Annotated in this window: 50 protein-coding genes, 1 tRNA gene and 2 pseudogenes (1 of these 53 running past the window's edge); 30 read left to right on the top strand and 23 right to left on the bottom strand. The window is 71.5% G+C overall.

Annotation, left to right across the window (positions count from 1 at the left end; translation table 11 throughout):
* From V6V47_RS25985 to V6V47_RS25950, 8 genes are all read right to left on the bottom strand, one after another.
* Positions 1-688, bottom strand: the 5' portion of a protein-coding gene (locus V6V47_RS25985; RefSeq protein ID WP_334630988.1) for a pyridoxal-dependent decarboxylase. It extends 749 nt beyond the left edge of the window; only the first 688 of its 1437 coding nucleotides appear in the window; its start codon is at positions 686-688; the stop codon falls past the left edge of the window.
* 271 nt (positions 689-959) lie between these two features.
* Positions 960-1976 (bottom strand): LLM class flavin-dependent oxidoreductase, encoded by a 1017-nt coding sequence (locus V6V47_RS25980; protein ID WP_334630987.1) that lies wholly within the window; start codon positions 1974-1976, stop codon positions 960-962.
* 36 nt (positions 1977-2012) lie between these two features.
* A complete protein-coding gene (locus tag V6V47_RS25975) occupies positions 2013-2492 on the bottom strand; it encodes an Lrp/AsnC family transcriptional regulator (RefSeq protein ID WP_334630986.1) in 480 nt (159 codons plus the stop codon).
* A 121-nt stretch (positions 2493-2613) separates the two neighbouring features.
* Complete coding sequence (locus tag V6V47_RS25970; protein WP_334630985.1) at positions 2614-3264, bottom strand: NAD-dependent epimerase/dehydratase family protein; 651 nt, start codon at positions 3262-3264, stop codon at positions 2614-2616.
* Positions 3264-3560, bottom strand: a complete 297-nt coding sequence (locus V6V47_RS25965) for a hypothetical protein (RefSeq protein ID WP_334631000.1) — start codon at positions 3558-3560, stop codon at positions 3264-3266. Before V6V47_RS25965 ends, V6V47_RS25970 begins: the two co-directional genes overlap by 1 nt.
* 6 nt (positions 3561-3566) lie before the next feature.
* On the bottom strand, positions 3567-3866 hold the full coding sequence (locus tag V6V47_RS25960) for a TetR family transcriptional regulator (RefSeq protein WP_334630984.1): 300 nt from the start codon (positions 3864-3866) through the stop codon (positions 3567-3569).
* Between the two features lie 74 nt (positions 3867-3940).
* The gene (locus tag V6V47_RS25955; protein WP_334630983.1) at positions 3941-4477 is read right to left on the bottom strand and encodes a hypothetical protein; all 537 of its coding nucleotides are present in this window, start codon (positions 4475-4477) and stop codon (positions 3941-3943) included.
* 245 nt (positions 4478-4722) lie between these two features.
* A tRNA-Leu gene (locus V6V47_RS25950) sits at positions 4723-4805 on the bottom strand.
* An 82-nt stretch (positions 4806-4887) separates the two neighbouring features.
* On the opposite strand from V6V47_RS25950, the gene V6V47_RS25945 reads away from it, so the two are divergent.
* The 8 genes from V6V47_RS25945 to polA all read left to right on the top strand — a co-directional run bounded on the left by V6V47_RS25945 (position 4888) and on the right by polA (position 14798).
* Positions 4888-5508: an ANTAR domain-containing response regulator gene (locus V6V47_RS25945; RefSeq protein ID WP_334630999.1), complete on the top strand. Its 621-nt coding sequence runs from the start codon at positions 4888-4890 to the stop codon at positions 5506-5508.
* 48 nt (positions 5509-5556) lie between these two features.
* The gene (locus V6V47_RS25940) at positions 5557-6741 is read left to right on the top strand and encodes a hypothetical protein (RefSeq protein WP_334630982.1); all 1185 of its coding nucleotides are present in this window, start codon (positions 5557-5559) and stop codon (positions 6739-6741) included.
* Between the two features lie 209 nt (positions 6742-6950).
* Positions 6951-8117: a branched-chain amino acid ABC transporter substrate-binding protein gene (locus V6V47_RS25935; RefSeq protein WP_334630981.1), complete on the top strand. Its 1167-nt coding sequence runs from the start codon at positions 6951-6953 to the stop codon at positions 8115-8117.
* 108 nt (positions 8118-8225) lie between these two features.
* A complete protein-coding gene (locus tag V6V47_RS25930; protein ID WP_334630980.1) occupies positions 8226-9176 on the top strand; it encodes a branched-chain amino acid ABC transporter permease in 951 nt (316 codons plus the stop codon).
* Positions 9173-10363 (top strand): branched-chain amino acid ABC transporter permease, encoded by a 1191-nt coding sequence (locus V6V47_RS25925; RefSeq protein WP_334630979.1) that lies wholly within the window; start codon positions 9173-9175, stop codon positions 10361-10363. The genes V6V47_RS25930 and V6V47_RS25925 overlap by 4 nt, the downstream gene beginning before the upstream one ends.
* A gap of 109 nt (positions 10364-10472) precedes the next feature.
* A complete protein-coding gene (locus V6V47_RS25920) occupies positions 10473-11273 on the top strand; it encodes an ABC transporter ATP-binding protein (RefSeq protein ID WP_442934308.1) in 801 nt (266 codons plus the stop codon).
* Positions 11263-11973: an ABC transporter ATP-binding protein gene (locus V6V47_RS25915; RefSeq protein WP_334630977.1), complete on the top strand. Its 711-nt coding sequence runs from the start codon at positions 11263-11265 to the stop codon at positions 11971-11973. The genes V6V47_RS25920 and V6V47_RS25915 overlap by 11 nt, the downstream gene beginning before the upstream one ends.
* Before the next feature lie 125 nt (positions 11974-12098).
* Positions 12099-14798: a DNA polymerase I gene (gene polA / locus V6V47_RS25910; protein ID WP_334630976.1), complete on the top strand. Its 2700-nt coding sequence runs from the start codon at positions 12099-12101 to the stop codon at positions 14796-14798.
* Positions 14799-14979: 181 nt separating this feature from the next.
* Here the strand turns inward: polA and V6V47_RS25905 are convergent.
* The 4 genes and pseudogenes from V6V47_RS25905 to V6V47_RS25890 form a co-directional block, all read right to left on the bottom strand.
* Positions 14980-15324, bottom strand: a pseudogene (locus tag V6V47_RS25905) (DUF3140 domain-containing protein); the annotation flags it as partial.
* Entirely contained in the window at positions 15311-15529 is a 219-nt protein-coding gene (locus V6V47_RS25900) for a DUF2945 domain-containing protein (RefSeq protein ID WP_334630974.1), read from the bottom strand. The pseudogene V6V47_RS25905 and the gene V6V47_RS25900, both read right to left, overlap by 14 nt.
* Before the next feature lie 53 nt (positions 15530-15582).
* Entirely contained in the window at positions 15583-16185 is a 603-nt protein-coding gene (locus V6V47_RS25895) for a Uma2 family endonuclease (RefSeq protein WP_334630973.1), read from the bottom strand.
* Between the two features lie 56 nt (positions 16186-16241).
* The gene (locus V6V47_RS25890) at positions 16242-17048 is read right to left on the bottom strand and encodes a class I SAM-dependent methyltransferase (protein ID WP_334630972.1); all 807 of its coding nucleotides are present in this window, start codon (positions 17046-17048) and stop codon (positions 16242-16244) included.
* A gap of 390 nt (positions 17049-17438) precedes the next feature.
* Between V6V47_RS25890 and rpsA the strand changes: the two genes are divergently transcribed.
* Together rpsA and coaE are read left to right on the top strand one after the other, a co-directional pair.
* The gene (rpsA, locus tag V6V47_RS25885; protein WP_334630971.1) at positions 17439-18941 is read left to right on the top strand and encodes a 30S ribosomal protein S1; all 1503 of its coding nucleotides are present in this window, start codon (positions 17439-17441) and stop codon (positions 18939-18941) included.
* Between the two features lie 262 nt (positions 18942-19203).
* Positions 19204-20385: a dephospho-CoA kinase gene (coaE, locus tag V6V47_RS25880; RefSeq protein ID WP_334630970.1), complete on the top strand. Its 1182-nt coding sequence runs from the start codon at positions 19204-19206 to the stop codon at positions 20383-20385.
* A gap of 24 nt (positions 20386-20409) precedes the next feature.
* Here coaE and V6V47_RS25875 read toward each other — a convergent pair whose 3' ends face one another.
* Positions 20410-21957: a hypothetical protein gene (locus V6V47_RS25875; RefSeq protein WP_334630969.1), complete on the bottom strand. Its 1548-nt coding sequence runs from the start codon at positions 21955-21957 to the stop codon at positions 20410-20412.
* Between the two features lie 300 nt (positions 21958-22257).
* Here V6V47_RS25875 and uvrB point away from each other — a divergent pair, with 300 nt between their 5' ends.
* From uvrB to V6V47_RS25855, 4 genes are all read left to right on the top strand, one after another.
* The gene (gene uvrB / locus V6V47_RS25870) at positions 22258-24366 is read left to right on the top strand and encodes an excinuclease ABC subunit UvrB (protein ID WP_334630968.1); all 2109 of its coding nucleotides are present in this window, start codon (positions 22258-22260) and stop codon (positions 24364-24366) included.
* 71 nt (positions 24367-24437) lie between these two features.
* Positions 24438-25301, top strand: a complete 864-nt coding sequence (locus V6V47_RS25865) for a helix-turn-helix transcriptional regulator (RefSeq protein ID WP_334630967.1) — start codon at positions 24438-24440, stop codon at positions 25299-25301.
* Positions 25302-25377: 76 nt separating this feature from the next.
* Entirely contained in the window at positions 25378-25746 is a 369-nt protein-coding gene (locus V6V47_RS25860; protein ID WP_334630966.1) for a VOC family protein, read from the top strand.
* A 256-nt stretch (positions 25747-26002) separates the two neighbouring features.
* Positions 26003-26863 (top strand): helix-turn-helix domain-containing protein, encoded by an 861-nt coding sequence (locus V6V47_RS25855; RefSeq protein ID WP_334630965.1) that lies wholly within the window; start codon positions 26003-26005, stop codon positions 26861-26863.
* 111 nt (positions 26864-26974) lie between these two features.
* On the opposite strand, the gene V6V47_RS25850 is transcribed toward V6V47_RS25855, so the two are convergent.
* Positions 26975-27268 carry an antibiotic biosynthesis monooxygenase family protein gene (locus V6V47_RS25850; protein ID WP_334630964.1) on the bottom strand — a complete coding sequence of 98 codons (294 nt, stop codon included), beginning with the start codon at positions 27266-27268 and terminating at the stop codon, positions 26975-26977.
* 94 nt (positions 27269-27362) lie between these two features.
* On the opposite strand from V6V47_RS25850, the gene pnuC reads away from it, so the two are divergent.
* From pnuC to V6V47_RS25835, 3 genes are all read left to right on the top strand, one after another.
* A complete protein-coding gene (pnuC, locus tag V6V47_RS25845) occupies positions 27363-28019 on the top strand; it encodes a nicotinamide riboside transporter PnuC (RefSeq protein ID WP_334630963.1) in 657 nt (218 codons plus the stop codon).
* Positions 28016-29122, top strand: a complete 1107-nt coding sequence (locus V6V47_RS25840) for an AAA family ATPase (RefSeq protein WP_334630962.1) — start codon at positions 28016-28018, stop codon at positions 29120-29122. Before pnuC ends, V6V47_RS25840 begins: the two co-directional genes overlap by 4 nt.
* Before the next feature lie 333 nt (positions 29123-29455).
* Positions 29456-30454: a TerC family protein gene (locus V6V47_RS25835; RefSeq protein WP_334630961.1), complete on the top strand. Its 999-nt coding sequence runs from the start codon at positions 29456-29458 to the stop codon at positions 30452-30454.
* 39 nt (positions 30455-30493) lie between these two features.
* Here the strand turns inward: V6V47_RS25835 and V6V47_RS25830 are convergent, their stop codons facing one another.
* Complete coding sequence (locus V6V47_RS25830; RefSeq protein WP_334630960.1) at positions 30494-31411, bottom strand: C40 family peptidase; 918 nt, start codon at positions 31409-31411, stop codon at positions 30494-30496.
* Positions 31412-31470: 59 nt separating this feature from the next.
* Entirely contained in the window at positions 31471-32568 is a 1098-nt protein-coding gene (locus tag V6V47_RS25825; RefSeq protein WP_334630959.1) for a mandelate racemase/muconate lactonizing enzyme family protein, read from the bottom strand.
* 44 nt (positions 32569-32612) lie between these two features.
* Here V6V47_RS25825 and V6V47_RS25820 point away from each other — a divergent pair, with 44 nt between their 5' ends.
* A complete protein-coding gene (locus V6V47_RS25820) occupies positions 32613-33410 on the top strand; it encodes a tyrosine-protein phosphatase (RefSeq protein WP_334630958.1) in 798 nt (265 codons plus the stop codon).
* Here the strand turns inward: V6V47_RS25820 and V6V47_RS25815 are convergent.
* The 3 genes from V6V47_RS25815 to typA all read right to left on the bottom strand — a co-directional run bounded on the left by V6V47_RS25815 (position 33379) and on the right by typA (position 36985).
* A complete protein-coding gene (locus tag V6V47_RS25815; RefSeq protein ID WP_334630957.1) occupies positions 33379-34080 on the bottom strand; it encodes a lysoplasmalogenase in 702 nt (233 codons plus the stop codon). The genes V6V47_RS25820 and V6V47_RS25815 overlap by 32 nt on opposite strands.
* 54 nt (positions 34081-34134) lie before the next feature.
* The gene (locus V6V47_RS25810) at positions 34135-34995 is read right to left on the bottom strand and encodes a serine hydrolase (protein ID WP_334630956.1); all 861 of its coding nucleotides are present in this window, start codon (positions 34993-34995) and stop codon (positions 34135-34137) included.
* Positions 34996-35119: 124 nt separating this feature from the next.
* Positions 35120-36985, bottom strand: a complete 1866-nt coding sequence (gene typA / locus V6V47_RS25805; RefSeq protein ID WP_334630955.1) for a translational GTPase TypA — start codon at positions 36983-36985, stop codon at positions 35120-35122.
* 133 nt (positions 36986-37118) lie between these two features.
* Between typA and V6V47_RS25800 the strand changes: the two genes are divergently transcribed.
* On the top strand, positions 37119-38537 hold the full coding sequence (locus V6V47_RS25800; RefSeq protein WP_334630954.1) for a DedA family protein: 1419 nt from the start codon (positions 37119-37121) through the stop codon (positions 38535-38537).
* 33 nt (positions 38538-38570) lie between these two features.
* Here V6V47_RS25800 and V6V47_RS25795 read toward each other — a convergent pair whose 3' ends face one another.
* On the bottom strand, positions 38571-40697 hold the full coding sequence (locus V6V47_RS25795; RefSeq protein WP_334630953.1) for an MMPL family transporter: 2127 nt from the start codon (positions 40695-40697) through the stop codon (positions 38571-38573).
* Positions 40698-40812: 115 nt separating this feature from the next.
* On the opposite strand from V6V47_RS25795, the gene V6V47_RS25790 reads away from it, so the two are divergent.
* From V6V47_RS25790 to V6V47_RS25770, 5 genes are all read left to right on the top strand, one after another.
* On the top strand, positions 40813-41328 hold the full coding sequence (locus V6V47_RS25790) for a MarR family winged helix-turn-helix transcriptional regulator (protein WP_334630998.1): 516 nt from the start codon (positions 40813-40815) through the stop codon (positions 41326-41328).
* A 3-nt stretch (positions 41329-41331) separates the two neighbouring features.
* Positions 41332-42990, top strand: a complete 1659-nt coding sequence (locus V6V47_RS25785) for a CocE/NonD family hydrolase (RefSeq protein WP_334630952.1) — start codon at positions 41332-41334, stop codon at positions 42988-42990.
* A gap of 165 nt (positions 42991-43155) precedes the next feature.
* On the top strand, positions 43156-44040 hold the full coding sequence (locus tag V6V47_RS25780) for a hypothetical protein (protein ID WP_334630951.1): 885 nt from the start codon (positions 43156-43158) through the stop codon (positions 44038-44040).
* Between the two features lie 77 nt (positions 44041-44117).
* The gene (locus V6V47_RS25775) at positions 44118-44693 is read left to right on the top strand and encodes an ArsR/SmtB family transcription factor (RefSeq protein ID WP_334630950.1); all 576 of its coding nucleotides are present in this window, start codon (positions 44118-44120) and stop codon (positions 44691-44693) included.
* Positions 44690-45970, top strand: coding sequence for an MFS transporter (locus V6V47_RS25770; protein ID WP_334630949.1), 1281 nt, complete (start codon positions 44690-44692; stop codon positions 45968-45970). The genes V6V47_RS25775 and V6V47_RS25770 overlap by 4 nt, the downstream gene beginning before the upstream one ends.
* A 49-nt stretch (positions 45971-46019) precedes the next feature.
* Here the strand turns inward: V6V47_RS25770 and V6V47_RS25765 are convergent, their stop codons facing one another.
* The gene (locus V6V47_RS25765; protein ID WP_088961229.1) at positions 46020-46223 is read right to left on the bottom strand and encodes a cold-shock protein; all 204 of its coding nucleotides are present in this window, start codon (positions 46221-46223) and stop codon (positions 46020-46022) included.
* 183 nt (positions 46224-46406) lie between these two features.
* Between V6V47_RS25765 and V6V47_RS25760 the strand changes: the two genes are divergently transcribed.
* Positions 46407-47090, top strand: a complete 684-nt coding sequence (locus V6V47_RS25760) for a class I SAM-dependent methyltransferase (RefSeq protein ID WP_442934307.1) — start codon at positions 46407-46409, stop codon at positions 47088-47090.
* Positions 47091-47190: 100 nt separating this feature from the next.
* Complete coding sequence (locus V6V47_RS25755; RefSeq protein ID WP_334630947.1) at positions 47191-47841, top strand: DedA family protein; 651 nt, start codon at positions 47191-47193, stop codon at positions 47839-47841.
* 56 nt (positions 47842-47897) lie between these two features.
* Here V6V47_RS25755 and V6V47_RS25750 read toward each other — a convergent pair whose 3' ends face one another.
* Positions 47898-48551 carry an MBL fold metallo-hydrolase gene (locus V6V47_RS25750; protein WP_334630946.1) on the bottom strand — a complete coding sequence of 218 codons (654 nt, stop codon included), beginning with the start codon at positions 48549-48551 and terminating at the stop codon, positions 47898-47900.
* 7 nt (positions 48552-48558) lie between these two features.
* Positions 48559-49275, bottom strand: a complete 717-nt coding sequence (locus V6V47_RS25745) for a maleylpyruvate isomerase family mycothiol-dependent enzyme (RefSeq protein ID WP_334630945.1) — start codon at positions 49273-49275, stop codon at positions 48559-48561.
* A 178-nt stretch (positions 49276-49453) separates the two neighbouring features.
* On the opposite strand from V6V47_RS25745, the gene rsgA reads away from it, so the two are divergent.
* The 4 genes and pseudogenes from rsgA to uvrC all read left to right on the top strand — a co-directional run.
* The gene (gene rsgA, locus V6V47_RS25740) at positions 49454-50524 is read left to right on the top strand and encodes a ribosome small subunit-dependent GTPase A (RefSeq protein ID WP_334630944.1); all 1071 of its coding nucleotides are present in this window, start codon (positions 49454-49456) and stop codon (positions 50522-50524) included.
* Between the two features lie 167 nt (positions 50525-50691).
* Positions 50692-53637, top strand: coding sequence for an excinuclease ABC subunit UvrA (gene uvrA, locus V6V47_RS25735; RefSeq protein ID WP_334630943.1), 2946 nt, complete (start codon positions 50692-50694; stop codon positions 53635-53637).
* A gap of 154 nt (positions 53638-53791) precedes the next feature.
* The gene (locus V6V47_RS25730) at positions 53792-54274 is read left to right on the top strand and encodes a Rieske (2Fe-2S) protein (protein WP_334630942.1); all 483 of its coding nucleotides are present in this window, start codon (positions 53792-53794) and stop codon (positions 54272-54274) included.
* A gap of 148 nt (positions 54275-54422) precedes the next feature.
* Positions 54423-56402, top strand: a pseudogene (gene uvrC / locus V6V47_RS25725) (excinuclease ABC subunit UvrC); the annotation flags it as partial.
* Positions 56403-57671 lie beyond the last annotated feature (1269 nt).

Below are 57671 nucleotides of genomic sequence, written 5' to 3'. Positions count from 1 at the left end.
CGGCCTCGATCGCCGCGCGCAGCGCGGCCGGCCGCAGCGCCTGCGTGTCCGGGTCCACCTCGATCGGACGCACCCCGTCGGCGCCCAACCCGGCGATCCGAACGGCCTTCTCGATCGAGGAGTGCCCGTGGACGGAGGCGTACGCGCGGTAGCGCCGGTCGACGCCGACGTCCCGCCAGCGGCCCCCGCTGGCACGGTGCAGCGCGGCCAGGGTGGCCACCAGGGTCGCTGAGGAGGCCGAATCCTGGATCACGCCACCACCGCTGCCGGACGAACGGAATCGCTGCGGCAGATCCATCAGCTGGGCGAGCCAGTCCAGCATCACCGTTTCCAGCTCCGTGCAGGCCGGGCTGGTGGCCCAGAGCATGCCCTGCACGCCGAGGCCCGAGCTGACCAGGTCGCCGAGCACGCTCGGGCCGGAGGTGTTGGCCGGGAAATAGCCGTAGAAGCCCGGGTGCTGCCAGTGGGTGAGCCCGGGTACGACGATCGCGTCCAGGTCGGCGAGGACCGCGTCGAACGGCTCACCGGTGACGGGCGGCGCGACCGGCAGGGCGGCGGCCACCGTACCCGGCGGATCGGTCGGGGCGACCGGTCGCTGTTCCAGAGTGGTCCAGTAGTCGGCGATCCAGTCGACCACCGCGTGGCCGGCGCGGCGAAACTCGTCGGGGTCCATGTGTGGGGCATTCACCCGAACGAGTTGATCAGGCATCGATCCTCGTGGCAAGCCTTGGGCGTCGGCACCCTGTGATCGGCGCGCTGATCCGACCCTGGCGGTCCCGAGCGGGGTCGCTTAGGGTGGCAGGCACCGGGCCGCAGCCGCGGAATCCGCACAGCTCCGGCCCGGTGCGCCACACCGCGGCATCCTCGACCCGTCCCGACCGAGAATGCCGTACCACCACCGGCACCTACGTTAGGCACCGTCCGGGTCGCGGGGGTGACGCTGACGTGAAGATCGTGTTTCAGGCCGCCGTGCGGAGACCGCCCGCCACCTGCTCGGCGATCAACTCGTACGAGCGCACCCGGTCCTTCACGTCGTAGACCAGCGTGGTCAGCATCAGCTCGTCCGCGCCGGTGCGCTCCAACAGCTCGGTCAACTGCCGGCGGACCGTCTCCGGCGAGCCCATCGCCTGACCGTCGCGCCGCTGCTGCACGAACTCCCGCTCGATCTCGGTGTACGGGTACGCAGCCGCCTCGTCGGGCGTGGCGAGCGGCTCCGGCCGCCCGGAGCGCAGCCGCAGGAACGACAGGGCGCTCGGCCCGGCCAGCCACTCCGCCCGCTCGTCGGTGTCCGCGCAGACCGCGTTGACCGCCACCATCGCGTACGGCTTGTCCAGCCACTGCGACGGCCGGAAATTCTGCCGGTAGAGCGCCAGCGCCGGCAGCGTGTTCGCCGAGCTGAAGTGGTGCGCGAAGGAGAACGGCAGGCCGAGCAGACCGGCCAGCTGGGCGCTGAAACCGCTGGAGCCCAACAGCCACACGGCCGGTTGCTCACCGCGGCCCGGCGTGGCGATGATCTGCCCCGGCTTCTCCCCGCTGAAGTAGTTCATCAGGTCCGCCAGCTCACGCGGGAAACCCTCGGCCGACAGCCCCTCCATGGTGCGGCGCAACGCCAGCGCGGTCACCTGGTCGGTGCCCGGCGCCCGCCCGATGCCCAGGTCGATCCGACCCGGGTGCAACGCCTCCAGGGTGCCGAACTGCTCGGCCACCACCAGCGGCGCGTGGTTGGGCAGCATCACCCCGCCCGATCCCAGCCGGATCGTCGAGGTGTTCGCCGCCAGGTGCGCCAGCAGCACCGCGGGGGCGGAGCTGGCGATCGCGGGCATGTTGTGGTGCTCGGCCACCCAGAACCGGTGGTAGCCCAACTCCTCGGTGCGCCGGGCCAACTCGGTGGTGGCCTGCAGCGCCGCGCCGACGGTGGTGCCCGCAGCGACCGGGGCAAGATCGAGAACAGACAACGGTACGGTGATCACACGCATTGGCAACTCCCCGGCCTGCGCATTCATTCCACCTGCTCAACCCATCCCGCGCGCCTGCTCGAAGATCAGGCTGGTCTGGGTGTGCTGGACCACCGGATCAACGGCGAGGTGATCCAGCACGAAGTCCCGCAGCGCGTCCCCGGACGCGGCCCGCACGTGCAGCACGTAGTCCTCCGCACCCGCGACGTGGAACACCGACACCACCCCGGGCAGCCGCACCGACCGGGCCCGGAACGCGTCCACGGTCGCGCGCTCGTGCGCTGTCAGCCGCACCGACACCAGCGCCTGCAATGGCAGGCCGAGCGCACCCGGATCCACCTCGGCGTGGAACCCGCGGATCGCCCCACGCTCGCGCAGCGCCCGCGTACGGGTCAGGCAGGTCGACGGCGCCACTCCGACCCGTTCGGCGAGGGCGTTGTTCGGCAGGCGGCCGTCCGCGGCCAGCTCGGTCAGGATGGCGCGGTCCACCTCGTCCAAGGCCGGGTACGGCCGCACGTCATTCGGTGCAGTGAGCATCCCGCCATTCTTTCCGGAACCTGCTGCCGGGGCCAGCGCCGTGCACGGAACTATCTGCTGACCAACCCCCGGTCCGACGTCGAATATTCGATGCCGGACCGGTGTGGCGGTGGCCGCGGGGTCAGGCCAGGTCGGGGCCGGCCAGCACCCGTCGTGGCGAGCCCTCCCGGGCCACCCGCAGCATGGCCTGGCCGAGCCGGTCGGTGCTGGTCACCTGGTTCGGAAAGAGTCGACTCAGCACCGGGAACAGCGGGCTGGCCACCACGTAGAGCGCTCGGTACAAGCGGGTCCGCGACGTCACGCCGTGCGTCGGCTGGATGTAGCCCGGCCGAGCCGCGTAGCCGTTGGGCAGCAGGTCGAGCACCTCGTTCTCGGTGCGCCCCTTGACCCGCGCCCACATCACCCGGCCCTGCCCCGAGGAGTCGGTGCCCACACCGGAGACGTAGACGAACGTGACCTGCGGGCTCACCTCGGCGAACAACCGTGCCGCGGCGAGCGGATAGTCGTAACTGATCCGGGTGTACGCGGCCTCGCTCATACCCACCGACGAGACACCCAGGCAGTAGAAGCACGCGTCGACGTCGACCAGGTCGTCACGTGCCGTGGCCAACTCACCGACGTCGGCGACGGTCAGCTCCCGCAGCTTCGGATGCCGCTGCCCGGTCGGGCTCCGACCGATCGTCAGCACCTCCCGCACGTCCTCGGCGAGCAGGCACTCGCGCAGCACGCCCTGGCCGACCATCCCGGTCGCACCGAAGATGACCACCCGCATCAGTTCCCGCCTTCGTCGTCGATCGTGTTGGCCGGCCGGGCCGTTCCGGGCCGGGTCATCCGGGTCACCGCGTCGGTCACCATCCGGCGGCGGTCGGCCAGGGCGTCCGCGTCCGGCGCCGGTGCCAGCTCCGCCGAACCGAGCATCGACAGGCCGATCACCAGCAACAACAGATCCCCGGCCGGGTGCCGGTCGCTGACTCGACCGGCGCGCTGGGCGGCGGCGACGGTGCCCGCCTTGTCCGCGTTCGCGGCGACCACCGCCGGCGGGAGCGCCGCCATCCCGCCACGCTCCAGCGAATGTCAGAGCAGCAACCGCAGCGCCTGCGGCCGAGCGTGGTTCAGGTCGAACAAGCGGCCCGCGTACCCGGGAAGGTCGTCGCCGTCGATCGGCACGTCCGCCGCCGTGCGGACCACCAGCGCGTCGAAGACCGCGTCGAAGAGCTGATATTTGTTGCCGAAGTAGCTGTAGATCAACGCCTTGTTCGCCCCGGCCGCCGTGGCGATTCGATCCACTCGCGCACCGGCGATGCCGCGCGCCGCGAACTCGTCCGTGGCGGCGGCCAGCAGCCGGCGCCGGGTGTCCGCCGCATCCCGTGCCATGCCGGTCAGACTAGCCGACTAACTGGTTAGTTGCTTCGTCGGTGCGCCGGCGACGGCCCGCGCGTAGCGCGCAGTCAGAACTTTGGACCGACGTGGCGGTCCAACGCGACGACCGCCTCCCGCCGCGCCACCGACAGCGACCACGGCAGGTTCATCCGCCAAGGGATCTCCAGCAGGTCGAGCGCCCACTGGCACAGCCCCATGACGTCGGCGGACCTGTTCGAGAACAGGTAGCGGGGATAGACGTACTCCTTGCCGCGCACCTGCACGCGGTTGGCGGACCGACAGCCGTCCGAGTGGAACAGGCCGCGCAGGAAGCGGCCGGGATGCGCCGCCAGGATCGCCCGCTGCCAGTCGGTCAGGACGATTGGACGGTCGTGCTTCTTGCCGCGACCGTGTCGGGGCAGTAGGCACGGCCAGTGCACACCGCTGCTCTCGACTGAGAGGCAGCCGGCCTTGGGAATGCGTTGTACCTTCGCCGCCAGAACCGTTCGCATGGCGGTGTCGCACTCGTTGATCAGCCCGGGCCAGGCGTTGCTGCAGGAGATGCGGAGAATTGGCACCCGCGTCGAAGTGACCAGGTGTCCGTCGCCCAGGTAGAGGCCGAACAAGTAGGCGTAGGCGGCGGGATCAGTCGGCTGGTCGACACGTGGCGCGCACCGGAAGCACCGGAGAGCGGTGCCAACTACGGCTCGCTCGGGCCGGTCGACGCACCAGTGCCAGACGGTGCTGTACGGAAGGGAGAGGGTGCGAGCGACCGAATGAATGGTGTGGCCATGAGCGCGGAGGGCGCGAGCTCGTGCCCGCATCTGAGGAGGGTGCACTCGCCCATCATCGAACGTGCGTACGACTAAAGTGCCGGGAGCGGGATTCGAACCCGCAAGCCCTTGCGGGCAGAAGTGTTTGAGACTTCCGTGTATGCCATTCCACCATCCCGGCGAGTGCGGCCTACTGTACCCGACTACGCTCTTGCGGGAGCATGGGCGGTAGCCGTGCAGGAACGATGGTGGGGGTAGTGCTGGTGGCCGAGACGCAGACGGATGCCGAGCGCAGGCGAGTGCTGATCGCCGAGGACGAGGCCCTCATCCGGCTGGACCTCGCTGAGATGCTGGTCGAAGAGGGCTACGAGGTGGTGGGGGAGGCCGGCGACGGCGAAACCGCCGTCCGCCTCGCCGAGGAGTTGAAGCCCGACCTCGTCATCCTCGACATCAAGATGCCGATCATGGATGGGCTGGCCGCCGCCGAGCGGATCGCCGGCGCCCGGATCGCTCCGGTGATCATCCTGACGGCGTTCAGCCAGCGTGACCTGGTCGAGCGGGCCCGGGCGGCCGGCGCGATGGCGTACCTGGTGAAGCCCTTCCAGAAGAGCGACCTGGTCCCGGCGGTGGAGATCGCGCTGTCGCGCTACTCCGAGGTCGCGGCGCTCGAGGCCGAGGTCGCTGGCCTGACCGACCGCCTGGAGATCCGCAAGACGGTGGAGCGCGCCAAGGGCGCGCTGATGACCACCTACGGAATGACCGAGCCGCAGGCGTTCAAGTGGATCCAGCGCACGGCGATGGACCACCGGATGACCATGAAGGAGGTCGCCGAGCGGATCCTCGCCGAGACCGCCGGCGGCGAGGTGGCGCAGCCGATCGTCTGAGCGTCCGGCGGGCTCCGCGTCCACCGGCGGATCGATAGCATCGTATGGGTGACCGGTCGACGTGGGATCGCGGTGCTCGGGGCCGTCGTCGTGCTGCTCGGCGGCTGCCGGTCCACCCGGGACGAGAGCCCGCCCGAGCCCGTCCGGCCGATGTGGCAGGCCGCGACGCTGCCGGTGCCGCCGGGCGCTCCGGGTCGGCTCATGCTGCGCGACGCGGCCGCCTGCGCGGGCCGGTGGTACGTGGTCGGTGCCATCGGTGGACCCGATGGGGCGACCCGACCGGCCGCCTGGCGGAGCACCGACGGTCACACCTGGTCTTCGCTGCCGTTGCATCCGATCAGTTACTACGGTGAGCGGGCGATCCTCTATGCCGTCGGCTGTCACCAGGGGCGGATCTCGGTCATCGGAGCCAGGGCGGGGGGTGCCCACGGCAATCCCCGCGTACGGACGTGGCGGCAGGACGCCGAGGGCGGCCTGGTCGAGGTGTCGGCGGAGTTCGAGGTCTACGGCGGGCCGGAGGCGGTCAGTGCGAGCCGCATCGCCGGGGGCGCCGGAGGCTGGTTGATCGCCGGTGCCCGGTCCGGCGGTGCGGCGGTGTGGCTCTCGGCGGATGCCACCGATTTTCGGCTGGTCGACCGGGCTCCGGCGCTCGCCAGCGAGCCGGCCCTGTCGACGCTCGCCACCGACGCGCTGGCGGTGTCGGGCGGCTGGTTGGTGAGTGGTGCGGGGCGGCCGACTGAGCGAGCCGACCGTGATCCGTTTGTCTGGTTCTCCGCTGATGGCCGAGGGTGGGCGCGGGTGGCGCTCCCATCGACGGTCGACGACGAGATCGTTCAGCGTCTCGTGCAGGTCGGCCCGACCGTGTACGCCGTCGGGGTGCGGGGGAGTGCGTTTCAGGCGTGGGTGCTCGATGCCGGAGCCGCTCCGTCGGATGGTGCGCGCTGGCGGGTGGCCGGGCGGTTCGGTGCCACGGGGGTGGGTGCGGTGGCCGGGGTAGAGGCGGCAGCCGGCGCCGGTGCTGTCCTGCTAGCGATGACGCTGGGCGCTGCTGATCATCGCCTGTGGCGCTCCGACGCTGGCGGCACGTCCTGGGTGTCGGTGGTACTACCGATCCAGGCTCCCGCCGGTGGGGACACGTCGGCGACGGTCGCGGTGCTCGACGGACGGGTGGTGATCGCCATCGACGGCGGTACGGCGGCGACGCTCTGGTCCGCACCCCTGGAGCCCACCTGATGAGACGTCGGCCCCGGTTCGATGTGACGTTGAAACGCGAGTTGCGCCGCTCTGGGTAACGGTTGAGTCAATGCCGCCTACGACACCTTACGGTGAGTAGTGCTTGTGGGATAACGTCCCCGCCCAGACCGGGTCAACGGTCCGGTCCGTTGCCGCCTCGGCTTTCGCCAGGCGGCACCGGACTTCTGGACGGAGGAGGGTTTCCAGCCTTGAGGCAAAACTTCGTGCGCGTCCTCGGCAGCGTCGCCATCGCGACGCTCATCGCCGGCGGCGCCAGCGCATGCAAGCAGGACGAGGGCACGTCGGGTGGTTCCGCCAACAAGGCGTGCGACCTCAAGATCGGCTTCTTCGGGGCGCTGTCCGGCGCCGACGCTGGCCTGGTGACCCCGATGAAGCAGGGCGCCGACCTCGCAGTGGAGAAGTACAACGCGGAGAACGCGGACTGCAAGGTGACCGTCGCGCCGTTCGACTCGCAGGGTAAGGCGGACCTCGCGGGTGGTCTGGCGACCAGCGCGGTGGCCGACACGAAGATCGTCGGCATGATCGGCCCGGCCTTCTCCGGTGAGAGCGAGGTCGGCAACCCGATCTTCGACACCGCGGGCCTGGCCACCATCACCCCCTCGGCCACTCGGCCGAGCCTTTCGAGCAAGAACTGGAAGGTCTTCCACCGCGGCGTGGGTAACGACTTCTCCCAGGGTCCGGCGATCGCCAGCTACATCAAGAACGTGCTGAAGGCCGAGAAGGCGTTCGTCATCGACGACCAGTCGGCGTACGGCGCGGGCCTGGCCGACGAGGCCAAGAAGGGCCTCGGCTCGGTGGTCATCGGCACCGACAAGGTGGTCGACAACGCGCAGGAGTTCGGCGCGCAGATCTCGCGGGTCAAGACCAGCGGCGCGACCGTCCTGTTCTACGCCGGCTACACCGAGGAGGCTGCGCCGTTCCTCAAGCAGCTGCGGGCTGGCGGCTGGAAGGGCACCTTCATCGGCGGCGACGGCATCAACGACGCCAACATGCTGTCGGTGGCCGGTCAGAAGGACGTCGAGGGCACCATCGCGACCTGCCCGTGTGGCCCGGCCACCGCGGCCAAGGGCACCTTCGTGACCGACTTCAAGGCCAAGTACAGCGTCGACCCGGGCGTGTACGCGGACGTGTCGTTCGACCTGGCGAACATCTACCTTGAGGCGATCAAGGCCGGCAAGACCAGCCGGGCCGACATCCAGGCCTTCCTCTCCACCTACAACAAGGCCGGTTCCGCCTCGGGCGTGACCTACAAGTGGGAGCCCAACGGCGAGCTCGACCCGGCGCAGGTCAAGGTGTGGGCCTTCAAGGCCGTCAACGGTGCCTGGGCTCCGGATGTGGAGATCCCGAAGGCCTGATCCCGTTCGGGGTTTCCAGGTTTGAGGGCGTGACGAAAAGAGTTGTCCGGTGCGGTCGGGGTGCAACCCCGGCCGCACCGCCTCAACGCAACACCCTTCGGAGCATCGGTGGACTTTGCAGAACTCGTCCGGGGCTTCCCGGAACTGACCACAACCGGGTTGGTGCAGGGTGCGATCTACGCGCTCATCGCCCTCGGCTACACCCTCGTTTACGGCGTACTCCGCCTGATCAATTTTGCGCACTCCGAGGTCTTCATGATTGGCACGTTCGCTGCCATCTGGACCTGGGCCGCGTTCGGTCTTGACAGCAACAGCGGCGCCCCCTCGGTGTCCCGTGCCCTGCTTCTGATCGTTCTCGCGATCCTCGCTGCCGCGCTGCTGTCCGGCAGCGTCGCACTGCTGATCGAGGTCACCGCGTACCGGCCGCTGCGCCGGCGAAACGCACCACCGCTGGCCTTCCTGATCACCGCCATCGGTGCCTCGTACGCGCTGACCGAGCTGCTGGGGACGCTGACCCAGCGCCGCCAGGTCGGCTCGCCGGCCCTGCTGCCCACCGAGACGCTGATCGACATCGGTGGCTGGCACGTCACGCCGGTGCAGGTGCTGACGTTGGTCGTGGCCGTGCTGATGATGATCGGCCTGGACTGGTTCGTGAACCGCACCCGCTTCGGTAAGGGCATCCGCGCGGTCGCGCAGGACGCGAACACCGCCGCGCTGATGGGTGTCAACAAGAGCCGCGTGATCGCGCTGGTCTTCGTGCTGGGCGGCCTGATGGCCGGTGTCGCCGCGGTGTTCAGCGACATGAAGAGCGGCAACACCCGCTACAACATCGGCTTCCTGCTCGGCATCAAGGCGTTCTCGGCCGCGGTGCTCGGAGGCATCGGTAACCTGCGCGGCGCGGCGATCGGTGGTCTGCTGCTCGGCCTGGTCGAGAACTACGGCTCGGCGCTGTTCGGCTCGCAGTGGCGGGATCTCATCGCCTTCCTGGTGCTGATCGCGCTGTTGATGTTCCGGCCGACCGGCCTGCTGGGCGAGTCGTTGGGGAGGGCGCGAGCATGACCGCTCTGCGAGAGCGCTGGCATTCCGCGTCGGGTGCTGTCGGTCGGCGCGTGGACGCGCTGCCGAAGTCCGCCCGGATCACCGGACTGCTGGCCTTCATTGCCTTCCTCTACGTCCTGCCGAACAAGTGGTTCTACGAGTACCTGAACATCCCGGGTATCTGGATCCCGCTCTACACCACCCGTAACGACATGGCCGCGGTGCTGTTCTACTGCGCCTGGATCGTGCTGCTCTCCCTCGGCCTCAACGTGGTCGTCGGCTACGCGGGTCTGTTGGACCTCGGGTTCTTCGGCTTCTTCGCCGTCGGCGCGTACACCGTGGCGTTGCTGACGTCGCCGGAGAGCAAGCTCATCACCGAGTACAACTGGTTCGAGAGCCCCTGGCCCTGGCTGGTCACGGTGCCGATCGCCATCGCTCTGGCGCTGCTGTCCGGTGTGCTCCTGGGCGCCCCGACGCTGCGGCTGCGCGGCGACTACCTGGCGATCGTGACGCTCGGCTTCGCCGAGATGATCCGGATCATCGCGAAGAACCAGGACTGGGTCCTCAACGGCGACCGCGGTATCCCGCAGGTGGGGCACCCGCCGGGCAACTACCCGGACGGGAAGGCCATCTTCCAGTTCGAGTTCAAGCCGTACTACTGGCTGCTGCTCTCCGTGATCATCATCGCCGTCCTCCTGATCCGGAACCTGGCCAACAGCCGGGTCGGCCGGGCCTGGGTGGCGATTCGTGAGGACGAGGACGCGGCGGAGCTGATGGGCGTACCGACGTTCCGCTTCAAGCTGTGGGCGTTCGCCATCGGCGCGGCGGTCGGCGGTCTGTCCGGCTCGTTGTGGGCCGGCCAGGCCAACTTCGTCAACTCCTCGACGTTCTCGTTGGAGAATTCGATCCTGGTGCTGGCGGCGGTCCTGCTCGGCGGTGCGGGCAGCATCGGCGGGGCGATCCTCGGTGGCTTCCTGGTCATCTACATCCCGGAGTGGCTGCGGTCGGTGGGTGACGTCTTCGGTCTGCCGGAGGTGGCCACCATCTTCGGCAGGGACTTCGACGTCAGCCCGACGTCGCTGCGTTACTTCATCTTCGGGGTACTGCTGATCATCGTGATGATCTTCCGGCCGCAGGGTCTGTGGCCGAACCGGCGGCGGGCCGCCGAGCTCAAGGATCGGCAGAAGGAGGTGGCTGTCGTTGAGTGAGCCACAGATGGGTAGCGCGCGCGACGTCACCAGCGAGCGCGACATGGCGCTCGACGCACGGACGACGGTGGGTAGCCCCCCGGAGACCTCGTCGACGCCGGACGACAGGGTGGGCGAGCCGGCCCCGACCGACGGCCGCAAGCCGCTGCTCGAGGTCGATCACGTCACGCTGCGCTTCGGCGGCGTGGTGGCCCTCAACGACGTCAACTTCACCCTCTACGAGGGTGAGATCCTCGGCCTGATCGGGCCGAACGGCGCGGGCAAGACCACCTGCTTCAACGCGATGACGGGCGTCTACGCCCCGACCACCGGGCAGATCCGGTTCCGGGGCGAGAAGGTCAGCGGCCGCAAGCGGTTCCAGATCACTCAGCTGGGTATCGCGCGTACCTTCCAGAACATCCGGCTGTTCCCGGAGATGACGGCTCTGGAGAACGTGCAGGTCGGCGCGGACGCGAACCACAAGACCAGCGTCCCGAGCGCGCTGCTCCGGCTGCCGCGGCACTGGCGGGAGGAGCGGCAGGGCCGGGAGAAGGCGCGCGCACTACTGGACTTCGTGGGCATCCAGGGTCGGTCCGGGGATCTGGCCCGGAACCTGTCCTACGGTGACCAGCGTCGTCTGGAGATCGCCCGGGCCCTGGCCACCGACCCCGCGCTGCTCTGCCTCGACGAGCCGGCCGCCGGCTTCAACCCGGCCGAGAAGGTGGCCCTGCTGGAGCTGATCCGCAAGATCCGCGACACGGGGACCACCGTCCTGCTGATCGAGCACGACATGCGACTCGTCATGGGCGTGGTGGACCGGCTGGTCGTGCTGGAGTTCGGGCAGAAGATCGCTGAGGGGTCGCCGGCCGAGGTGCGCGACAACCCCAAGGTGATCGCCGCCTACCTGGGAGGTGCCGAGGATGCTGCTTGAGATCGAGAACCTGAAGCTGCTCTACGGCCGCATCGAGGCGTTGCACGGCATCAGCCTGCATGTCGACCAGGGCGAGATCGTGGCACTGATCGGTGCGAACGGTGCGGGCAAGACCACCACCATGAAGGCGATCTCCGGGCTGCACGCCATCTCCGGCGGCAGCATCAAGTTCGATGGCACCGATGTCAGTCGGCTCCGCGCCGACCTGCGGGTGATCCGGGGGATCGGGCAGTCGCCCGAGGGGCGTGGTGTCTTCCCGGGCATGACGGTGCTGGAAAACCTGGAGATGGGCGCGTACACCCGCAAGGACAAGGCCGGCATCACCTCGGATCTCGCGATGGTGTTCGACCTGTTCCCGCGGCTGCACGAGCGTCGCAAGCAGGCCGGTGGCACGCTCTCCGGCGGTGAGCAGCAGATGCTCGCGGTCGGCCGGGCGCTGATGACCCGACCGAAGCTGCTGCTGCTGGACGAGCCGTCCATGGGGCTCGCGCCCAAGCTGATCCAGCAGATCTTCGAGATCATCACCCGGATCAACGAGCAGGGCACCACGATCCTGCTGGTTGAGCAGAACGCCCAGCAGGCGCTCTCCCGGGCGCACCGCGGGTACGTGTTGGAGACCGGCCGGATCGTCAAGGAGGGCACCGGCCAGGAACTCCTGCACGACCCGGCGGTCAAGGAGGCGTACCTCGGCGTGGCCTGACGGCACCGCTGGCGCGGGGGTGGGCAGCGACGCTGCCCGCCCCCGCGTCCGTATCACCCGCGTTCGTGTCGGTCACCGGCTGCGCGTTCGCGGCGATGTCGGTGCGACGGACTAGAGTCGCTGCCGTGACAGCTACGACACCGCGCCTGCTTCTCGTCGACGGACACTCCCTGGCATACCGGGCTTTCTTCGCCCTGCCGGTGGAAAACTTCTCCACCACGACGGGGCAGCCGACCAACGCGGTGTACGGCTTCACCTCGATGTTGATCAACGTGCTGCGTGACGAGCAGCCCACGCACATCGTGGTCGCCTTCGACGTCTCCCGCCGTTCCTTCCGCACGGACAAGTACGCGGAGTACAAGGCCGGCCGTAGCGAGACGCCGACCGACTTCAAGGGCCAGGTCAGCCTGGTCAAGGAGGTCCTGGCGGCGTTGCAGATCCCCGTGGTCGAGAAGGAGGGTTACGAGGCCGACGACGTCATCGCCACGTTGGCCTGCCAGGCCCGCGACGAGGGCATGACGGTGCTCATCAGCAGCGGCGACCGGGACGCGTTCCAGTTGGTCGGCGACCAGGTCACCGTCCTCTACCCGCGTAAGGGCGTCTCCGACCTCGCGCGGATGGACCCGGCGGCGATCGAGGCGAAGTACGGCGTCGGGCCGGAGCGCTACCGCGACCTGGCCGCCCTGGTCGGCGAGACCAGCGACAACCTGCCCGGCATCCCCGGCGTCGGCCCGAAGACCGCGGCCAAGTGGATCACCACGTACGGCGGGGTCGAGGGCGTGATCGCCCGCGCCGACGAGATCAAGGGCAAGGCCGGCGACAGCCTGCGCGAGCGGCTCGCCGACGTGATCCGCAACTACGAGCTCAACCGCCTGGTCTCCGACCTGGAGCTGCCCCTGCGCCCGGAGGACACCCGGTGGACCGGCTGGGACCGGGAGGCCGTGCACCAGGTCTTCGACACCCTGGAATTCCGGATCCTGCGTGACCGGCTCTACCAGTATCTGGAAGCGGTGGAGCCGGAGGCCGAGTCCGGCTTCGACCTCACCGGTGAGCTGCTCACCGAGCCGGGCGCGCTGACCGGTTGGTTGGCCGCGCACGCCCCGTCCGGCACCCCGGTCGGGTTGGCGGTCAAGCTCGACACCGGCCCCAACCGCCGGCACACCGCCTCGGTCACCGGTCTGGCGCTGGCCACCGCCGGCGGCGCGGCGGCCTGGGTCGACCCGACCGGGCTCGAGCCGGCCGACGAGGGCGCGCTGGCCGGTTGGCTGGCCGACCCGCAGCGGCCCAAGGTGCTGCACGACAGCAAGCCGGCCGTGCTGGGCTGCGCCGCGCACGGCTGGGATCTGGTCGGCATCGTCCGCGACACCCAGATCGCCGCCTACCTGGCCCGTCCCGACCAGCGGTCGTACGACCTGACCGACCTGGCGCTGCGCTACCTGCACCGCGAGTTGCGCGTGGACGTGCCGGAGACCGGCCAGCTCACCCTCGACGGGCTGGGCGACGAGGGCGTGGCCGAGCAGAACCTGATGCTCCAGGCCCGGGCCACCCTCGACCTGGCCGACGCGATCGACGCCGAGTTGTCCCGCGACGGTGAGCAGTCCGCCCGGCTGATGGCCGGTGTGGAGCTGCCGCTGATGCGGGTGCTGGCCAGCATGGAGAGCACCGGCATCGCCGCCGACACCCACTACCTCTCCGAGCTGGAGGCGCACTTCGCCGCCGAGGTGAAGGCCGCGGCTCAGGGCGCGTACGAGGCGGTGGGCCGGGAGTTCAACCTCGGCTCGCCCAAGCAGTTGCAGGAGATCCTCTTCACCGAGCTGGGCCTGCCCAAGACCAAGAAGATCAAGACCGGGTACACCACCGACGCGGACGCCCTGCAGTGGCTGTACGCGCAGAATCCGCACCCGGTGCTCGCTCACCTGCTGCGCCACCGGGACGTGGCGAAGCTCAAGTCGACCGTCGACGGGCTGCTCAAGTCGGTCTCCGACGACGGCCGGATCCACACCACCTTCAACCAGACGGTGGCGGCGACCGGGCGGCTCTCGTCCACCGAGCCCAACCTGCAGAACATCCCGATCCGCACCGAGGAGGGCCGGCGGATCCGCCGGGCCTTCGTGGTGGGGGAGGGCTACGAGTGCCTGCTCACCGCCGACTACAGCCAGATCGAGATGCGCATCATGGCGCACCTGTCCTCGGACGACGCGCTGATCGAGGCCTTCAACTCCGGCGCCGACTTCCACGCCGCCACCGCCTCGTCGGTCTTCGGGGTGCCGGTCGACCAGGTCACTCCGGACCAGCGGCGCAAGATCAAAGCGATGAACTACGGCCTGGCGTACGGGCTGAGCGCGTTCGGGTTGTCCCAGCAGCTCAGCATCAACACCGAAGAAGCGCGCGGGCTGATGGAGAACTACTTCGCCGGCTTCGGCGGGGTGCGCGACTACCTGCACCAGGTCGTCGCCCGGGCCCGCCAGGACGGCTACACCTCGACCATCCTGGGCCGCCGCCGCTACCTCCCCGACCTGGTCAGCGACAACCGGCAGCGCCGCGACATCGCCGAGCGGATGGCGCTCAACGCCCCGATCCAGGGCTCGGCGGCCGACATCATCAAGGTGGCGATGCTGCACGTCGACACCGCGCTGGGCGAGGCCGGGCTGCGCTCCCGGATGCTGTTGCAGGTGCACGACGAGTTGGTCTTCGAGGTCGCTCCGGGTGAGCGGGAGGCATTGCAGGCGTTGGTCCGGCGGGAGATGGGTGCGGCGTACCCGCTGTCGGTGCCGCTGGAGGTGTCGGTCGGTGAAGGTCGGGACTGGAACAGCGCGGATCACTGAGTCCTTGGTGGTTGCGGTGTGGGGGTTCCGGGGCAGCCCGACCCACTCCGGGCGGTCAGGCTTGATCCCTGCGCGGGTCAGGCTGCCCCGGAACCCCTGACCCGGTCGCCCTGGTCGCGGCCCCCGTGGCGTGGTGAATCAAAGTGGTGGGGCTGGCCCTGCTGGGCCAGCCCGTCAGTCATTTCAGGGGGTCGTGGCCCCAGTTCATGAGTGACCAGCGCCATTTGGTGTCGCGGACGTCGCCGGAGGGGCGCTGGGCCATGTGTCGGTGGACGTAACCGACCACCTTGCGCATGTGCTTGTAGTCGCCCTCGGACAGGTCGGCGCGCTTGCGGCGCAACAGGTTGATGATCTTTCGGCCGGATTCGTGCCCGACCGACTCGCCGCCGCCCGAGCGACCGCCCTTGTGCCAGCCAACCTGCTTCGACTCGTCGCTCTCCAGCCACGTGGACAACTCGCGGGGCTTCATGTTCACCGCCTCGGTGAACTCCCGGTAGGTGTCGCGGCCATCGTCACTTTTGCTCATGACGCAGCGCCTCCGGTCGATGGGCCACCTCGCGGTCCGTTTCGTCGCTGCGGACCCGGTACTGCGGGTCGTCGGCGGACGCGTTCACCGCCCGCCCGCGGATCCGCGTCCGCTCGGTGATCTCCTCCTGCACCACGCCGTACGCCCGGCTGCCGTGGCTCGACCAGGAGACATGGTCGCCCTTGTGGAACCTCTGCTCGGCCATGCGCCTCGGCTACCCGCCACCAACGTGGCGAAACAGCAGGTCGGGTGACGTGGCTAGGGGGTTATCTCGGCGATCGGCAGTTTGATGTCGAACGGTTCGCCCAGCTCGATCACGTCGGCGCCGTCGGTGATCAGCTCGTACTGCCGCTCACCGCCGGGACCCACCCGGTCGCCGATCCGGTACGCGTAGACGTGCACCGGGTCCTGCTCGATGCGCCAGTAGTAGGGGATGCCGGCGGCGGCGTACTCGCCGGGCTTCGCGAACCGGTCGATTCGTCGCGTGCCGGGCGAGACGATCTCCACGGCGAGGACGACGTCCTCCGCCCGCAGCTTGGATCGGGTGGAAGCAACACTCGCTCGCCGCAGCAGGACGTCTGGCTGTCGGCTGGTGTTGGAGCTCAGTCCGACCCCGATGGCTTGGACGACCCGAAGGTCAGCCGGCACATGCTGCAGCAGCCAGTGTGCGAGTAGTAGTGAGATGTCTTGATGGCCCAGGGTGGGGGAGGGTGTCACCTGGATGACGCCATCGACGAGTTCGACGCGGGGGGCGTCGTCCGGCAGGTCGAGCAGGTCCGCGACCGTGTAGTCGGCCTGCTGCTGCCGCATCAGGTCGGGCTGCCAGAGGCCCGGTGGCGCCGAGGCCGGCCCTGCGTTCATCTGGACAACGTAACGCCGGTCAGTCCGGTGCCCATCGGACCGCGGGTCCGACGCGCTCAGTCGTTGGGCTTTTCGGTGACGAAGATGGCGGTGCCGGGGAAGAGCCGTCCGCGCAGCGGGCTCCACTGCCCCCAGATCCCCTCGTGGTCGTCCGGCCACTCCGGCTCGACGAGGTCCAGCAGTCGGAACCCGGCTCCGACCAGTTCGCGGATCCGGTCGCCGAGGGTGCGGTGCTGCTCGACGTACGTGGCCGCGCCGGCCTCGTCCTGCTCCACATAGGGGGAGCGGTCGAAGTACGAGTGCACCGCGGTCAGCCCGCCCTCGCCTGGATCGTCGAGGAAGATCCAGCGCATCGGGTGGGTCACCGAGAACACCCAGCGGCCGCCGGGGCGCAGCACCCGGTGCACCTCGGCGAGCAGGGCCGCCGAGTCGTCCACGAACGGGATCGCGCCGAACGCGGTGCAGGCGAGGTCGAACGACCGGTCGGCGAACGGCAGGGCGAGCGCGTCGGCCTGCACCAGCGGCACGCGTACCCCCGTGCGGTCTGCGGCCTCGGCGGCGTGCCGCAACATGCCGGCGGACAGGTCGAAGGCGACCGGCCGGGCACCCTGGGTGGCCAGCCAGCGAGCGGCGGCCGCCGCGCCGCAACCCACCTCCAGCACCTGCCGGCCCGGCAGGTCGCCGAGCAGCCGGGCGTCGGCCTCGCGCAGCCCCTCCGGGCACCAGACAAAGTCCACGTCGCCGAGGAACGCGCCGTGCTCGGCCTGGTAGTCGTCGGCGTCGGTGTCCCACCAGCCGCGGTTGGCGCGGCGGGCCTCGGCGTCACCCACCCGGCGCCGGGTCACCCGGCTGTCGTCATCCACGCGCTCACGCTAGGCCCCGGCGTCACCTCCGTGCGCCCTGGGCCGGGCCGACCCGCCGGAGTCTTGCCGTCACTCCTGCGGTGGTGCTGGCGGGACGGCTGTGACGCACGAGACAGGAGGGGTCGTTTCCGGGTGATTGTTCGCCTTTCGCAGGTCACCGCACGTCGAGGAGACGGGAGGGCTTGCACGCTGTGGTAATGCGCACGGTAGGCTAGACGATGCGCTCGCGGATCGTGTGTCTCGGCAGGGAGCAGGTGCGCGGTCGACGGAGCACATCATGATCCCACTAGGTGATCTCTCGGTGTGCCCGGCGACGGATCCGCTGGCGCGAACAGGTCACTGCGACACCAGCCTGCTGTGACAACCCATCCGACCGGAGCAACCGCCCACATGACGAGCAGCATCGAGGCCCCCTCGAGCGCCACCCGGGTCACCCACGACGATCTCGGTTCCGAGGAGGCTTTCCTCGCCGCGATCGACGAGACCATCAAGTACTTCAACGACGGCGATATTGTCGAAGGCACCGTCGTCAAGGTCGATCGGGACGAGGTCCTGCTCGACATCGGCTACAAGACCGAGGGTGTCATCCCCTCTCGTGAGTTGTCGATCAAGCACGACGTGGACCCCGCCGAGGTTGTGACGGTTGGTGACCACATCGAGGCCCTGGTCCTTCAGAAGGAGGACAAGGAGGGTCGTCTGATCCTCTCCAAGAAGCGGGCGCAGTACGAGCGGGCCTGGGGCACGATCGAGAAGATCAAGGACGAGGACGGCGTCGTCCGCGGTTCGGTCATCGAGGTGGTCAAGGGCGGCCTCATCCTCGACATCGGGCTGCGCGGCTTCCTGCCCGCCTCCCTGGTCGAGATGCGGCGCGTGCGCGACCTGCAGCCGTACGTCGGGCGGGAGCTCGAGGCCAAGATCATCGAGCTGGACAAGAACCGCAACAACGTGGTTCTGTCCCGCCGTGCCTGGCTCGAGCAGACGCAGTCCGAGGTGCGCACCGAGTTCCTCAACAAGCTGCAGAAGGGCCAGGTCCGCAAGGGCGTCGTGTCCTCGATCGTCAACTTCGGCGCCTTCGTGGACCTCGGCGGCGTTGACGGTCTGGTGCACGTCTCCGAGCTGTCCTGGAAGCACATCGACCACCCGTCCGAGGTTGTCGAGGTGGGCCAGGAGGTCGAGGTCGAGGTCCTGGACGTCGACCTGGACCGCGAGCGGGTCTCGCTGTCGCTGAAGGCGACCCAGGAGGACCCGTGGCGTCAGTTCGCCCGCACCCACGCGATCCAGCAGATCGTGCCGGGTAAGGTCACCAAGCTGGTCCCGTTCGGTGCGTTCGTCCGGGTGGACGACGGCATCGAGGGCCTGGTCCACATCTCCGAGCTGGCCGAGCGCCACGTGGAGATCCCGGAGCAGGTCGTCCAGGTCGGCTCCGAGGTCATGGTCAAGGTCATCGACATCGACCTGGAGCGTCGTCGGATCTCGCTGTCGCTCAAGCAGGCCAACGAGGGCTTCGTCGAGGGCGAGGAGCACTTCGACCCGACCCTCTACGGCATGGCCGCGACGTACGACACCGAGGGCAACTACATCTACCCGGAGGGCTTCGACCCCGAGACGGGCGAGTGGCTCGAGGGGTACGACAAGCAGCGCGAGACCTGGGAGAACCAGTACGCCGAGGCCCGTCAGCGTTGGGAGGCCCACACCAAGCAGGTGCAGACCTCTCGCGCCGCCGACGCCGAGGCCGCTGCCAACCCGGCTCCGCCGGTCGCCACTGGTGCCAGCACCAGCACGACCTCCTCGTCCAGCCCGGCCCCGAGCCGGCAGGCCGAGGAGCCGGCCGGCACCCTAGCCACCGACGAGGCGCTCGCCGCTCTGCGGGAGAAGCTCGCCGGCGGTAAGTGACCCGCTGAACGACGACGGGCCCCGTCCCCGCGATCTTCGGATCGTCGGGGGCGGGGCCCTCGCCGTTACCCGCGCTGCGCGCGTCGCGCGCCCGCCCGCCTGCGCCCGCGCGATCGTGCTCGATCCTGGATGTAGTGGGGTCGCCGTCGTCCGGAGGCCACTACATCCTGGATCGAGCGCGATCATCCGCTGCGGGACGGCTCGGCCGACCCCGATCGTGACGGGTTTGGCGGCGGGGCTGGTGATCCGGTTGACTGGTCCGGTGCTGAGGGTGGGATTGACCGGTGGGATCGGGTCGGGCAAGAGCGCGGTGGCCGCGCGGTTGGTCGAGCAGGGTGCGGTGCTCATCGACGCCGATCGGGTGGCCCGGGAGGTCGTCGCACCGGGCACCGAGGGGTTGGCCGAGATCGTCGCCGCCTTCTCCGGGCGGGTGCTGACCGCCGACGGTGAGCTGGACCGCGCCGCGCTGGGCGCGGTCGTGTTCGCTGACGAGACCGCCCGTCGCCGGCTGGAGGCGATCACCCATCCTCGGGTTCGGGCCCGCACCGCCGAGCTGGTCGCCGCGGCGCCACCCGACGCGATCGTCGTGAGCGACGTACCGCTGCTGGTCGAGGTGGGTCTCGCTCCCACGTACCACCTGGTGCTCGTGGTGCAGACGGCCGTGCCGACCCGACTGGCGCGCCTGGAGCGCGACCGGGGGATGGATCGCGCGGAGGCCGAGCGGCGGATCGCCGCGCAGGCCGACGACGTCCGTCGTCGCGCGGCTGCGGACGTGGTGCTGACCAACGACGGGAGCCGCGAGGACCTGCACGCCGCCGTCGACACGATCTGGCGGCAGCGGCTGGTGCCCTACGAGCGCAATCTGCGGGAGCGGCGGGTGGTCCCGCCGTGCCGGGTCGACCCGGCCGAGACCGACCCGAGCTGGCCGGAGCAGTACGCCCGGCTGGCCGCCCGGATCCGGCACGCCCTCGCCCCGGCCGACCTGAGGGTCGATCACATCGGCTCGACCGCGGTGCCCGGCCTCGTCGCCGATGACGTCATCGACGTGCAGGTGGCCGTCCCCAACCTCGCCGAGGCCGACGGGCTGCTGGCCGACCGGTTGGCCAACGCGGGGTTTCCGCGGGTGCCCGGGCAGTGGTGGGACGATCCACGGCCGGCTGGCAGCGGCCGGTGGGAGAAGCGGCTGCACGGCGGTGCCGACCCGGCCCGTCCGGTGCGCGTGCACCTGCGGGCGGCCGACTCGCCGGGCTGGCGGTACGCGCTGCTGATGCGCGACCACCTGTGCGCCGACCCGGGCCAACGGGCCGCGTACCTGCTGCTCAAGCGCGAGCTGGTCGATTCGGCGCCGGCCGTCAGCGGCCCCGGGACGGCCCGCGACCCCTGGTTCGACGAGGAGTATCTGCGGGCCGAGCAGTGGGCCGCGCAGACCAACTGGCGGCCCTGACCGCCCGTCGCGCGGCCTGACCCCTCAGGGTGTGCCGGGTCGTCGGCCGGCGGCGGGTCGCGGTTTGCCGGTCGGTCGGGTGGCGGCCGCCGGGCGCGGTGCCTTGCCCAGTCGAGGCACCGCTGCGGGCGTGAGGTCCAGCTGCGCCCACGCCCCGGGGCCGGTGCGCAGCTCCAGTCGGCGCAGCGAACCGCTCCGATCGATCCAGTAGCGCACCGACGATATGCCCGCGGGTAGCTCGATGACGTCCACGACCCGTCCACCGGCGACGTCCTCCCGGATCCGCACGGGCGCGCCGCTCTGCCCGGTGGCGCCGTCGAGGGTCACCGCCGTGTTGAGCAGCAGGCTCAGGTCGTCCGCGCCGGAGCGGGTGAACGTCCACGCCCGGCCCGGCGTCGCCGGTAGTGGTGGGCGCCCCGGCGACTCCGCGGTGCCGCCGCCGCCGGCCGTGGCGGGCACGTCCGCCCGGCCGAGGCCGGCCGTGTCCCGCCACAGCAGGGTCCGTCGATCCGGTACGCCCAGGTCGGCGACCGCCAGGTAGGCGGTGCGGGCGGTCCAGCTCAACCAGCCGGTGCCCCGCAGATTGGTGTCGGTGCCCACCGGTGCGGTCAGCGTCAGCGCGGCGCCTCTCTCGACCCGCAGTCGGGCCGGTAGCCGGGTCAACCGGTTCTGCTCGGCGTTGGTCAGCGCGCGGGGCAGCCCTGGTCGGCCACCGAGCGCGTCCACCGGGCGCAGCGTCGGCCGGTCGGCCCGGTTGAGGGTCACCGTGACCGGGCCGACGCCGGGCAGTCGGGCAACCAACTTGTGCAGCCGGGCGTCCCGGTCGAGCCAGTAGCGGGGTCGCTCGTCCGGGGCGTCGCCGGTCGGTCCGGTGCTCGCCGCGCTGGCCGGGGCCGGGCCGCTGGCGGTGGGCAGCGGCGCCTGGAGGACGTCCACCGGCTCGGCCGCGATGGTGTCCCGGGCGACCCAGCGGGCACCGCCGTGCGGCGGCGTCGGGGTCGGGTCCGGGCGGTCGGCGGCGAGGCCGAGGAGCAGGTCCAGCACCGGCGCCAAGGGCCGGCCGGGTGGCAGGTCGTGCAGCCGCCAGCGGTCCGATGGCGGCACCAGTGGAGGCGCCGCGGGGGTGGGCACCGCCGCCGGGTCCGGCCGGATCATCACGACCGGGCCGGCGGTCTGCAGCAGGCCCCGCTCGGGGCCCGCGCCCGGCCCGCCGACGTCGAGGTAGAGCAGCGGCCGCGACCAGTCCACCCAGCCCACCAATTCGGTACGGGCGGCGCCGGTGCCGGCCGTGACGCGGACCCCGGCGCGCAGGTCCCGGAGGTTGGTGACCCGCATCGCGGCCAGCCGCTCGCCCTCCGAGACGGTCAGCGGCCGGGCCGGCTCGGGTGGGTCGGGGGCCCAGCTCAACAGCCCGATCACCAGCGCTGTCGCGGACGTCACCGCGGCCAGGCCGAGCAGCAGCAGCACCGTCCGCCGACGGCGGCTGACCGGGGTCGGGCCGGCGGCGTCGGTGATCTGGGACGCGCCCCGGGGATCGGTGTCGGGTGCCGGGGGCGCAGAGGTGTCGTCCACGGAGGTGAAACGGGCGGAACGGCGCCGGGGTGACGAGATAGGGGCGCTCGCGGCGGCCGGTCTGCGCCTCGAGCGCGACCACACGGGTGCGCACGCCGGACGCGCCGGGTGCTGCGACCGCAGTGCCGGGGGCGGCCGGCCGTGATGACGGCCCGGCCACCGGCCCGGTCGGCCGCCGCGAGCGGCCTACATCGAGAGGGTAGTCCCGGTGACATGTGCCACACAATGGGAATATTGAAGCTGATCACGTACCCGGCGTGACGGCCGATCCTGTCGGACCTCCGGCGTACCGTTGGAGTCATGGCGCTTGACATTCCCCGGCTCGACAACCGCTTCCAGGTCGTCAGTGAGTTTCAGCCGGCCGGCGACCAGCCGGCCGCCATCGACGACCTTGAGCGTCGGGTCCGGCGCGGCGACCGTAACACGGTGCTGCTCGGCGCGACCGGCACCGGCAAGAGCGCCACCACCGCGTGGTTGATCGAGCGGCTGCAGCGCCCAACGCTGGTGCTCGCCCCCAACAAGACGCTCTGCGCGCAGCTCGCGAAGGAGTTCAGCGAGCTGCTGCCGCACAATGCCGTCGAATACTTCGTCTCGTACTACGACTACTACCAGCCCGAGGCGTACATTCCGCAGACCGACACCTACATCGAGAAGGACTCCTCGATCAACGAGGAGGTGGAGCGTCTGCGGCACTCGGCGACGATGTCGCTGCTGACCCGCCGCGACGTGATCGTGGTGGCGACCGTGTCGGCGATCTACGGCCTGGGCACCCCGGAGGAATACCTCAACCGGGCGGTCCGGGTGCAGATCGGGCAGGAGCTCGACCGCGACCAGTTGCTGCGCAGGCTGGTCGACATCCAGTACACCCGCAACGACATGGCCTTCAACCGGGGCACCTTCCGGGTCCGCGGTGACACGCTCGAGATCATCCCGGCGTACGAGGAGCTGGCGATCCGGATCGAGCTGTTCGGTGACGAGGTGGAGAAGCTCTACTACCTCAACCCGTTGACCGGTGACGTGGTCCGCGAGGTCGACCAGCTGGTGATCTTCCCGGCCACCCACTACGCGGCCGGTCCGGAGCGGATGGAGCGGGCGATCCGCGACATCGAGGTGGAGCTGGCCGAGCGCCTCGCCGAGTTGGAGCGGCAGGGCAAGCTGCTGGAGGCACAGCGGCTGCGCATGCGCACCACCTACGACATCGAGATGATGCGGCAGGTGGGCTTCTGCTCCGGCATCGAGAACTACTCGATGCACATGGACGGGCGTCTGCCCGGCAGCCCGCCGCACGCCCTGCTCGACTACTTCCCTGACGACTTCCTCACGGTGGTCGACGAGTCGCACGTGACGATCCCGCAGATCGGCGGCATGTACGAGGGCGACGCCTCGCGCAAGCGGATGCTCATCGACCACGGCTTCCGGCTGCCCAGCGCGGCCGACAACCGGCCCCTGCGCTTCGACGAGTTCCTGGAGCGGGTCGGCCAGATGGTCTATCTCTCCGCGACCCCGGGCTCATGGGAGATGGAGCAGGCCCAGGGCGAGTTCGTCGAGCAGGTCATCCGCCCGACCGGTCTGATCGACCCGGAGGTCGTGATCAAGCCGACCAAGGGCCAGATCGACGACCTGATGCACGAGATCAAGCTGCGTACCGAGCGGGACGAGCGGGTGCTGGTCACGACGCTGACCAAGAAGATGGCCGAGGACCTGTCGGACTACCTGCTCGAGAACGGCATCCGGGTGCGCTACCTGCACTCCGAGGTCGACACGCTGCGCCGGGTGGAGTTGCTGCGCGAGCTGCGCAAGGGCGACTACGACGTGCTGGTCGGCATCAACCTGCTCCGTGAGGGTCTCGACCTGCCCGAGGTGTCGCTGGTGGCGATCCTGGACGCCGACAAGGAGGGCTTCCTGCGCAGCGGCCGGTCGCTGATCCAGACCATTGGCCGGGCCGCCCGTAACGTCTCCGGCCAGGTGCACATGTACGCCGACAAGATCACCCCGTCGATGGCGAACGCGATCGACGAGACCGATCGGCGTCGGGCCAAGCAGATCGCGCACAACGAGGCGCACGGCATCAGCCCGGAGCCGCTGCGTAAGAAGATCCACGACATCCTGGACGACATCTACCGGGAGGCGGAGGACACCGAAAACTCCCGTGTCGGTGGCGCGGTCCGCCAGCTCTCCCGGGGCAAGGCGCCGGTGAAGGAGACCCGCAGCCGGAGCCGGGCCGCCACGACCACCACCTCGCGGGAGGGGATGGCCCGAGCCGACCTGGCCCAGCTGATCCAGGAGCTCAACGACCAGATGCTGGCCGCGGCCCGCGAGCTGCAGTTCGAGCTCGCGGCCCGGATCCGCGACGAGGTCGTCGACCTGAAGAAGGAGCTGCGCGGCATGGACGCCGCCGGCGTGAAGTGACACCACCCCGGCGGCCCTGACCCCGCACAGGGGTCGGGTGCGGCCGGTCGGGACGCACGGAGGGCGGCGGGGTGACGGCGCTGGAGCCAGTGGGCGAGTTGGTTCTCGGGCTGCCCGATGCTCGGTTGCGCCCCTTCGTGACCCGGTACGTCGGCTACCGGGAACGCGCGGCCCTGCCGCTGGTCCGCCGGGAGACGGCGGGCGCCTTCGTGGTGCTGATCCTGGGCTGGGGGGCCCCACTGGACGTGACCGACCCGCGCAGCGCCGAGCGCGGTGCCCACCGGGTCGACTCCTTCGTGGCCGGCACCTTCGACGGGTGGTGCACCACCCGCACGGTGGGCCTGGGGGAGGGGGTCGAGCTGCTGCTCGCGCCGCTGACCGCCCGCCGGCTCCTCGGCCTGCCGCTGAGCGAGCTGACCAACCGGGCGGTGGCCGTCGGGCACCTTCCGGGCGGGTGGTTGGGCCGGCTGCGCAGCCGGCTGGGCCACGCCGGCGGCTGGCCCGAGCGGTTCGCGCTGCTCGACGCGGCGCTCGCCGCCCGGCTGGCCGCGTCACCGCCGGTGGACGCCCGGCTCGACTGGGCATGGCGGTGGCTGGTCGCCAATGGCGGGCGCGGCGGGATCGGGGCGCTCGCCGACGAGCTGGGCTGGAGCCGCCGGCATCTCGCGTCCCGGTTCCGGCAGGAGGTCGGCCTGCCGCCCAAGACGACCGCGCGACTGCTGCGCTTCCAGCACGCGTACGCCGAGCTGACCAGCGGCGGGTCGGCGATGGGCGCTGGGCAGCTCGGGGGCGTCGCGGGGCTGGCAGGCGGGTGGGCCGAGGTGGCGGCGCGCCACGGCTACTACGACCAGTCCCACCTGATCCGCGATTTCCACCAGTTCGCCGGGGTCACCCCGGCCGCGCTGTTGGCCGCGAAGTCCACGCCGGTCGGCTGACGCCGCTCCCGGGGCGGACGGGACCTGGTCACATTCGTCCAATCCCCACCCGCGCTGGCAGGTGCAGACTCAGGACATGCGAACCATCTATCCCATCTTCCGGTACCCCGATCCCCATGCCGCCATCGACTGGCTCCGCTCCGCCTTCGGTTTCGAGGCGCACGCCGTCCACGAGGCACCGGACGGCAGCGTCGCGCACGCCGAGCTCGTCCTCGACACCGGCATGATCATGTTGGGTGGTCGGGCCGCTGAAGCGCCTCGGCCGGCCGACGACGGCTGGTCGGTCTACGTGGCAGTGCCGGACGTCGACGCGCACTGCGCCCGGGCCCGTGCCGCCGGGGCGGAGATCATCCGGGAGCCGTACGACACCGACTACGGCTCCCGGGACTACTCCGCCCGCGATCTGGCCGGCAACGTCTGGGCCTTCGGCACCTACCGCCCCTAACCAACCCCGCCCCCCGCTCGGTCGATCATGGGGTTGTGGTGGGTGTTCGATGCAGACCTGCGCCTTTCGCGCGGCACCGCAACCCCATGATCGACGCGGCGAGGTTGGGCGGCTCGGCGACGGTTGGCGCGGCGGGGAACGGCAGGTGCGGGCCGGTTTGGTCGGTCGACGAGGCGACCGGATCGGTAGCGGTGTGCGAGCACGCTATTGCACTGGGTGATCGTCCTGCGTACTCTCCCTCGGTGGGGAGGCCGGGATGCCGCTGCCAACAAGTCCTGTCATTCGACGCGCACGTCTCGGCGCTGAGCTGCGTCAGCTACGTCGACGCGAGGCGCTGACCCTGGAGCAGGTCTGTGACCGGCTGGGCTGGGCGTCGACGTCGAAGCTGTCCCGCATCGAGCTGGGTCAGAGCCGACCGGATCTCGCCGATGTGCTGGACCTGCTGGACATCTACCAGGTGGCGAGCCCGGCCCGGGAGGCGCTGATCGTGATCGCCCGGGACGCCGCCACCAGCCGTGGCTGGTGGAAGACGCTGGGCGAGATGAGCGAGCGGCAGCGCACCTACGCCGAGCTGGAGGCGGGCGCGGCCCGCATCGTGGAATACCAGCCGGCCGTCGTGCCCGGGCTGCTCCAGACGCCGGCGTACGCCCGGTTGCGGGTCGCCGCCGGGGCTCTGCTCACCCCGGAGCTCGACGTGGAGGCCGAGGTACGGGCCCGGGGGCTGCGGCAGGAGGTGCTGCGCCGCACGGACCCGCCGCACTACACGGCGGTGCTCGCCGAGGCGGCGTGCGACCCGGTCGACCTGCCGGTCTCGGTCTGGCGGGAGCAGTTGCGGCACCTGGTCGCCGTGACCGGGCTGGCCCACGTGACGGTCCGTCTGCTGCCCCGCAGCGCGACGGCCGCCGGCGGGCTGCACCCGCTCACCCCGTACTCCTGCTACGCCTTTCCCGACCCGGCGGACCCGCGGACGGTGATGCTGGAGGCGTTGACCACCGACGTCCGCCTGGCCACGGTGGTCGACGTGGACCGCTACGAGAGGATGACCGAGGTGCTGCTGGCCGCTGCGCTGTCACCGGAGGAGACGGTCACCGCGCTGGCCCGCCGCGTCGGCGAGTAGGGCCTGAGGGGCCGCGTCGCGCGGCCACCGGGCCCGGCGCCCCCGAGCCCGCCGGGACCGGTGGTCGGCGCGTGCGAGGGGCACGATAACCGCGGGGTACGACAGCTCCACTCAGGCCGGTACGTCGATGAAGTGCTCGACCCGAGGCGGCCCGTCGAAGTGCGGCCCGATCAGCGCGCGCCACTGCGTGAACCGATCGGTGGCCCGGAAGTTCTTCTCGTGCGCCTCGACCGAGTCCCATTCGACCAGCAGCACGAACCTCGACGGGGACTCGATCCCCCGGGTCATCCGTACCGAGTGGAGGCCGGGCGTGCCGGCGAGCACCGCGTGCGCCTGGGCGTACGCGGCGGCGAAGGCGTCCTCGTGTCCGGGCAGTACGTCGATGAGCGCGACTTCAAGCACCATGCGGGAAGCCTCCCACGGCGGGTGTTTCCGACCGTGCCGTGGGGTCTGTTCCGCCGTGGGCGGTGGCCCTATCGTGAGTGCCCGGGAGGGCATTGTGATCATCGATTGGCTGTCCGGCACCGCGTTCCAGGTGGCCGGCACCGGCACCACCTGGGCGGAGCTGCTGGGGTTCGCCACCGGCGTGCTCAACGTCTGGCTGGTGGCCCGGCAACGCATCGCGAACTGGCCGGTCGGCATCGCGAACGTGCTGCTGCTGATGCTGGTGTTCTGGAGCAGCGGCCTGTACGCCGACGCCGGGCTCCAGGTCGTCTACGTGGCGCTGGGCTGCTACGGCTGGTGGCACTGGCTGTTCGGTGGCGAGCAGCGCACCCGGCTCACGGTGAGTCGGACCGGGCGGCGGGAGTGGCTGGCGCTCGCCGTCGTCGGGGTGCTGCTCACCGGTGGCATCTGGGCCCTGCTGGACCGGGCCACCGACTCGACCGTGCCGCTGCCGGACGCGTTGACCACGGCGTTGTCCCTCCTGGCCACGTACGGGCAGACCCGCAAACGGGTGGAGAGCTGGTGGCTGTGGATCACCGCTGACCTGATCTACATCCCGCTCTACGCGTACAAGGGGCTGCACCTGACCGCGGCCCTCTACGTGGTCTTCCTCGCCCTCTGCGTGCTGGGGCTGCGCGCCTGGCGGGCCGACCTGCGTGCGGCGGACCGACCGACCCCGGTCGCGCCCGGCCCAGCCCCGGTCACCTCGTGATCGAACGGATGGCGGGCCGTCGGCCGACGCCGGGCGCGGCGGAGTTCGGGCACGGGATGGTGGTGGGCAAGTTCTATCCACCGCACGCCGGGCACCACGCGCTGATCGCGGCCGCCGCGGCCCGCTGCGCCACGGTCACCGTGGTGGTGGCGCCCGCGCGTCGCGAGTCGATCCCGCTCGAGTCGCGGCTCGATTGGTTGCGGGAGGTGCACGCGGACACCCCGTGGGTGCGGTTCGTGGGCCGGTACGACGACCACCCGGTGGACTACGCCGACGCGGCGGTCTGGGACGCGCACTGCGCGCTCTTTCGCGAGGCGGTCGGTGCGGAGGTGGTGGACGCGGTCTTCTCCTCCGAGGCGTACGGCATGGAGTTGGCCCGCCGCTTCGACGCCGTACCCGTGTCGGTGGATCCGGACCGGCGGACCGTGCCCGTCTCGGGCACCGCGGTGCGCGCGGACCCGGCGGGTCACTGGCGGTGGCTCAGCCCGCCGGTGCGCGCCTGGTTCGTGCGACGGGTGGTGGTGGTCGGCGCCGAGTCGACCGGGACCACCACGATGGCCAGGGCGCTCGCCGCGCACTATCGCACTGGCTGGGTGCCGGAGTACGGCCGGGAGCTGACCGCCCGCAAGCTGGCCCGACTGCGCGAGCATTCGCCTGCGGCGAGCGTCTTCGACGTCACGTGGGACCGGGACGACTTTCGCGCGGTGGTCCGCGAGCAACAGGCCGCCGAGGACGCGGCAGCCCGCTCGTCGGGGCCGCTGCTGATCTGCGACACCGACGCGCGGGCCACCGCGGTCTGGGAGGAGCGGTACCTCGGCAGCGCGTCGTCGGCGGTCCGGGCGGCGGCCCGTCGGCCGGCGCTGTACCTGCTGACCGATCACCGGGATGTGCCCTTCGCCGACGACGGGCTGCGCGACGGGGAGCACCTGCGCGCCTGGATGGCCGGGCGGTTCCGCAGCGAACTGGCCGGGTGTGGCGTGCCGGTGGTGGAGCTGGTCGGGTCGCACGACGAGCGGCTGGCCCGGGCGGTGGCGGCCTGCGACGCGCTGCTGGCCGCCGGCTGGGCACTCACCGACCCTCTCGTCGCACCCGACTCGCACTAGCCTCCTAGGACGCCCGAGCGGGTGTGCCACCCGACACGCGGGTGTGCCGCACGACGAGGTGGCCGGGGACACCGGGTGCCCGAGGTGCGATCACGGCGCGTGGTGGCGCACAATGGTGATCGAGGAGGGGAGTATTCCCTCGCGACGAAGTCGTCAGCACGGTCGACCGCCGGCACCACGGTGGCCCGACCCGGCTCCGTCGGTCGCCGTCCGTTCGTGGTCGGGGGCGGAAGAGACCTCCGACAGTCACCAGAGTGAGCGACAGCGGCACACCGGCCCTTCCGAGGGCGATACGGTGTGCCCGACGCCGCGTGTCTGCCGGAGGAATGAACGTTGGACGTGTCCGGATTGGTGTGGGCGGGGACCCTCGTCGCACTGACTGCGGTTCTGCTCGTCGACCTATTGATCATCGGTCGGCGCCCGCACGAGCCGAGTGTGCGTGAGTCGAGCCTCTGGGTCGCCTTCTACGTCGGCTTGGCCCTGCTCTTCGGCGCGGGCGTCTGGCTGACCGCAGGGGCGAGCCCGGCCGGGCAGTTCTACACCGGCTGGCTGACCGAGTACAGCCTGTCGGTGGACAATCTCTTCGTCTTCGTGATCATCATGGCCCGCTTCGGGGTGCCTCGGCAGTACCAGCAGAAGGTCCTGCTCGTCGGGATCGTGCTGGCGCTGGTGATGCGCGGCGGGTTCATCGCCGCCGGCGCCGCGTTGATCTCGCAGTTCTCCTGGGTCTTCTACATCTTCGGCGCGTTCCTCATCTACACCGCGATCAACCTGGCCCGCCAGGGCGAGCCGGACGAGGACGAGTTCTCCGAGAACCTGTTGATCCGGTGGAGCCGCAAGGCGCTGCCCATCTCCAAGAACTACGACGGCGCGAAGCTGACCACGCACTCGACCGGCCGGCGGCTGTTCACCCCGATGCTGATCGTCATGATCGCGATCGGCACCACCGACCTGATCTTCGCTCTGGACTCGATCCCGGCGATCTTCGGTATCACCCAGGAGCCGTACCTGGTCTTCACCGCGAACGTCTTCGCGCTGATGGGCCTGCGCCAGCTCTACTTCCTGCTCGGTGGGCTGCTCGACCGGCTGATCTACCTGAGCTACGGGCTGGCCGTGGTGCTCGGCTTCATCGGGGTCAAGCTGGTGCTGGAGGCGTTGGCCGACAACAACCTGCCGTTCATCAACGGCGGGGAGCACGTGGGTTGGGCACCGCACATCCCGATCTGGCTCTCGCTGCTGGTCATCCTCGGCACGCTGGGTGTCGCCACCGCCGCGAGCCTGATCAAGTCCGCTCGGGACCGCCGTCGGGAGCTGACCGAGGCGCGGGGCTGACCCGGCGCCGGCCGGGCGCGGGGACGCGCCCGGCCGGGGTCAGACCCGGTGCGCGCCGACCAGGGTGGCGGTCCGCTCGGCCGGCAGTGGCTCCTCCAGCACCCGGCGGTGCCGGTAGCAGGCGTGCAGCATCCGTCGGTGGTCGTGGTCGCCGGGGGTGGCGGTGACGATGCCGATGTGGTGGATCTTGCCGCCGGGGCGGGCGAAGAAGTAGAGGTCGCCGGGGCGTTCCGCGCCCAGCGGTAGCGGGGTGGTGGCGACGGCCTGGTCGTCGGCGTCGCGGGGCAGCATCACCCCGAACCGCCGCCAGGCCAGGTGCACCAGCCCCGAGCAGTCGATGCCGTACGCGGAGAGCCCACCCCACACGTAGACCACGTCGAGCAGCCGCTGGGCGACCGCGAGCACCTCCTCGGCGCTGGGCGGGCCGGTCGGCGCCGAGGCCAGCTCGTCGTCGGGCAGCCACAGGGGCGCGGCGTGACCGGGGACGTGCAGCGGTCGCCAGCCGGCCTCCGCCGGGCCGGCTGGGACGAGGCGGGTGCCGATGACCACGCCGGGCAGCACGACCGGGCCGGCCGGTGCGGCGCGCAGCTCGGTGACCGTCGCGTCCACCACCAGCGGGTCTCCGGCGCTGGCCGGGTCGACGGGGGCCAGTTGGTCGGTGGGCAGCCAGCCCGGGTAGCCCCGCGGGTCCAGTTTGGCGGCCGGCTGCTCGACGGCGACCACCCGCGCCCAGCCGTCCGGGCGTAGCTCGGTGACCAGCACGCGTTCGCCCAACAGGAGCTGGCTCAGCACGCAGTCGCCGACCTGCTCCTCGGTGTCCATGCCGGAGACCCAGGCCGGGATGTCGGTTTGTGCGGTGAGGGCCGGCCGGTCGACCTGGCGGACCGCCTCGGGGGAGGTCCACAGAGTCGCCACGGCGACCCGGACGACGGCCTCGCGGCCCGGTTGCAGCTCCACGTCAACCCCCAGCTCGTCTCGGCCGTTCTTCGAAACCTTATGAAAGAAACCAACGGGCTTCAACCGTGGGACTGAATCTTTACTTCATCCAGCCCGGAGATGCCCAGGCCGGGAGCGTCCGGCAGCACCACGGAGGCCGCCTCGTAGCGGATTCCGCCGCGCACCGGCGACCAGGCCAGCCACCAGGCGGCGTCGAGGTCGGAGACCGCGGTGGTGCCGTACGCGGCGACGAGGCTCGCCGCCGCGCCGATGCCAACCTGGCTCTCCATCATCGACCCGACGACGGTGCCCATGCCATGGGCGGCGGCCAACTCCAGCAGGGTGCGTGCTGGCTGCAGCCCGCCGCACTTGGCGAGCTTGACGTTGACCAGGTCGGCCGCTCGGCGGCGGATCACCTCGACCAGGTCGCGGACCCCGAAGACCGCCTCGTCGGCCAGGATCGGCACGGTCACCCGATCGCTCACCCAGGCCAGCCCGTCGAGGTCCCAGCGGGCCACCGGCTGCTCGACCAGTTCCACGTCGAGTCCGGCGTCCTCGATGCCGCGGATCACCCGGACCGCCTCGCGGGGCGTCCAGCCCTGGTTGGCGTCGAGCCGGATCAGGGCCTCGGGGCCGACCGCCGCGCGGACCGCCCGCACCCGGTCCAGGTCACCGGCCGCGTCGGTGCCGACCTTCAGCTTGAGCACACCGAAGCCGTCGGCCCGCCGCTGCCGCGCGGCCGCCGCCAGGTCCACCGCGTCGCCGGCGGCCAGCGTGACGTCCGTGGGCACCCGCAGGGTGGTGCCGCCGAGCAACCGCACCAGGGGTACGCCCAGCCGACGGGCCGCGAGGTCGTGCAGGGCGACGTCCACCGCGGCTTTCGCGGCCTCGTTGCCGACGACCGCGCGTTGCACCTCGGCGCAGCGGGCCACCAGGTCGTCCGGGTCGCGGCCGATGAGCAGCGGCCCGAGTAGTTCCCGCACGCACGCGGTGGCGCCGCCGACGGAGGCGCCGGTCACCTGCCAGACCTGCGGTGCCTCGCCGAAGCCGGATCGGCCGTCGGTGTCGACCAGCTCGACGACCAGTGTCTCCACTGTGGTCGTACGGCGTAGCGCGGTCACGAACGGGGTGTGTAAGGGGGCGGAAACCCGGTGGGTGCGTACCGCCGAGATCGTCATGTGGGGCACCCTATACGGAGGCAGGCGGCGGGAGGGGAGACCGGATGACCGGGCGGGACTGGGCGATGGTGGGTGCGCCGAACGCGCGTGACCTAGGGGGTCTGGTGGGTGCGGGCGGCCGGCGGGTGCGGTCGGGGCAGTTGATCCGTACGCCGGCTCTGGGTCGGCTCACCGACGAGGATCTGCCGGTGCTGGCGAAGCTGGCGCCCGCCTGCGTGCTCGACCTACGCGACGGCACGGAGATCGCGGTCGCCCCGCCGGACCGGCTGGTCGGCGAGCCGCGGGTGGTGCACCTGCCGGTGCACGACGCGGAGCACCCGGTGTTCACGTACATCTCGGCGGTGTTGCTCGGTCACGACCTGGACGCGTACGCGGCGCTGGCCCGTCAGGGCACGGCGGCGGCGATGGCGGAGATCTACCGGTGGTTCGTCACGGGTGAGTCGGCGCGGGCCGGGTTCAGCGAGGCGTTGCGGTTGGCCGCCCGGCCGGAGAACCTGCCGTTGGTCTACCACTGCTCGGCCGGCAAGGACCGCACCGGCTGGCTGACCGTCGTCCTGCTGACCGCGTTGGGGGTGGACGAGGCCGCGATCCGCGCCGACTACCTGCGTAACAACCCGCTGACCGACAGCCTGCGCGCGGTGATCGTCGAGGCGATGCGGCGGCGGCAGCCCGAGTTGGCGGTCGACGCGGTGCTGCCGGTGCTGGAGGTCCGCCCGGAGTACCTCGACGCGGGCTACGAGGAGGTGCGTCGGGTGCACGGCTCGTTCGACGCGTACCTGCGCGACGGGCTCGGGCTGACCGACGAGACTCTCACGGCGCTGCGGGCGCAGCTGCTGGAGTGAGCGGGGCGGCCGGTGGCGCGGGGGTTCGGGCGGCCCAGCCGGTGACGATCAGCGCCTGGCCGGCCGTGTAGGTCGCCATCACCAGCACCGCCGCGCCGGGCATCTGGAGCACGCCGGCGACCCCGGCGGCGATCAGCAGGTCGGAGCCGAGGAACAGCGCGGCGCCGAGGCCGACCCGGGCGCCCTGGGTGGCGGCGGTGCTGGCCATGGCGGCCAGCGCGAGGGCGTAGCCGGCCACCGGGATGGCCAGCCCGGCGTCGGTCAGCCCCGCCCACATCCAGGTCAGCGCGAGGACGGTCAGCACCGCGTACCCCAGTGGCACCGCGACCAGGGGCGGGCGGCGCAGCGCGGTCGCGGCGCCGTGTCGGGTGAAGGCCGCGAGGTAGCAGAGGTGGGTGCCGAGAAAGCAGGCCATGCCGGCGAGGAACCAGCCGGTGCCGGTGATGAGCAGTGCCACGTCGCCGGCGGTGGCGCAGGCCAGCGCGGCGAGCATCAGCCGGTCCGGGTGGGCTCCACGTTCGGTGGTGGCGCGCCAGAGGTACGCGGCCAGCAGTGGCATCAGCAGGGGCTTGGTGAGCGCGAAGACCACGTCGTTGCCGGTGGCGTTCGCCAGCAGGTTCGCCGTGGTCACGGCGAGGAGGGCGGCCAGCAGGAGGCGGCTGCGGGGCATCGGCGGCTCCGGGGTGGGGGTGTGCGCAGCCTAGCGGGGTTGGTGGGCGTCCGCTCAGAGCCGGTGGCGGGCCGCCCAGACCTGTGCCGAGACGTGTGCGATGAGCCGGCAGGCGTCGTCGTCGATCACGTCGTCGTTGCTGCCGCCGTCGGCCAGGTCGGTGGTGGTGCAGACGACGATCAGGTACGGCGGGGCGTCGTCGGGGAACACGACGCCGGTGCCGTGCCGGACGCCGTGGATCCAGCCGCCCTTGTGGGCGATCCGGGTGCCGTGGGGCAGGCCGGCGGCGAGGTCCTCGCGGTGCTCCTGTGCGACGAGGACGTCCAGCATGGCCGCGCAGCCGGCCGGTGACGCGAGTGGGCCGGGGGTGGACGCGCCGCTGGCCAGCGCGCCGAGCAGGGCCGCCAGGTCGGCGGCGGTGACCACGTTGGTGATGCCGGCCTCGCGGGCGGCGAAGTCCTCGATGCCCCGGCCGGTGATGCTGTGCCGGGCGCCGGTGCGCGCCCACACGTCGGCCACCGCGGGCAGGCCGACGTGGGCGATGACGAGGTTGGTGGCCAGGTTGCTGGAGCGCACGATCATCCGCTCGGCGAGCCACCGCAGCGTGGCGGTGGCGCCCACCCGGTCCCAGACCGCGTCGTCGTTGTCGTAGGCCCGCTCGTTGGTGAATCGGGGTGCGCCGGGCTGTGCCGAGTCGAACTCGTTGACCACCGGGATCTCGGCGTCCAGGTCCAGGGTGCCGGCCTCGGCGCGGCGGTACAGCGCGGCGAGCACGGCCGTCTTCATGGTGCTGGCCGCGTAGTGGGTGGCGTCGGCGTGCCGGGTCCAGGTGGGTGGCGTGTCGAGTCGACCGACGTACGCCGAGACGGTGCCGGGTGCCCGGTCCAGGTGGGCGTCGAGATCATCCCAGGTCATGACGGTGACCGTAGCGGATCTTCGGCGGGCCGGCGGGGCGGGTCCGCGTACCCCGGTCGGGGAAAGCGGGCGGGCGCGCCGGCCGCAAGCGGCCGACGCGCCCGTCGTCGGGGTGCTGGTGGGGTCAGGCGTGCTTGCGGCGGGCGGCGGCCCGGCCGCGCAGCTGCTGGTCGAGCACGACCTTGCGGATCCGCACCGTGGCCGGGGTGACCTCGACGCACTCGTCCTCGCGGCAGAACTCGAGCGCCTGCTCCAGGGAGAGCTTGCGCGGCGGGACCAGCTTCTCGGTCTCGTCGGAGGTCGACGCCCGCATGTTGGTGAGCTTCTTCTCCTTGGTGATGTTGACGTCCATGTCGTCGGAGCGGGAGTTCTCGCCGACGATCATGCCCTCGTACACCTCGGTGGTCGGCTCGACGAAGAGCTGGCCGCGCTCCTGCAGGTTGATCATCGCGAAGGCGGTGACCGCGCCGGCCCGGTCGGCGACCAGGGAGCCGTTGTTGCGGGTACGCAGCTCGCCGAACCACGGCTCGTAGGACTCGAAGACGTGGTGCAGGATGCCGGTGCCCCGGGTGTCGGTGAGGAACTCGGTGCGGAAGCCGATCAGGCCGCGCGCCGGGACCAGCCACTCCATCCGGATCCAGCCGGTGCCGTGGTTGACCAGCTGCTCCATCCGGCCCTTGCGGGTCGCGAGGAGCTGGGTGATCGCGCCCAGGTACTCCTCCGGGGAGTCGATGGTCAGCCGCTCGACGGGCTCGCAGGTCTTGCCGTCGATCACGCGGGTGACCACCTGCGGCTTGCCGACGGTCAGCTCGTAGCTTTCGCGGCGCATCTGCTCGACCAGGATGGCCAGTGCCAGCTCACCGCGGCCCTGCACCTCCCAGGCGTCCGGCCGCTCGGTGGGCAGCACCCGCAGCGACACGTTGCCGACCAGCTCCTTGTCGAGCCGGTCCTTGACCATCCGCGCGGTGACCTTGGCGCCCTTGACCCGGCCGACCAGCGGCGAGGTGTTGGTGCCGATGGTCATCGAGATGGCTGGTTCGTCGACGGTGATCAGCGGCAGCGCGACCGGGTTGTCGGCGTCGGCCAGCGTCTCACCGATCATGATCTCGGGGATGCCGGCGACAGCGATGATGTCGCCCGGGCCGGCCGTCTCGGCGGGCTTGCGCTCCAGGCCCTCGGTCATCAGCATCTCGGAGATGCGGACCCGCTGGGTGCTGCCGTCGGTGCGGCACCAGGCGACCGTCTGGCCCTTGCTGATGGTGCCCTGCCGGACCCGGCACAGCGCGAGGCGGCCGAGGAACGGGGAGGCGTCGAGGTTGGTGACGTGTGCCTGCAGCGGCGCGTCGTCCTCGTAGGCGGGTGCCGGGATGGTGTCCAGAAGGGTGCGGAACAGCGGCTCCAGGGAGGTGCTGTCGTCCGGCACCGAGCCGTCGGCGGGCTGGGTCAGCGAGGCGATGCCGTCGCGGGCGCAGGCGTAGACGATCGGGAAGTCGATCTGCTCCTCGTCGGCGTCCAGGTCGAGGAAGAGCTCGTAGGTGTCGTCCACGACCTCCTTGATCCGGGCGTCGGGACGGTCCACCTTGTTGATCACCAGGATGATCGGCATCCGGGCGCGCAGCGCCTTGCGCAGCACGAACCGGGTCTGCGGGAGCGGGCCCTCGCTGGCGTCGACGAGCAGCACAACCCCGTCGACCATGGTCAGGCCGCGCTCGACCTCGCCACCGAAGTCGGCGTGGCCGGGGGTGTCGATGATGTTGATGGTGACCGGGTCGGAGCCGTCGGCGGGCAGGTAGCGCACGCCGGTGTTCTTGGCGAGGATCGTGATGCCCTTTTCGCGTTCCAGGTCACCGGAGTCCATCACCCGCTCGGTGTTCTCGCCCCGGGCGCCGTACGCCCCGGCCTGCCGCAACATGGCGTCGACCAGGGTGGTCTTACCGTGGTCGACGTGGGCGATGATGGCGACGTTGCGGAGGTCGGTGCGAAGCTGCATACCCTCTATCCTTCCGCCTGCGCTCGCGCAGGCTGCGTCGGGGTCACCCCCAGGTGCCCCTGATCTCTGGTGAAACTGCTGTCCGGGTCGTTCCCCCGGCTGGCATGCTGGCTCCCGTGTCCCGGGGGCCTGAGTGCACGACCTGCTGACCATGGTGCAGGGTCTGCCCACCCTGTGGATCTACCTGGTCGCCGCGCTGATCGTGGCGGGCGAGACCGCGGTGATCTTCGGCCTGCTCGTGCCGGGTGAGGCTACCCTGCTGCTGGTCGGCTTCCTCACCTACAACGGTACCTTGCGGCTCGGGCCGGCGTTGGTCGCGATGATCGTCTCGGCGGTCGTGGGTGACGCGCTGGCGTTCCGTGCCGGCCGGCGGTACGGCCCCCGGCTGCGCGCCGGGCTGGGCCACCGGGTGGGGCCGCAGCGGTGGAGCCGAGCGGACGCCATGCTGGCCAAGCTGGGTGGGCGGGGCGTGTTCGCCGCCCGCTGGGTGGCCTTCGCCCGCACCCTGGTGCCCCGGCTGGCCGGTGCCACGGGCATGCCGTACCGGCGGTTCGCTCCGTGGAACCTGGCCGGCGTGGCGACCTGGGTGAGCGCCTCGGTGCTGGTCGGTAACCTCGCCGGTGAGTCGTACGACACGGTCTCCCGGCTGCTGGGCCGGGCCACCGGGGCGGCGCTGGTGCTGCTCGCGGGTCTGCTGGCGGTGGTGCTCGCCGGTCGGTGGTTGGGCCGCAACCCCGATCCGGTGCGGGCGCTGCTCTCCCGCGCGGGGGCGTTGCCCCCGGTGCGCTGGCTCAGCGCCCGCTACGGGGTGCTGTTCTTCCTGGTGGCCATCCGGATCGGGCCGGCCTGGACGTTGCTGCTCAACCTGGCCGCCGGGCTGTTGCTGCTCTTCGTCGCCGGGCTCGCCATCGCCGGGCTGCTCGCCCTGGTGGTGCGCAACAGCGGATTGGCCGCCCTGGACGGGGCGATCGGTGACTGGTTCGCTGACCGGCGTACCCCCGGTGCGGCCGAGGCCACGTTGGCGGTGGTGTCGATGGTGCGCGGGTGGGTGCTGATCGTGCTGGTGGCGTTGGTGGCGGCGGTGCTGGCCTGGCGCAACCGTCCCTGGCGGACGGATCTGCTCAGCGTGGTCGGCACGGTGGGGGCGTTCGTGCCGCTGCTGCTGCTGGCCGTGGTGACCGAACTGACCGGATCGCCGGGGTCCGGGCCGGACGGCGGCGACGCGGTCCCGTTCCCCACCCAGAATGCGGTGGTCGCCGCCAGCTTCTGCACCCTGGCCTGGCTGCTGTCCCGGGGGGCGCGCTGGCCGGTCGCCGTGGCCGCGTGGACGGCCGCCGCCGCAGGGGTGCTCGGAGTGGGCGGCGCGCGGCTGTACCTCGGGCTGGACACGACGAGCGGGACGGCGGCGGCGGTGCTGCTCGGGGTGCTCTGGACGGTGGTGTTCGTGGTCGCCTGGGCCACCCGGGACCGGGCGATGGGAGATCGGGAGCCGCCCGTGGAGCCCGTTCGGCCGCCGCCGCAGGGGCCCCGCCGCCCCATCGAACCTTGCTAGGTGCGGCCGGGTGGCCGGCGCCCCCGTCGCCGTTCAGCCGCGGCTGGCGGCCGGCTCCGGTGCCGCCGCGGTGTCCGCGTCCGGGTGGGCGTCGATCCGACCCGGCCACCAGAAGCGGTCGCCGAGCAGGAACGCCAACGCCGGCACCAGGACGGTACGGACCAGCAGGGTGTCCAGCAGTACGCCGATGCAGACGATGATGCCGATCTGGGTCAGCGTGATCAGCGGCAGCACCCCGAGCACGGCGAAGACCGCGGCGAGCAGCACCCCGGCGCTGGTGATCACCCCGCCGGTGACCCGCAGCGCGGAGAGCATGCCGGCGCGGGTGCCCGCGCTGCGGGCGTCCTCTCGGGCCCTGGTGACCAGGAAGATGTTGTAGTCCACCCCGAGAGCCACGAGGAACACGAACGCGAGCAGCAGCACGCCGCTGTCCAGCGCCGGGAAGCCCAGCACGTGGTCGAAGAGCAGCCATGCCGCGCCGAGGCTGGCGAAGAACGACGCGATCACGGTGAGCACCAGCAGCACCGGTGCGAGCAGGCCGCGCAGCAGCAGCACGAGCACGGCGCCGACCAGCAGCAGGATGATCGGCAGGATCAGTCGCAGGTCGCGGTCGTTGGCGTCGTCGGAGTCGTAGGTGGCTGCCACGGACCCACCGACGATCGCCCCGGACGGCGCGTCGGCGCCCGCGACCGGCGGCGGTGCCGAGCCGGGGACCGCGGCCACCGCGTCGCGCAGCGCCTCGATCGTGCGGTCGGAGGCGGCGGTGCCGGGTTCGGCGTCCAGGACCACGTCGACCTGGGCGACACCCTGGCCGGCGTCGCCGGGCCGTGCCGAGGCGACGCCCGGCACCGCGGCGGCGGCGTCGGTGACCGCCCGCACCGCCGCCGGGGCGGTGAGCACGGCCACCGGCTGGGTGCTGCCGGCGGGGAAGGCCCGGGCCAGTGTCTGTGCCCCGGTCACCGCCTCGGGCGCGGCCCGGAACTGCTCGGTCTCGGACAGGCCGGTGCGGATACCGAGCCCACCCAGAGCCAGTCCACCGAGCAGCAGGGTGGCCAGCGTCGCGACCACCACCGGGCGGCGTTCCACGGCCGCGCCGAGCCGGCCCCAGAGCCGGCCCTCGCGAACCGGGCCGCCGACCCGGGGGACGAACGGCCAGAACAGGCCGCGACCGAAGAGGATCAGGACGGCAGGGAGCACGAACAGGGCCGAGAGCATGGCGAAGACCACACCGGTGGCGCAGGCCACCGCCAGTGCCCGGTTGGTCTCCTGCTCGCTGAGCAGCAGGGTGAGGACGCCGAGCACCACGGTGCCGCCGCTGGCGAGGATGGGTTCGGCGGTGCGGCGTAGCGCGGCGCGCATCGCGGCGAAGCGGTCCTCCTCGCGGCGCAACTCCTCCCGGTAGCGGGCGATGAGTAGCAGGGCGTAGTCGGTGGCGGCGCCGAAGACCAGGACGCTGGCGATGCCGGTGACCTGGCCCTGCTGGAGGTGGATGCCGACGGCCGGCACGATCGTGTCCACCGCGCGCAGCGTGAGCTGCTCGGTGGCCGCGACCACGACCAGCGGCACGATCCACAGGAACGGGCTGCGGTAGGTGATGAGCAGCAGCAGCGCGACCACGGCGGCGGTCACCACGAGCAGGGTGACGTCGGCGCCCTCGAAGACCGAGGAGAGGTCGGCGGTGAAGGCGGGGGCACCGGTCACCTCGACGGTGAGCCCGTCGGGCAGCTCCGCCAGCGTGGCGCGCAGCTCGGTGACGGTCGCGGTGACCTCGTCCTGGCCGCCGTCGGTGCGCAGCGGGACGGCGACCAGCGCCACCGTGCCGTCGGGGGAGACCTGCGCGGGGCTGACCTGTCCGCCCTGCGCGAAGCGGCCCAGGCTGTCCGAGCGGGCGGCGACGGCGGCCCGGTCGGCCTCGCTCAGCGCGCCGCCGTCCGCGCGACTGACCACCACGATGGCCGGCTGGACCTCACTCGACGGGAGCTGGTCCTGCAAACGCTCCACCTGGGTCGACTGCCACTGCACGGACAGGCCGGTGGCGGAGATCGGCGCGGGATTGTCCGCCCGGGGGAGCCCGAAGACGGCCGCGCCGACGACGATCGCGGCAGCCACGGTGAGCCAGGCGGCCAGGCGGCCGCGGGCGACTCTGGTGAACGCGGACATCGCAGGCTCCCTTGAACGCCAAGTATCTTGATTGCCGAGATTATCGGTGCCTGTTCTATGCTGCAACCCGGGAGACCGACGACGGGGGAAGCAGTACGACGTGGCGACTCACGGCATGTACCGGCGGCGCGAGACACGGCGCGAGCAGCTGGTCGCGGACATCGCCACCAACCTGCGGCGGTACGCGGTGGACGCCCAGCAGGTCGGTCACGCCTTCGCCAACCTGCACGGCCTCAACCCCACCGATCTGCACGCGCTGATCGCGGTGATGGACGCCGAACTGCTCGGTGACCCGATCACCCCCGGTCGCCTCGGCGAGCAGCTCACCCTCTCCTCCGGCTCGGTCACCGCCCTGATCGACCGCCTCGAGCGGGCCGGCCACATCCGCCGGGACCGCGACACCGTCGATCGGCGCAAGGTGCTGCTGCACTACGCCGACCAGGGCGCCGCGCTGGCCATGGAGTTCTTTCAGCCGCTGGGCGCCCGGACCGACTCGGTGCTGGCCCGCTTCGGCGAGGACGAGCTGGAGGTGGTGCACCGCTTCCTGGCCGAGATGAGCGCCTCGGTGCGGACCCACCGCGACGCGGTGCGCGCCGCCCGGCCCGAGCCGCCCCGCCGCCCGACGGGCTGACCGGTGCCGCACCGGCTCGCCGCCCGCCTCGCCGGCGCCGCGCTGCGGCTGCCCGCGGTCCGCCTCGGCCCGGTGCGGGTCACCCGCGACATCCCGCTCCGGGTCCGCGACGGCGTGGTGCTGCGCACCGACCACTACGCCCCGGCCGTCCCCGGCGCGCCCACCGTGCTGATCCGCACCCCGTACGGGCGGGGTGGACCGCTGCGGCTGCTCGGCCGGCTGCTCGCCGCGCGGGGCCAGCACGCGGTGATCCAGTCCTGCCGGGGCACCGGCGGCTCCGGCGGGACGTTCGCCCCGCTGGTGCACGAGCGCGACGACGGGGTGGACACGCTGGACTGGCTGCGCCGCCAGCCGTGGTGGGCGGGCGCGCTGGGCATGTTCGGCATCAGCTACCAGGGCTTCGCGCAGTGGGCGCTGGCCGCCGACGCCGGCGAGGAGCTACGCGCGATGGTCGCGGTGGTGACCGCCTCGGCCACCCGCGACTCGACGTACGCCGGGGAGTCCTTCGCCCTGGACGCCGTGCTGACCTGGGCGGAGCTGCTGCACGCGCAGACCGTGCCCTGGCTTGCCCGGCAGCGGGAGCTCAAGCGCGGGCAGCCCCGGCTCGCCGCCGGGCTGGACCACCTGCCGCTGGCCGGGGCGGACCGGGTGGCCACCGGCGTGACCATCCCGTTCTTCCAGGAGTGGCTGTGCCACCACGCGCCGGCCGCCGACTACTGGCGGACCCGGGTCTTCGCCGACCGGGTGGCCCGGATGCGGGCACCGGTGGTCATGGTCACCGGCTGGCACGACATCTTCCTGCCCGCGCAGCTCGACGACCACGCCACCCTGCGCGCCGCCGGCGCCCGGCAGCGCCTGGTGATCGGCCCGTGGACGCACGGCAGCCCCGGGCTGTTCGTCGCCGCCCTCACGGAAGGGCTGGCCTGGCTGGACGAGCACCTGACCGGACCGGCGCAGGCGCGGCCCGGACGTGCCGGGTCAGCGCCCGTACGGGTGCACGTGGGCGGTGTCGGTGGTGGCTGGCGCGACCTGCCGGACTGGCCGCCACCGGCGGTCGACACGCACTGGCACCTGCATCCGGGTGGCGAGCTGGCGGCGCGACCCCCGGTGCCCTCCGCGCCGGACGAGATCCGGTACGACCCGTCCGACCCCACCCCGTCGCTGGGTGGCCCGCTGCTGGTGGCGAAGCGGGCCGGCCCGGTCGACAACCGGCCGATCGAGGCCCGCTCGGACGTGCTGAGCTACACCAGTGCCCCGCTGACCCGGCCCGTCGAGGTGATGGGCCCGGTGCGTGCCGAGATCCACGTCCGCAGCGACCTGCCGTACCTGGACGTCTTCGTCCGACTGTGCGACGTGGACGGTCGCGGTCGCTCGTGGAACGTGTGCGACGGGCTGGTCCGGGTCGACCCCGACCGGTTCCCCGTGGACCCGGCCGGGGTGGTGCGGGTGCCGGTGCCGCTCTGGCCGACGGCGTACCGCTTCGCCGCCGGACACCGGTTGCGCGTACAGGTCTCCGGCGGCGCGCACCCCCGTTGGGCGCGCAACCCCGGCACCGGTGAACCGCTCGGTGATGCAGTCACACTGCGTGCAGGTTGGCGGGCCGTCCTGCACGACCCGGAGCACGCGTCCACAGTGGTGCTGCCCGTCGTCCAATCTGGCTAATTTGAAATCAGATCGCTCTGACCTGGGCATTCATGTTACAGCGGGCTATGGTTGGGTCAACGCCCGGCCATCTGAATCAGTTAGGCCGAGCCCACCTGAGGCCCCGTCCCCCGCGTACGCGGTGTGACGTCGCGTCTGGTCCCCACACATCTGAGAGGGGGGCCGATGACCCGCGCCCCTTCGAATTTGTCAGCTGTCCGCAGCCTGCTCCTCACCCATCTCAACGTCGACCCGAACACCGTCCGCGCTCAGGATCTGGAGCCGGCGGAGGTCGGCATCGTCGGTGACCCCGCCCACCGTGGTGGCTACCACTGCGGCTCGGACCGGGTCGACAGTGGCGACTACTCGGTGGACGAGTCGCCCCGGGACAAGGCCGGTCTGACCCTCGACGCGGCCGCGCTCGACGTCGGCAGCTTCGATGTCCGCTCCGGCGGTCGGACGAACACCCTGCCGAGCTTCTCCATCTGGTGCGTCGCGCAGTGCGCCGCGAACGCGGCGGACGCCCGCGACATCCGCGAGATCATCTACAGCCCTGACGGCAGCACCGTGAAGCGGTGGGACCGGCTCGGCAAGCGCAGCACCGGCGACAGCACGCACCGCTGGCACACGCACTTCAGCTTCTTCCGCGACGCCGTTAAGGCGGGACGAGACCAGACCCCGCTCTTCCGCCGCTACCTCAGCACCATCGGACTACTGAAGGACAACGACATGACCCCCGAAGAGCACACCTGGCTGGCCACCGTCCACCAGAGCCTGACCGTCCTGGACGGGCGCAACCCGATCGGCCAGACCTACACCCGCATGACGACGGGCACGGACGCCACCGTCACCAACTACGTCGCGGCGCACCCGACCCTGAAGTCGCTCGCCGCCCAACTGGCCACCCTGCAGGTCGGGCTGACCACTCTCTCCGCCAAGGACCTCACCGACGAGCCGGCCATCATCCAGGGCGTGCTCGCGGGGCTCTCGCCGGAGGACATCGCCGCGGCGATCCCGCCGACCCTGGCCCGGCAGGTCGCTGACGAACTGGCCCGGCGCCTGGTTGTCTAAGCCACGCGTCCCATCCCACAACAGCAGTTGCGCAATAAGTATTGCGCAACTGCTGTTGCTAATGCATGCTCGAGGGCATGGAACCCCGCGAGGTACGCCAGGTCACCGACTCACGAGTGCTCGCCGCGATGGCCCACCCCCTGCGTCGCCGGCTGATGGACGTGCTCAAGGTGTACGGGCCCTCGACCGTCGGCATGCTCGCCGAGCGCACCGAACAGGCGCCCGCGAACGTCAGTCACCACCTCAAGGTGCTCGCCGCCGGGGACCTGGTCACCGAGGCGCCGGAGCTGGCCCGGGACCGGCGCGAGCGGTGGTGGCGGCTGGTCGACCAAGGTGTGCGCTGGTCCAACAGCGACTTCGACGCCGACCCGGCCGCCCGGGCGGTCGCCGACGCCGCCACGTCGCTCAACCTGGACCGGCACGTCGCGCTGGCCCGGGCCTGGCACGCCGTCGACGAGGCGACGCAGGCCGCCTGGAATGACAGCCCGTTCTCCACCAACAAGTGGCTGCACCTCACGCCCGACGAGCTGACCGAGCTCGGCCAGGAGGTCATCGACCTGCTGGCCCGCTGGGCCGACCGACAGGTGCCCGACGACGGCCGCGCACGCCAACCCGTGTTCGTGTTCGCCCACGGCGTCCCGGCCCGCCCGTGACCACGGCCGCCCGCACCGAGCCCCGCCCGGCCCGACCGTCCGGCGGGCTGCTGCGCCATCGGGACTTCCGGCTGCTCTGGACCGGCCAGGCGATCAGCAGCATCGGCAGCAACGTCACCACGGTCGCGCTGCCGCTGGTCGCGGTGGCCGTGCTCGACGCCGGCACCTTCCAGGTGGCGGTGCTCACCGCGGCGGCCTGGCTGCCCTGGTTGCTGATCGGCCTCCCGGCCGGCGCGTGGGTGGACCGACTGCCCCGCCGACCGGTGATGGTGATCTGCGACCTGCTCTGCGCGCTGGCGTTCCTCAGCGTGCCGCTGGCCGCCGCGCTCGATCGGCTCACCGTCTGGCACCTGCTGCTGGTGGCGCTGGGCGCCGGCACCGCGCGGGTCTTCTTCGAGACCGCCGACCAGGTGTACCTGCCGGTGCTGCTGCGACCCGACCAGGTGCCCGAGGGCAACGCGAAGCTGCACGCCACCCAGACCGTGAGCTACGTCGTCGGGCCCGGCCTCGCGGGCCTGATCGCCCAGCTCACCGGGGCGGTCGCCGCGCTGCTGCTGGACGCGCTCACCTTCCTGCTGTCCGCGGTCTGCCTGCTGCGGATCCGCACCGTCGAGCCGCCCGTGCAGCGGACCACCGAATCCCGGTCGTTGCGTCGGGACATCGCCGAGGGGCTGCGCTTCGTCATCCGGGACCCGTACCTGCGGGTGCTGGCGGTCTTCGGCGCGGCCTGCAACATCGGGCTCACCGGCTACCAGGCCGTCCTGGTGGTCTATCTGGTCCGCGAACTGCGGCTCTCGCCGGGCCTGGTGGGCGCCCTGGTGGCGGTGATGAGCGTCGGCGGGATCGTCGGCGCGCTGCTGGCCACCAGGCTGGGCAGGCGCTACGGCACCGCGCGGGCCCTGCTGCTCGGTGGTGTGCTCGCCGGCCCGCCGGCGCTGCTCATCCCGCTGGCCACGCCCGGCCTCGGACTGATCTGGCCCGCCCTCGGCGGGCTGCTGATCGGCTTCGGCGTCGCCATCGGCAACGTGGTCAAGAGCAGCTTCCGACAGACGTACACACCGCACCACCTGCTTGGCCGGGTGACGGTGAGCATGCACCTGCTCAACTTCGGCACCATCCCGCTGGCGGCCGTGCTGGCAGGAGCCCTCGGCGCGCGCTACAGCGCCGGGACCGCGATCGGGGTGATGACCGCCTGGTTGGCGCTCACCCCGGCAATTCTGTTGATGGGGCCGCTCCGGCGGCGGCGGGACCTGCCCGCCGCCCCGGCGGCGTCGTGAAGTGCACTGCGGCGGCGGCCGTCAATCAGCCGCCGCCACCGGCACGGGATTACAGCGGGCGGACGTTGTCCGCCTGCGGACCCTTCTGCCCCTGGGTCACCTCGAACTCGACCTTCTGGCCCTCGTTGAGCTCCCGGTAGCCGCTCGACGCGATGGCGGAGTAGTGGACGAACACGTCCGGCCCTCCACCGTCCTGCTCGATGAAGCCGAAGCCCTTTTCCGAGTTGAACCACTTAACCGTGCCGGTTGCCATGCATCTCTCCCTGTTCAAAGCGGCTGACCCGCGGCCTGTGGCCGATGATCGCCCGTACCTGTTCGACAGTAACGGGCAAAACCCCGATCCGCTGGCCGAAGTGCCGCAGGCACTTGGGTGAACTCTACGTGGCGGCACGCGAAAGTCGCCCCCGCCACCCTCCTCTGGGGCATGCTTGCGCCGATGAAGGGTGCCGCAGCCACCGCGCTGTCCGAGCTGGAGCGCGAGATAGACGCGCCCGGCGCCGGCCTGGACCGCCTTCGGCTGGTCCCCACCCCGTTCGTTCCGGAGGTGCGGTTGTACCTCGCCGAGGACGCGATCGTCTGGTGGGCGCGCATGGAGGCCGAGGCGGGACACGCCCTCCCCGCGCCGTACTGGGCCTCGGCCTGGGCCGGCGGACAGGGGCTCGCCCGCCACCTGCTGGACCACCCGGAGTTGGCCGCCGGTCGGCGGGTGCTCGACCTCGCCTCCGGGTCGGGCCTGGTGGCCATCGCCGCCGCGCTGGCCGGTGCCGCGCACGTGGTCGCCAACGACATCGACCCGTACGCTGTGGCGGCCGTCACAATCAACGCGCGCGCCAACCGGGTCGCCGTCACCGTCACCGGAGACGACCTGCTCGACAGCGCCGGCGCGGAGGCGGACCTGGTGCTCGCCGGCGATGTCTTCTACGACCGCGCGATGGCCGACCGGGTGCTGCCGTTCCTGCAACGGGCCACCGCCGGCGGTGCCGAGGTGCTGGTCGGTGACCCTGGCCGCGGGCACCTGCCGGCGGGTCGGTTGGCGGTCCTGGCCGACTACCCGGTGCCCACCACCGAACCGTCGGTGGACTCGTCGCTGCGCCGGGTGCAGGTGCTCCGACCCACCTGAGCCCCGGGTCGCTCAGGGAGGACCCCGAGGCGGATACCAGGGGACCCTGGGGGGTGCGGCCCGATGTCCACACTGGTGCGGCGGCCCTAGCCTACGAGGCATGACGCAATGGCTGGCCCAGGTTGACGAGCTGCCGATCCTGCTGTTGATGGGTGCACTCGGGCTGGTCATGCTCTTCGACGCCGTACCGCTGCTGGGCGTCCTCATCCCCGGCGACGTGGCGATCCTGGCCGCGGTCGGGGTGGGGCGCCCGGCCACCGGGCTGGCCACCTTCGCCGCGGTGCTGATCGGCTGCCTCGCCGGCTGGTCGCTGAGCTTCCTCGTCGGGCTCCGCTACTCCGACCAGCTACGGCGCAGTCGGATCGGCGCCTGGATCGGCGAGGCGCGCTGGACGGCCGCCGAGGGGATCCTGCGCCGCGGTGGCGGCCGGATGGTCGTGGTCGCGCCGTTCCTGCCGGTGTTCAACGCGCTGCTGCCACTGGCCGCCGGAGGGCTGCGGATGTCGTACCGGCGCTTCCTCGGCTGCGCCGCACTCGGCGGGGCGTCCTGGGCGGGTCTCTACCTCGTGCTGGGCACGGCGTCCCGCTCGCTGGCCGGGCTGCTGCCGGGGGAGGCCAGCCCGCTGCTGGTGACCATGGCTGTGGGGTTGGTGCTGGCGGGCGTGGTCGTGGTGGGGATGCGGCGGCGGTTTGCGATGGTCGCGGTGGAGGGCGGGGGCCTGCCGTCCCCGGCTCCGGGCGGTCAGGCGTGATCCCTCCGCCGCGCACGGCAGGCCCCCGCGCGGGGTGACCCTTGGTGGGTTCTCGGTTACCAGCCGCGGGCTTTCCACTGGGGGAGGGCTGGGCGCTCGGCGCCCAGGGTGCTGTCGTTGCCGTGGCCCGGGTAGAACCAGGTCTCGTCCGGCAGGCGGTCGAACAGCTTGTGCTCGACGTCGTCGATCAGCGCGGCGAAGCGCTCCGGGTCCTGGTCGGTGTTACCAACGCCACCCGGAAAGAGACTGTCGCCAGTCCAGAGGTGCGGGGTGCCGTTCGGGTCGCGGTAGAGCAGCGCGATCGACCCCGGGGTGTGCCCCTTGATCTGGATGACCTCCAGCGCGCAGTCGCCGACCGGCACGGTGTCGCCGTCGGCGAGCCGGTCCGCCTCGATCGGCAGCCCCGCCGCGTCGTCGGCGTGCACCAGTGCCCGGGCGCCGGTCTTGGCCACCACTTCCTCCAGCGCCACCCAGTGGTCCATGTGCTGGTGGGTGGTGATCACGGCGGTCAGCCCGCCGTCACCGATCAGCTCCAGCAGTCGGGGTGCCTCGTTGGCGGCGTCGATCAGCACCTGCTCACCGCTCGCGGTGCAGCGCAGCAGGTAGGCGTTGTTGTCCATCGGCCCTACCGACAGCTTGCTGATGGTGAGCCCGGCCAGCTCGCGTACCGCCGGCGCTCCGTTGTGGGTGACGTCTCCGCTGTATGTCATGACGTGTCTATATCCATTCCGGTGGAGTCGGTAGGGAACCGTCGGGGGTGACGGCGAGCGCGTCGCCGCCGTCACGGCCGATCAGCCAGGCGGCGAGGTCGGGGGCGGGACCGGCGACGGTCGGGGCGCCCTCGCGTTCCCCGATCACCAGCTCGTGCTGGCTGCCGTCGACGCGCAGCACCATCGACGGCGGTGCCGGCCGGTTGGCGTGATGGGTGGCCACCTCGTGCAGCAGCCGGTGGGTGAACGCCTCAGACCAGTCGGCGGGCCGGTAGCCGGCGCCCAGGTCGAGGTGGTGCACCTCGATCTCGCGCAGCCGACCCCAGACCAGCAGGGCGGCCGGCCAGGGGCCTCGGCGGGTCTGCACCGTCGCCGCCCACGCCTCGACCGGCATGGCCGCGACCGACTCGGCGAACCGGTCCGCGGTGCGCCGCAGGTCGTCCAGGTGCTCGGCGGGCGTCCGGCCCGCGCCGGCCTCGATATCCGACGTCCGAGCTGCCAGCGAGGCGTACATCGGGACCGGCTCGCCGGTGCGAGCCGCGGTCAGCAGGTTGACGAAGCCGTCGGCGTTGCGCGCCAGGTGGGCCAGTACGTGACCGCGCGTCCAGCCCGGCAGCAGCGACGCGGCGGCGAGGTCCGTGGTCTCGAAGGACCCGGCGGTACGCAGCAGCCGGCTGGTCGCGTCGTCCACCTCGCCCGTCAGCAGCAGGGGATCCGTGGTCACGCACAGACCCTAGCGGTACGCCGGCACGCCGTCGCCGCGGAAATCGCTTTCGGCGCACCGACGCGCGCCCTACCGTCGGCGTCATACGCGGCACCGAGACGTCGGACGGAGGTGGTGATCATGCCGGCCGTGGCACGCGTGTTCCGCCATCACCAACGTCGACAGCGATGAGGATGCCATGACGATCGATCTGACCGCCCTCGGCTGGGACGCCGACCGGGCGGCTTACGCCCGGCGGCGCGGCGACCACCGAGCGGGCCGGGTGGCCCGGGTGGACCGGGGGGTCTGCACCGTGCTCACCGCCGACGGCCCGGTTCGGGCCAGCCTGGGCGGCGCGGTGCTGGCCGCCGCGGCCCAGGACCCGTCCATGCTGCCCTGCGCGGGCGACTGGGTGCTGCTCGCGCAGTGGCCGGACCGCCGCACCACCGTCGAGGCGGTGCTGCCCCGACGGACCGCGCTGATCCGCCGTACCGCCGGCAAGGACGCCAGCGGCCAGGTGCTGGCCGCCAACCTCGACACCGCCGCCGTGGTGGAGCCGGTCCACCCGGAGCCGGACGTCGACCGGATCGAGCGGCTGCTGTCCCTGGCCCACGAGTCCGGGGCCCGACCACTGGTCGTGCTGACCAAGGCCGACCTGGCGGCCGACCCGGCGGCACTGGCCCGCCAACTTGCCGTCGTGGCCCCGGGGGTGCCGGTGCTGCCGGTCAGCGCCGAGCGTGGCGTCGGCCTCGATCCACTGCGCGCGGAGGTGGCGCCGGGCCGCACCCTCGGCCTGCTCGGGCCCTCCGGCGCCGGCAAGTCGAGCCTGGTCAACGCGCTGGCTGGGATGGTGGTCATGCCCACGCAGGCGATCCGGCGGGTCGACGGCAAGGGCCGGCACACCACCACCTGGCGGGCCCTGGTGCCGATCCCGGGCGGCGGCGCGGTGATCGACACTCCCGGCGTACGGGCGGTCGGCCTGCTCGACGGCGCGACCGGGCTCGACCGGGCGTTCGCCGACATCGCCGGGTTGGCCGAGGGCTGCCGGTACGCCGACTGCGGGCACGACGCCGAGCCGGCCTGCGCGGTCCGCGAGGCGCTGCGGACCGGGGAACTGCCCACCCGCCGGTGGGAGAGCTGGCAGCGGCTCCAGCGGGAGGTGACGCAGGAGAGCCGGCGGCGGGAGACGCGGCTGGCCGCCGAGCGGCGGGGCGGGTGGCGTTCGGCGCGACGTCGGGCGGCCCGGCCGCCGGCGCCCGGGGGCTACTGACGCGCCGGCCGACCCGCGCTGAGCTGGGGGAATGTGCGGGCGAGGGAAAGTGTCGTACCTCGGGGCTAGAGTTGCCGAGGCGCATTTTCCGCGCCCGCACGACCGCTCGAAATCACCCAGAGCGGGTCAGATCCTCCGCTTCGTCTTCACCCGGGAGTACACGCACCGTGGCCGACCGACTGATTATCCGTGGCGCGCGCGAGCACAACCTGCGTGACGTCAGTCTCGACCTGCCCCGGGACGCGCTCATCGTGTTCACCGGGCTGTCCGGGTCGGGCAAGTCGAGCCTGGCCTTCGACACGATCTTCGCTGAAGGGCAGCGTCGGTACGTCGAGTCACTCTCGTCGTACGCCCGGCAGTTCCTCGGCCAGATGGACAAGCCCGACGTCGACTTCATCGAAGGGCTGAGCCCGGCCGTCTCGATCGACCAGAAGTCGACCTCGCGCAACCCGCGCTCGACCGTCGGCACCATCACCGAGGTCTACGACTACCTGCGACTGCTCTACGCCCGCATCGGTGAGCCGCACTGCCCGGTCTGCGGCGAGCGGATCTCCCGGCAGAGCCCGCAGCAGATCGTCGACCGGGTCCTCGCCATGGCCGAGGGCACCAAGTTCATGGTGCTCGCCCCGGTCATCCGAGGCCGCAAGGGCGAGTACGTCGACCTCTTCGCCGAGCTGCAGGCCAAGGGCTACGCCCGGGCCCGGGTCGACGGCGTGGTGCACCCGCTGACCGAGCCGCCAAAGCTCAAGAAGCAGGAGAAGCACACCATCGAGGTGGTGATCGACCGGCTCACCGTCAAGCCGAGCGCCAAGCAGCGGTTGACCGACTCGGTCGAGGCCGCCCTGGGCCTGTCCAGCGGCCTGGTGCTGCTCGACTTCGTCGACCTGCCGGAGGACGACCCGGACCGGGAGCGCCGCTACTCCGAGCACCTGGCCTGCCCCAACGACCACCCGCTCGCCATCGAGGACCTCGAGCCCCGGGTCTTCTCCTTCAACGCGCCGTACGGCGCCTGCCCGGAGTGCACCGGCCTGGGCACCAAGAAGGAGGTCGACCCGGAGCTGCTGGTGCCCGACCCGGAGCGGTCCCTGCGCGAGGGCGCGATCCTGCCCTGGGCCACCGGGCACAACCTGGAATACTTCCTGCGCCTGCTGGAGGCGCTCGGCGAGGCCCAGCACTTCGACGTCGACACCCCCTGGCGGGCGCTGCCGGCGCGGGCGCAGAAGACGATCCTGCACGGCTCCGACGACCAGGTGCACGTGCGCTACCGCAACAAGTACGGTCGTGAGCGCTCCTACTACACCGGCTTCGAGGGCGTGGTGCAGTGGATCGAGCGCCGGCACTCCGACACCGAGTCCGAGTGGTCCCGCGACAAGTACGAGGGCTACATGCGCGACGTGCCGTGCGCGGCGTGCGGTGGCGCCCGGCTCAAGCCCGAGGTGCTCGCGGTCACCCTGGCCGGCAAGAGCATCGCCGAGGTCTGCAACCTGTCCGTGGGGGAGTGCGCCGACCTGCTCGCCGGCATCGAGCTGACCGACCGGCAGAAGATGATCGCCGAGCGGGTCCTCAAGGAGATCAACGCCCGGCTGCGGTTCCTGCTCGACGTCGGCCTGGACTACCTCTCCCTGGACCGCCCGGCCGGCACCCTCTCCGGCGGTGAGGCCCAGCGCATCCGGCTGGCCACCCAGATCGGCTCCGGCCTGGTGGGCGTTCTCTACGTGCTCGACGAGCCGTCGATCGGGCTGCACCAGCGCGACAACCACCGGCTGATCGAGACCCTGATCAGGCTGCGCGGGCTGGGCAACACGCTGATCGTGGTGGAGCACGACGAGGACACCATCCGCACCGCCGACTGGATCGTCGACATCGGGCCCGGCGCCGGCGAGCACGGCGGCAAGATCGTGCACAGCGGTTCGGTGCCGGCACTGCTGAAGAACAAGGAGTCGCTCACCGGGGCGTACCTGTCCGGTCGGCGGTCGATCCCGACGCCGGCGAAGCGCCGCCCGCAGGACGCGGAGCGGGAGTTGGTGGTGCACGGGGCGCGCGAGCACAACCTGCGCAACCTGACCGTGCCCTTCCCGTTGGGTCAGCTGATCGCCGTCACCGGGGTCAGCGGTTCGGGCAAGTCGACGCTGGTCAACGACATCCTGTACGCGGTGCTGGCCAACCAGATCAACGGGGCCCGGCTGGTGCCCGGTCGGCACACCCGGGTCGGCGGCCTGGAACACGTGGACAAGGTCGTCGGCGTGGACCAGTCGCCGATCGGCCGTACGCCGCGCTCCAACCCGGCCACCTACACCGGTGTCTGGGACCACGTCCGCAAGCTCTTCGCCGAGACCACCGAGGCCAAGGTGCGCGGCTACGGCCCGGGCCGGTTCTCGTTCAACGTCAAGGGTGGGCGCTGCGAGGCGTGCTCGGGTGACGGCACGATCAAGATCGAGATGAACTTCCTGCCCGACGTGTACGTCCCCTGCGAGGTCTGCAAGGGCGCCCGGTACAACCGGGAGACCCTGGAGGTGCACTACAAGGGCAAGACCGTCTCGGACGTGCTGGAGATGCCGATCGAGGAGGCCGCCGAGTTCTTCTCCGCCATCCCGGCCATCCACCGGCACCTCAAGACCCTGGTCGACGTCGGTCTCGGCTACGTCCGGCTCGGTCAGCCCGCGCCGACGCTCTCCGGTGGTGAGGCGCAGCGGGTCAAGCTCGCCTCCGAGCTGCAGAAGCGTTCCACCGGCCGGACGGTCTACGTGCTCGACGAGCCGACCACCGGCCTGCACTTCGAGGACATCCGCAAGCTGCTGATGGTGCTGGAAGGGCTGGTCGACAAGGGCAACACGGTGATCACCATCGAGCACAACCTCGATGTGATCAAGACGGCCGACTGGCTGATCGACATGGGCCCGGAGGGCGGCCACCGGGGCGGCACCGTGCTCGCCACCGGCACCCCCGAGGAGGTCGCCGAGGTGTCGGAGAGCCACACCGGCCAGTTCCTGCGCCAGGTGCTCAAGCTCGACGGTGCGGCCAAGGGCGCGGCGGCCGCCACCACCCGGGCAGCCCGGGCCAACGGGACCACCAAGGCGCGGGCCAGCCGCAAGGCGCCAGCCGCCGCAAGCTGACCAGCGAGGACAGGGGGACGGGCGGGCCGATTCGGCCCGCCCGTCCTATTTCTCGGGTCGGAGTTATGCCCCGGTGAACCATCCGGCACAGTTGCCCGTGTGGAGAAGTGTGGCCGGTCGCTGACCGGCGCAGCGGCCGAGAGAGAGGCGAGGCATGAGTGACGATCAGGCGCTGACCGGTCCGGGTACGCAGACCCGTCGGACCCTGCTCACCGGCGTCGGGGCGGTCGGCGCGGCCGTCGTGCTCGCTGCCTGTGGCAGTGACGACTCCGGCGACGGTGCCGCCCCCACCAGCGGCGGCCCGGCGGTGCCCAGCACCGGCGACGCGGGCGGCGGCGACCGGCAGGGCGCCCAGTCCCTGGCCACCACCGCCGACATCCCGGTTGGCGGCGGCGCGATCTTCGCCGCGCAGGGAGTGGTCATCACCCAGCCCAGCCCGGGGCAGTTCAAGGGCTTCAGCCCGATCTGTACCCACCAGAACTGCCCGGTGTCGAAGGTCGATGGCGGCACCATCAACTGCACCTGCCACGGCAGCAAGTTCTCGATCGAGGACGGCTCGGTGAAGGCCGGTCCGGCCACCAAGCCGCTGCCGGCCAAGGACATCAAGGTCACCGGCGACCAGATCTCGTTGGCCTGACCCACGCCCGTCGGCCGACGGGGTTTTGATCGGCTCGAGTTCCCGGATGTCGGGGTGTTCCGCGCCCGTCGACACCCCGACATCCGCAAGACCGAGTCGATCAAGCGCCTGGAGTGGGCTGTCGGGGGCGCGGACTAGGCTTGTTGGCGTGGCTGACCCCTCGACCTACCGACCCGCACCCGGCACCATCCCGGAGTCACCGGGGGTCTACCGCTTCCGCGACGGCACCGGCCGGGTGATCTACGTCGGCAAGGCGAAGAACCTGCGCAGCCGGCTCAACTCCTACTTCGGCGACATGTGGAATCTGCACGAGCGCACCCGGCAGATGGTCACCACCGCCGAGTCGGTGGACTGGATCACGGTCGGCACCGAGGTCGAGGCGCTTCAGCAGGAGTTCACCTGGATCAAGCAGTACGACCCCCGGTTCAACGTCCGTTACCGCGACGACAAGTCCTACCCCTACCTGGCCGTCACCCTCGACGAGGAATATCCGCGGCTACAGGTGATGCGCGGCGCGAAGCGCAAGGGGGTGCGCTACTTCGGCCCGTACTCGCACGCCTGGGCGATCCGGGAGACCCTCGACCTGCTGCTGCGGGTGTTCCCCGCGCGCACCTGCTCCGCCGGGGTGTTCAAGCGGGCCGGCCAGGTCGGCCGTCCCTGCCTGCTCGGCTACATCGGTAAGTGCTCGGCGCCCTGCGTCGGCACCGTCAGCGCCGACGAGCACCGGGCCATCGTCGACGGCTTCTGTGACTTCATGGCCGGGCGCACCGACACCATGGTCCGCAAGATCGAACGCGAGATGACCGACGCGAGCGAGCAGCTGGAGTTCGAGCGGGCCGCCCGGCTGCGCGACGACGTGGCCGCGCTCCGCCGCGCGATGGAGAAGCAGACCGTCGTGCTGGGCGACGGCACCGACGCCGACGTAGTCGCGTTCGCCGACGACCCGCTCGAAGCCGCCGTGCAGGTCTTCCACGTCCGTGACGGCCGGGTCCGTGGCCAACGCGGCTGGGTGGTGGAGAAGACCGAGGACCTCAGCACCGGCGACCTGGTGCACCACTTCTGCACCCAGGTGTACGGCGGCGAGCACGGCGAGGCCGACGTCCCCCGGGAGTTGCTGGTGCCCGAGCTGCCCGCGGACGCCGACGCGCTCGCCGACTGGCTCTCCACCCACCGGGGCTCCCGGGTGTCGCTGCGGGTGCCGCAGCGCGGCGACAAGCGGGTCCTGATGGAGACGGTGGAGCGCAACGCCAAGGACGCGCTGACCCGCCACAAGCTCAAGCGGTCGGGTGACCTCACCACTCGGGGCAAGGCCCTGGACGAGATCAGCGACGCGCTGGACATGCGCACCTCCCCGCTGCGCATCGAGTGCTTCGACATCTCGCAGATCCAGGGCACCGACGTGGTGGCCAGCATGGTGGTCTTCGAGGACGGGCTGCCTCGCAAGAGCGAATACCGGCGGTTCATCGTCCGAGGCGCCACCGACGATCTCTCCGCGATGTCCGAGGTGCTGCGTCGCCGCTTCGCCCGCTACCTGGACGCGCGGTCCGAGACGGGCGAGGTGGGCGTGGAGTCCGCCGACGACCCGACCACTCCGGGCGGCGCGACTGATCCCCAGGTCGGCATTCTGATCGACCCGACGACTGGCCGGCCGCGCAAGTTCGCGTACCCCCCGCAGTTGGTGGTGGTCGACGGCGGTGCGCCGCAGGTGGCGGCGGCCGCCCAGGCCCTCGCCGACCTGGGCATCGAGGATGTGGCGCTGTGTGGGCTGGCCAAGCGTCTGGAGGAGGTGTGGCTGCCCGACGACGAGTTCCCGGTGATCCTGCCGCGCACCTCGGAGGGGCTCTACCTGCTGCAACGGGTTCGCGACGAGGCGCACCGGTTCGCCATCACCTTCCACCGGCAACGCCGCTCCAAGCGGATGACCGAGTCGGCGCTCGACCGCGTGCCGGGCCTGGGTGAGGTCCGCCGCAAGGCGCTGCTACGCCATTTCGGCTCGCTCAAGCGGCTCTCCGCCGCCAGCGTCGAGGAGATCACCGAGGTCCCCGGGGTTGGCCGGCGCACCGCCGAGGCGATCCTGACCGCCCTCGACGCGTCCGTAAGTTCCGATCCGTCTGTTCGTGCCGATCCGTCTGTTCGTGCCGATCCGTCTGTTCGTGCCGATCCGTCTGTTCGTGCCGATCTGCCGGCGAGTGCTGACTCGTTGGCGGGTGCTGGCCCGGTGGCGGGTGCTGACTCGTCGGCGGGCGCCGATCCGTCTGTTCGTGCCGATCTGCCGGCGAGTGCTGACCCGTTAACGGGTGCTGACTCGTCGGCGGGCGCCGATCCGTCGAGCGGTGTCATCGAAGGCACGCGGGATGACATGGGCATGCGAGGCGACGGCGACGCGAGCGGCACATTTGGCGCGGATGCCGATCCGGCTGCAGCGGCCGATCCGGCAGCGAGTCCCGACGAGAGCACGCGGGCCCACTAGGGGCCGGCGCGAGGCCGGATCTTGTCAGCCGGCGGGCCCATGCCTGCACCATCCGCTGCCGAACACCCCTGACTTGGGGCTGCGGTGGGGGTTCGTCCGATGCCAGCCGCCGCACGATCCGGCGTCGGTCTTGGCTGATCGCCCTCGATCCAGGATGTAGTGGCCTCGGTCGCGCCTGGAGGGCACTACATCCTGGATCGAGCACGATCATCGGCCTGCCAATGCCCGTAGGCGCCCCCGGAATCGAGCAATATGCCCCACGGCGGCCTGTCGGGTGCGCAACTTCGGGGAAACTGCTGCCTCGCCTGCTGGGGAGGCAGCAGTTTCCCTGAAGTTGCGTCCACCAAGCGGCCCGGTGGGCGTGGGGGCGGGTTGAGGTGTCGGCGGGTGGCGGCGCGCGGCCGTCTGCCTTTGGGGTGAGTGTCCGGTTCCGTCTGGGGTGGGATGCGCGCGGTGGGCCGGTCTGTGTCGTGGTGTCCCGTGGGCGGGGCCACTCTGAGGGTGGAATCGTGGCCGGGGCCGGGTCGTTGAACATGGCATACCACCGCGGCTCTCCGAGCCCGGTGCGGCAGCCGCCGAGAACACATGGCAGGCCGCCACGGTTACACCCTCGTAACCACCGGCCGCCGGGAACACCCGCCAAGCCGCCACGGTTACACCCCCAGATCCGGTGGCCGTCGAGACACCCGCCAGGCCCGCGGTTGCACGGTGGCCGTCGGGAACACCCGCCGAGCCGCCACGGTTACACCCCCGGACACCCGAGCAGGCCCCCGGCCGCCGGGCAGATCCCCCCGAAACTTTCCCCCGCACGTCGCGCGGTCGCAGCACGCCGCGCACATCCCCCGAGGCAGAGGAGCACGCCATCATGCGTACCGATCTGATCCGTCGCACCGCTCTGACCGCTGCTGGTCTCGCGTTCACCGGTGG

It is taken from the genome of Micromonospora sp. CPCC 205539 (assembly GCF_036906815.1).
Classification (GTDB): Bacteria; Actinomycetota; Actinomycetes; order Mycobacteriales; family Micromonosporaceae; genus Micromonospora.
The sequence above is the reverse complement of the archived record's forward strand: the minus strand, read 5'-3'. Positions and strand labels throughout refer to the sequence as shown.

Bases quoted from the DNA above. Each gene is read 5' to 3' on its own strand.
- V6V47_RS25925 (WP_334630979.1), top strand. From the start codon at position 9,173: ATGACCGCTCTGCGAGAGCGCTGGCATTCCGCGTCGGGTGCTGTCGGT.
- V6V47_RS25810 (WP_334630956.1), bottom strand. From the start codon at position 34,995: ATGACCTGGGATGATCTCGACGCCCACCTGGACCGGGCACCCGGCACC.
- V6V47_RS25795 (WP_334630953.1), bottom strand. From the start codon at position 40,697: ATGTCCGCGTTCACCAGAGTCGCCCGCGGCCGCCTGGCCGCCTGGCTC.
- V6V47_RS25915 (WP_334630977.1), top strand. From the start codon at position 11,263: ATGCTGCTTGAGATCGAGAACCTGAAGCTGCTCTACGGCCGCATCGAG.
- V6V47_RS25850 (WP_334630964.1), bottom strand. From the start codon at position 27,268: ATGGTGCTTGAAGTCGCGCTCATCGACGTACTGCCCGGACACGAGGAC.
- V6V47_RS25765 (WP_088961229.1), bottom strand. From the start codon at position 46,223: ATGGCAACCGGCACGGTTAAGTGGTTCAACTCGGAAAAGGGCTTCGGC.
- V6V47_RS25860 (WP_334630966.1), top strand. From the start codon at position 25,378: ATGCGAACCATCTATCCCATCTTCCGGTACCCCGATCCCCATGCCGCC.
- typA (WP_334630955.1), bottom strand. From the start codon at position 36,985: ATGCAGCTTCGCACCGACCTCCGCAACGTCGCCATCATCGCCCACGTC.
- V6V47_RS25980 (WP_334630987.1), bottom strand. From the start codon at position 1,976: ATGCGTGTGATCACCGTACCGTTGTCTGTTCTCGATCTTGCCCCGGTC.
- V6V47_RS25730 (WP_334630942.1), top strand. From the start codon at position 53,792: ATGAGTGACGATCAGGCGCTGACCGGTCCGGGTACGCAGACCCGTCGG.
- rsgA (WP_334630944.1), top strand. From the start codon at position 49,454: ATGACGATCGATCTGACCGCCCTCGGCTGGGACGCCGACCGGGCGGCT.
- V6V47_RS25960 (WP_334630984.1), bottom strand. From the start codon at position 3,866: ATGGCACGGGATGCGGCGGACACCCGGCGCCGGCTGCTGGCCGCCGCC.
- V6V47_RS25760 (WP_442934307.1), top strand. From the start codon at position 46,407: ATGAAGGGTGCCGCAGCCACCGCGCTGTCCGAGCTGGAGCGCGAGATA.
- V6V47_RS25975 (WP_334630986.1), bottom strand. From the start codon at position 2,492: ATGCTCACTGCACCGAATGACGTGCGGCCGTACCCGGCCTTGGACGAG.
- V6V47_RS25970 (WP_334630985.1), bottom strand. From the start codon at position 3,264: ATGCGGGTGGTCATCTTCGGTGCGACCGGGATGGTCGGCCAGGGCGTG.
- V6V47_RS25755 (WP_334630947.1), top strand. From the start codon at position 47,191: ATGACGCAATGGCTGGCCCAGGTTGACGAGCTGCCGATCCTGCTGTTG.
- V6V47_RS25775 (WP_334630950.1), top strand. From the start codon at position 44,118: ATGGAACCCCGCGAGGTACGCCAGGTCACCGACTCACGAGTGCTCGCC.
- V6V47_RS25820 (WP_334630958.1), top strand. From the start codon at position 32,613: ATGACCGGGCGGGACTGGGCGATGGTGGGTGCGCCGAACGCGCGTGAC.
- V6V47_RS25815 (WP_334630957.1), bottom strand. From the start codon at position 34,080: ATGCCCCGCAGCCGCCTCCTGCTGGCCGCCCTCCTCGCCGTGACCACG.
- uvrB (WP_334630968.1), top strand. From the start codon at position 22,258: ATGGCGCTTGACATTCCCCGGCTCGACAACCGCTTCCAGGTCGTCAGT.
- V6V47_RS25825 (WP_334630959.1), bottom strand. From the start codon at position 32,568: ATGACGATCTCGGCGGTACGCACCCACCGGGTTTCCGCCCCCTTACAC.
- V6V47_RS25895 (WP_334630973.1), bottom strand. From the start codon at position 16,185: ATGAACGCAGGGCCGGCCTCGGCGCCACCGGGCCTCTGGCAGCCCGAC.
- V6V47_RS25780 (WP_334630951.1), top strand. From the start codon at position 43,156: ATGACCCGCGCCCCTTCGAATTTGTCAGCTGTCCGCAGCCTGCTCCTC.
- V6V47_RS25855 (WP_334630965.1), top strand. From the start codon at position 26,003: ATGCCGCTGCCAACAAGTCCTGTCATTCGACGCGCACGTCTCGGCGCT.
- V6V47_RS25790 (WP_334630998.1), top strand. From the start codon at position 40,813: ATGTACCGGCGGCGCGAGACACGGCGCGAGCAGCTGGTCGCGGACATC.
- rpsA (WP_334630971.1), top strand. From the start codon at position 17,439: ATGACGAGCAGCATCGAGGCCCCCTCGAGCGCCACCCGGGTCACCCAC.
- V6V47_RS25750 (WP_334630946.1), bottom strand. From the start codon at position 48,551: ATGACATACAGCGGAGACGTCACCCACAACGGAGCGCCGGCGGTACGC.
- V6V47_RS25900 (WP_334630974.1), bottom strand. From the start codon at position 15,529: ATGGCCGAGCAGAGGTTCCACAAGGGCGACCATGTCTCCTGGTCGAGC.